Source organism: Chryseotalea sanaruensis (assembly GCF_003990915.1).
GTDB classification, from domain to species: domain Bacteria; phylum Bacteroidota; class Bacteroidia; order Cytophagales; family Cyclobacteriaceae; genus Chryseotalea; species Chryseotalea sanaruensis.
In genome coordinates this window covers 230,686-288,356 of sequence record NZ_BHXQ01000006.1, presented here as the reverse complement: position 1 = coordinate 288,356, position 57,671 = coordinate 230,686, and the positions used below count along the sequence as shown (strand labels likewise).

General features: G+C 38.7%; 52 protein-coding genes and 1 tRNA gene (2 of these 53 only partly in view). 15 read left to right on the top strand and 38 right to left on the bottom strand.

Going from position 1 to position 57,671, the window contains the following annotated elements; all coding sequences use genetic code 11:
- On the top strand, positions 1 to 162 hold the 3' end of the coding sequence (locus tag SanaruYs_RS16795; RefSeq protein ID WP_127123753.1) for a WD40/YVTN/BNR-like repeat-containing protein. Its footprint begins 2,916 nt before the window's first position; the window shows 162 of its 3,078 coding nt (coding positions 2,917-3,078); its start codon lies beyond the left edge, outside the window; the stop codon is at positions 160 to 162.
- Between the two features lie 69 nt (positions 163 to 231).
- Here SanaruYs_RS16795 and SanaruYs_RS16790 read toward each other — a convergent pair whose 3' ends face one another.
- Positions 232 to 2,271: a carboxy terminal-processing peptidase gene (locus SanaruYs_RS16790; protein ID WP_127123752.1), complete on the bottom strand. Its 2,040-nt coding sequence runs from the start codon at positions 2,269 to 2,271 to the stop codon at positions 232 to 234.
- A gap of 9 nt (positions 2,272 to 2,280) precedes the next feature.
- Positions 2,281 to 3,174, bottom strand: a complete 894-nt coding sequence (locus SanaruYs_RS16785; RefSeq protein ID WP_246011930.1) for a phage holin family protein — start codon at positions 3,172 to 3,174, stop codon at positions 2,281 to 2,283.
- Positions 3,175 to 3,475: 301 nt separating this feature from the next.
- On the opposite strand from SanaruYs_RS16785, the gene SanaruYs_RS16780 reads away from it, so the two are divergent.
- Complete coding sequence (locus SanaruYs_RS16780; protein ID WP_127123751.1) at positions 3,476 to 3,724, top strand: hypothetical protein; 249 nt, start codon at positions 3,476 to 3,478, stop codon at positions 3,722 to 3,724.
- Positions 3,725 to 3,734: 10 nt separating this feature from the next.
- Positions 3,735 to 3,962 carry a hypothetical protein gene (locus tag SanaruYs_RS16775; RefSeq protein ID WP_127123750.1) on the top strand — a complete coding sequence of 76 codons (228 nt, stop codon included), beginning with the start codon at positions 3,735 to 3,737 and terminating at the stop codon, positions 3,960 to 3,962.
- A gap of 1 nt (position 3,963) precedes the next feature.
- Here the strand turns inward: SanaruYs_RS16775 and SanaruYs_RS16770 are convergent, their stop codons facing one another.
- Positions 3,964 to 4,434 carry a pyrophosphohydrolase domain-containing protein gene (locus SanaruYs_RS16770; RefSeq protein ID WP_127123749.1) on the bottom strand — a complete coding sequence of 157 codons (471 nt, stop codon included), beginning with the start codon at positions 4,432 to 4,434 and terminating at the stop codon, positions 3,964 to 3,966.
- Positions 4,435 to 4,518: 84 nt separating this feature from the next.
- Between SanaruYs_RS16770 and SanaruYs_RS16765 the strand changes: the two genes are divergently transcribed.
- The 4 genes from SanaruYs_RS16765 (at position 4,519) to tyrS (ending at position 8,619) form a co-directional block, all read left to right on the top strand.
- The gene (locus SanaruYs_RS16765) at positions 4,519 to 4,884 is read left to right on the top strand and encodes a hypothetical protein (RefSeq protein ID WP_127123748.1); all 366 of its coding nucleotides are present in this window, start codon (positions 4,519 to 4,521) and stop codon (positions 4,882 to 4,884) included.
- A 102-nt stretch (positions 4,885 to 4,986) separates the two neighbouring features.
- The gene (gene can / locus SanaruYs_RS16760; protein ID WP_127123747.1) at positions 4,987 to 5,640 is read left to right on the top strand and encodes a carbonate dehydratase; all 654 of its coding nucleotides are present in this window, start codon (positions 4,987 to 4,989) and stop codon (positions 5,638 to 5,640) included.
- 40 nt (positions 5,641 to 5,680) lie between these two features.
- A complete protein-coding gene (locus SanaruYs_RS16755; RefSeq protein ID WP_127123746.1) occupies positions 5,681 to 7,258 on the top strand; it encodes a SulP family inorganic anion transporter in 1,578 nt (525 codons plus the stop codon).
- 74 nt (positions 7,259 to 7,332) lie between these two features.
- Entirely contained in the window at positions 7,333 to 8,619 is a 1,287-nt protein-coding gene (gene tyrS, locus SanaruYs_RS16750) for a tyrosine--tRNA ligase (protein ID WP_174842779.1), read from the top strand.
- A 73-nt stretch (positions 8,620 to 8,692) separates the two neighbouring features.
- Here the strand turns inward: tyrS and SanaruYs_RS16745 are convergent, their stop codons facing one another.
- The 10 genes from SanaruYs_RS16745 to SanaruYs_RS16700 form a co-directional block, all read right to left on the bottom strand.
- Positions 8,693 to 9,232, bottom strand: coding sequence for an outer membrane beta-barrel protein (locus SanaruYs_RS16745; protein WP_127123745.1), 540 nt, complete (start codon positions 9,230 to 9,232; stop codon positions 8,693 to 8,695).
- 39 nt (positions 9,233 to 9,271) lie between these two features.
- Positions 9,272 to 9,892, bottom strand: a complete 621-nt coding sequence (locus SanaruYs_RS16740; protein WP_127123744.1) for a porin family protein — start codon at positions 9,890 to 9,892, stop codon at positions 9,272 to 9,274.
- A 61-nt stretch (positions 9,893 to 9,953) separates the two neighbouring features.
- Entirely contained in the window at positions 9,954 to 11,969 is a 2,016-nt protein-coding gene (gene hutU, locus SanaruYs_RS16735) for a urocanate hydratase (protein ID WP_127123743.1), read from the bottom strand.
- 4 nt (positions 11,970 to 11,973) lie between these two features.
- Positions 11,974 to 12,732, bottom strand: a complete 759-nt coding sequence (locus tag SanaruYs_RS16730; RefSeq protein ID WP_127123742.1) for a patatin-like phospholipase family protein — start codon at positions 12,730 to 12,732, stop codon at positions 11,974 to 11,976.
- A 149-nt stretch (positions 12,733 to 12,881) separates the two neighbouring features.
- Positions 12,882 to 13,709, bottom strand: a complete 828-nt coding sequence (locus tag SanaruYs_RS16725; RefSeq protein WP_127123741.1) for an MBL fold metallo-hydrolase — start codon at positions 13,707 to 13,709, stop codon at positions 12,882 to 12,884.
- A 53-nt stretch (positions 13,710 to 13,762) separates the two neighbouring features.
- Positions 13,763 to 14,437 (bottom strand): DUF6090 family protein, encoded by a 675-nt coding sequence (locus SanaruYs_RS16720; protein ID WP_127123740.1) that lies wholly within the window; start codon positions 14,435 to 14,437, stop codon positions 13,763 to 13,765.
- 114 nt (positions 14,438 to 14,551) lie between these two features.
- Entirely contained in the window at positions 14,552 to 15,502 is a 951-nt protein-coding gene (locus SanaruYs_RS16715; protein WP_127123739.1) for an acetyl-CoA carboxylase carboxyltransferase subunit alpha, read from the bottom strand.
- Between the two features lie 253 nt (positions 15,503 to 15,755).
- Positions 15,756 to 15,829: transfer RNA gene (locus SanaruYs_RS16710), tRNA-Asp, on the bottom strand.
- Positions 15,830 to 15,916: 87 nt separating this feature from the next.
- Positions 15,917 to 16,357, bottom strand: coding sequence for a YHS domain-containing (seleno)protein (locus tag SanaruYs_RS16705; RefSeq protein ID WP_127123738.1), 441 nt, complete (start codon positions 16,355 to 16,357; stop codon positions 15,917 to 15,919).
- 119 nt (positions 16,358 to 16,476) lie between these two features.
- Entirely contained in the window at positions 16,477 to 16,956 is a 480-nt protein-coding gene (locus SanaruYs_RS16700; RefSeq protein ID WP_127123737.1) for a Dps family protein, read from the bottom strand.
- Positions 16,957 to 17,080: 124 nt separating this feature from the next.
- Here SanaruYs_RS16700 and SanaruYs_RS16695 point away from each other — a divergent pair, with 124 nt between their 5' ends.
- Entirely contained in the window at positions 17,081 to 17,302 is a 222-nt protein-coding gene (locus tag SanaruYs_RS16695; protein ID WP_127123736.1) for a hypothetical protein, read from the top strand.
- Here SanaruYs_RS16695 and SanaruYs_RS16690 read toward each other — a convergent pair.
- Positions 17,299 to 17,934, bottom strand: a complete 636-nt coding sequence (locus SanaruYs_RS16690; RefSeq protein WP_127123735.1) for a TetR/AcrR family transcriptional regulator — start codon at positions 17,932 to 17,934, stop codon at positions 17,299 to 17,301. The two genes, SanaruYs_RS16695 and SanaruYs_RS16690, sit on opposite strands and share 4 nt — an antisense overlap.
- A 57-nt stretch (positions 17,935 to 17,991) precedes the next feature.
- Between SanaruYs_RS16690 and ggt the strand changes: the two genes are divergently transcribed.
- Entirely contained in the window at positions 17,992 to 19,677 is a 1,686-nt protein-coding gene (ggt, locus tag SanaruYs_RS16685) for a gamma-glutamyltransferase (RefSeq protein ID WP_127123734.1), read from the top strand.
- Between the two features lie 141 nt (positions 19,678 to 19,818).
- Here ggt and SanaruYs_RS16680 read toward each other — a convergent pair whose 3' ends face one another.
- The 12 genes from SanaruYs_RS16680 to SanaruYs_RS16625 all read right to left on the bottom strand — a co-directional run bounded on the left by SanaruYs_RS16680 (position 19,819) and on the right by SanaruYs_RS16625 (position 40,286).
- Positions 19,819 to 21,195 carry a high affinity choline transporter 1 gene (locus SanaruYs_RS16680; RefSeq protein ID WP_127123733.1) on the bottom strand — a complete coding sequence of 459 codons (1,377 nt, stop codon included), beginning with the start codon at positions 21,193 to 21,195 and terminating at the stop codon, positions 19,819 to 19,821.
- A gap of 443 nt (positions 21,196 to 21,638) precedes the next feature.
- On the bottom strand, positions 21,639 to 21,827 hold the full coding sequence (locus SanaruYs_RS16675; RefSeq protein WP_127123732.1) for a hypothetical protein: 189 nt from the start codon (positions 21,825 to 21,827) through the stop codon (positions 21,639 to 21,641).
- Positions 21,828 to 21,829: 2 nt separating this feature from the next.
- On the bottom strand, positions 21,830 to 24,232 hold the full coding sequence (locus SanaruYs_RS16670) for a DUF3536 domain-containing protein (RefSeq protein ID WP_127123731.1): 2,403 nt from the start codon (positions 24,230 to 24,232) through the stop codon (positions 21,830 to 21,832).
- Between the two features lie 64 nt (positions 24,233 to 24,296).
- Entirely contained in the window at positions 24,297 to 26,252 is a 1,956-nt protein-coding gene (glgB, locus tag SanaruYs_RS16665; RefSeq protein ID WP_127123730.1) for a 1,4-alpha-glucan branching protein GlgB, read from the bottom strand.
- Between the two features lie 44 nt (positions 26,253 to 26,296).
- Positions 26,297 to 29,626 (bottom strand): maltose alpha-D-glucosyltransferase, encoded by a 3,330-nt coding sequence (gene treS / locus SanaruYs_RS16660; protein ID WP_127123729.1) that lies wholly within the window; start codon positions 29,624 to 29,626, stop codon positions 26,297 to 26,299.
- A 52-nt stretch (positions 29,627 to 29,678) separates the two neighbouring features.
- Complete coding sequence (locus SanaruYs_RS16655; protein ID WP_127123728.1) at positions 29,679 to 31,616, bottom strand: alpha-1,4-glucan--maltose-1-phosphate maltosyltransferase; 1,938 nt, start codon at positions 31,614 to 31,616, stop codon at positions 29,679 to 29,681.
- A gap of 4 nt (positions 31,617 to 31,620) precedes the next feature.
- The gene (locus SanaruYs_RS16650) at positions 31,621 to 33,180 is read right to left on the bottom strand and encodes an alpha-amylase family glycosyl hydrolase (protein WP_246011929.1); all 1,560 of its coding nucleotides are present in this window, start codon (positions 33,178 to 33,180) and stop codon (positions 31,621 to 31,623) included.
- Position 33,181: 1 nt separating this feature from the next.
- Positions 33,182 to 34,981, bottom strand: coding sequence for an alpha-amylase family protein (locus SanaruYs_RS16645; protein ID WP_127123726.1), 1,800 nt, complete (start codon positions 34,979 to 34,981; stop codon positions 33,182 to 33,184).
- 106 nt (positions 34,982 to 35,087) lie between these two features.
- Positions 35,088 to 35,474, bottom strand: a complete 387-nt coding sequence (locus SanaruYs_RS16640; RefSeq protein ID WP_127123725.1) for a c-type cytochrome — start codon at positions 35,472 to 35,474, stop codon at positions 35,088 to 35,090.
- The gene (locus SanaruYs_RS16635; protein ID WP_127123724.1) at positions 35,467 to 36,237 is read right to left on the bottom strand and encodes a YdcF family protein; all 771 of its coding nucleotides are present in this window, start codon (positions 36,235 to 36,237) and stop codon (positions 35,467 to 35,469) included. The genes SanaruYs_RS16640 and SanaruYs_RS16635 overlap by 8 nt, the downstream gene beginning before the upstream one ends.
- A gap of 6 nt (positions 36,238 to 36,243) precedes the next feature.
- On the bottom strand, positions 36,244 to 39,294 hold the full coding sequence (locus SanaruYs_RS16630) for an ATP-binding cassette domain-containing protein (RefSeq protein ID WP_127123723.1): 3,051 nt from the start codon (positions 39,292 to 39,294) through the stop codon (positions 36,244 to 36,246).
- 101 nt (positions 39,295 to 39,395) lie between these two features.
- Positions 39,396 to 40,286, bottom strand: coding sequence for a hypothetical protein (locus SanaruYs_RS16625; RefSeq protein WP_127123722.1), 891 nt, complete (start codon positions 40,284 to 40,286; stop codon positions 39,396 to 39,398).
- Positions 40,287 to 40,417: 131 nt separating this feature from the next.
- Here SanaruYs_RS16625 and SanaruYs_RS16620 point away from each other — a divergent pair, with 131 nt between their 5' ends.
- Together SanaruYs_RS16620 and dapA are read left to right on the top strand one after the other, a co-directional pair.
- Positions 40,418 to 40,819, top strand: a complete 402-nt coding sequence (locus SanaruYs_RS16620) for a response regulator (protein WP_127123721.1) — start codon at positions 40,418 to 40,420, stop codon at positions 40,817 to 40,819.
- Between the two features lie 207 nt (positions 40,820 to 41,026).
- Positions 41,027 to 41,896 carry a 4-hydroxy-tetrahydrodipicolinate synthase gene (gene dapA / locus SanaruYs_RS16615; protein WP_127123720.1) on the top strand — a complete coding sequence of 290 codons (870 nt, stop codon included), beginning with the start codon at positions 41,027 to 41,029 and terminating at the stop codon, positions 41,894 to 41,896.
- A 68-nt stretch (positions 41,897 to 41,964) separates the two neighbouring features.
- Here the strand turns inward: dapA and SanaruYs_RS16610 are convergent, their stop codons facing one another.
- The 8 genes from SanaruYs_RS16610 to SanaruYs_RS16575 all read right to left on the bottom strand — a co-directional run bounded on the left by SanaruYs_RS16610 (position 41,965) and on the right by SanaruYs_RS16575 (position 49,024).
- Entirely contained in the window at positions 41,965 to 42,141 is a 177-nt protein-coding gene (locus SanaruYs_RS16610) for a BF3379 family histone-like protein (protein WP_127123719.1), read from the bottom strand.
- An 88-nt stretch (positions 42,142 to 42,229) separates the two neighbouring features.
- Positions 42,230 to 43,486, bottom strand: coding sequence for an aminotransferase class I/II-fold pyridoxal phosphate-dependent enzyme (locus SanaruYs_RS16605; RefSeq protein WP_127123718.1), 1,257 nt, complete (start codon positions 43,484 to 43,486; stop codon positions 42,230 to 42,232).
- Positions 43,487 to 43,628: 142 nt separating this feature from the next.
- Positions 43,629 to 44,501 (bottom strand): DUF5777 family beta-barrel protein, encoded by an 873-nt coding sequence (locus tag SanaruYs_RS16600; protein ID WP_127123717.1) that lies wholly within the window; start codon positions 44,499 to 44,501, stop codon positions 43,629 to 43,631.
- Between the two features lie 4 nt (positions 44,502 to 44,505).
- The gene (locus tag SanaruYs_RS16595; protein WP_127123716.1) at positions 44,506 to 45,057 is read right to left on the bottom strand and encodes a YceI family protein; all 552 of its coding nucleotides are present in this window, start codon (positions 45,055 to 45,057) and stop codon (positions 44,506 to 44,508) included.
- A gap of 1 nt (position 45,058) precedes the next feature.
- Entirely contained in the window at positions 45,059 to 45,496 is a 438-nt protein-coding gene (locus tag SanaruYs_RS16590) for an OB-fold protein (RefSeq protein ID WP_160118697.1), read from the bottom strand.
- Position 45,497: 1 nt separating this feature from the next.
- Entirely contained in the window at positions 45,498 to 46,226 is a 729-nt protein-coding gene (locus SanaruYs_RS16585; RefSeq protein WP_160118696.1) for a hypothetical protein, read from the bottom strand.
- Positions 46,227 to 46,366: 140 nt separating this feature from the next.
- Positions 46,367 to 47,134, bottom strand: coding sequence for a hypothetical protein (locus tag SanaruYs_RS16580; RefSeq protein ID WP_127123713.1), 768 nt, complete (start codon positions 47,132 to 47,134; stop codon positions 46,367 to 46,369).
- Between the two features lie 174 nt (positions 47,135 to 47,308).
- Complete coding sequence (locus SanaruYs_RS16575) at positions 47,309 to 49,024, bottom strand: tetratricopeptide repeat protein (RefSeq protein WP_127123712.1); 1,716 nt, start codon at positions 49,022 to 49,024, stop codon at positions 47,309 to 47,311.
- 325 nt (positions 49,025 to 49,349) lie between these two features.
- Here SanaruYs_RS16575 and accC point away from each other — a divergent pair, with 325 nt between their 5' ends.
- Genes accC through SanaruYs_RS16555 form a run of 4 tightly spaced genes read left to right on the top strand, consistent with a single transcriptional unit; the run spans position 49,350 to position 53,664 of the window.
- A complete protein-coding gene (gene accC / locus SanaruYs_RS16570) occupies positions 49,350 to 50,843 on the top strand; it encodes an acetyl-CoA carboxylase biotin carboxylase subunit (protein WP_127123711.1) in 1,494 nt (497 codons plus the stop codon).
- Between the two features lie 20 nt (positions 50,844 to 50,863).
- Entirely contained in the window at positions 50,864 to 52,165 is a 1,302-nt protein-coding gene (locus SanaruYs_RS16565) for a DUF1015 domain-containing protein (protein ID WP_127123710.1), read from the top strand.
- 3 nt (positions 52,166 to 52,168) lie between these two features.
- Positions 52,169 to 52,732, top strand: coding sequence for a Maf family nucleotide pyrophosphatase (locus tag SanaruYs_RS16560; RefSeq protein WP_127123709.1), 564 nt, complete (start codon positions 52,169 to 52,171; stop codon positions 52,730 to 52,732).
- Positions 52,732 to 53,664 (top strand): CPBP family intramembrane glutamic endopeptidase, encoded by a 933-nt coding sequence (locus SanaruYs_RS16555; protein ID WP_127123708.1) that lies wholly within the window; start codon positions 52,732 to 52,734, stop codon positions 53,662 to 53,664. The genes SanaruYs_RS16560 and SanaruYs_RS16555 overlap by 1 nt, the downstream gene beginning before the upstream one ends.
- On the opposite strand, the gene SanaruYs_RS16550 is transcribed toward SanaruYs_RS16555, so the two are convergent.
- The 4 genes from SanaruYs_RS16550 to SanaruYs_RS16535 form a co-directional block, all read right to left on the bottom strand.
- On the bottom strand, positions 53,656 to 54,789 hold the full coding sequence (locus SanaruYs_RS16550; protein WP_127123707.1) for a glycosyltransferase family 4 protein: 1,134 nt from the start codon (positions 54,787 to 54,789) through the stop codon (positions 53,656 to 53,658). The genes SanaruYs_RS16555 and SanaruYs_RS16550 overlap by 9 nt on opposite strands.
- Positions 54,786 to 55,322, bottom strand: a complete 537-nt coding sequence (locus SanaruYs_RS16545; protein ID WP_127123706.1) for an inorganic diphosphatase — start codon at positions 55,320 to 55,322, stop codon at positions 54,786 to 54,788. Before SanaruYs_RS16545 ends, SanaruYs_RS16550 begins: the two co-directional genes overlap by 4 nt.
- Before the next feature lie 129 nt (positions 55,323 to 55,451).
- Entirely contained in the window at positions 55,452 to 56,822 is a 1,371-nt protein-coding gene (locus SanaruYs_RS16540; protein ID WP_127123705.1) for an efflux RND transporter periplasmic adaptor subunit, read from the bottom strand.
- A gap of 16 nt (positions 56,823 to 56,838) precedes the next feature.
- Positions 56,839 to 57,671: the 3' portion of a TolC family protein gene (locus tag SanaruYs_RS16535; RefSeq protein ID WP_127123704.1), read on the bottom strand. It continues 601 nt past the right edge of the window; the window shows 833 of its 1,434 coding nt (coding positions 602-1,434); its start codon lies off the right edge, out of view; its stop codon occupies positions 56,839 to 56,841.

Sequence of the window (57,671 nt, the reverse complement as noted above, 5' to 3'; positions counted from 1 at the left end):
TTGGATAATATGGCTGCAATAACCGAGCGTATGCAAACAGCGAAAACAACTTTTAAAAAGGTAAAAGAAAAGCATACACCTAAATTAAATGAAGTGATGAGTAAGAATAATATGCAACCCATCATTCTTAAATCCTTTGACGAATTCGTAAAAACGAATTAAGATAAATGCTATAAAGCAAAAAGGCTCCGGAAAACCGGAGCCTTTTTTATGCTATCAAATTAAATGTTGTCAACCTACTCGTTGCACAATCAATTCAGAAAGAATCAAAACACTTTCTCTCAAGTAAGCATCGTCCATTTTGAAGCCCGGTGTAGAAACATTTCCTGTTTCTTTGTCACCCAACTTAGTTCCCAAACTTGTATTTGCTCTTTTTCTCTCAGCCTCTTCCATTTCCATTTTACGCTTGGCTTCATTCAACGAGACTTTAGTTTCCTTCATGGTGCGTCTGGCCTCATTCGTATCGCTAATAAACTTATTAAGCTGCACATCGCTCTTAACGCGATCCTGATACGATTTATTAAGTGTAGCCAGCGTTTGCTTATTTACAATGGGTGTTTTCTCATATAATGTACTCCTGATTTCATCCCATGGCAATGCACTCGGGTTTGCACTTTCCCCATACTCTTCTTCATCAAATGGTGATGGCAATTTAACATCGGGTGTTACGCCTTTATGTTGTGTGCTGCTACCTGTTACTCTGTAGAATTTCTGAAAAGTGATTTTCAATTCACCTACCTCTTCGCCCTCTGTTGGTTGAATAAAACGTTTCAGATCGACAACTGTCTGAACGGTACCTTTACCATATGTAGACTCGCCAACAACAACACCGCGGTTATAGTCTTGTATGGCACCGGCAAAAATTTCAGAAGCGGATGCACTAAAGCGATTGGTCATTACTACAAGAGGACCAGTAAAGAGCACGCTCGGATCATCATCTTTAGCAACTTCAATGCGGTTCGCTGAGTTTTTCACTTGTACTACAGGACCATTTTTAATAAACAATCCTGTAAGATCAATTGCCTCTGCCAATGAACCTCCCCCATTGTTGCGTAAGTCAATGATCAAACCGTCTACTTTATCAGCTTGTAATTCTTTTATTAATTTTTTTACATCGCCTGAAGTACTGGTATAATCAGGATCCCCCTTTTGGTAGGCCTCCCAATCCATGTAAAAGCTTGGGATCGTAATAACACCCATCTTTAAATCTTTGACACCTTGTTTATAAGGCACTATTTCTTTCTTAGCCTTTTGATCTTCAAGTTTGATTTTCTCTCTTACTAAAGTAATTTCTTTAGATGAACCTGTAAGGCCAGTTTCCCCAGGCAAATAGCTAAGTCTTACTGTTGTGCCTTTAGGTCCTTTAATAAGTTTCACAACATCATCAATTCGCCAGCCGATAACATCTACCATATCGCCCTCAAGACCTTGTGCTACGCCTATAATACGATCGTTAGCTTTGAGTATGGTTGATTTATCTGCGGGACCACCAGGAATAATTTCAGCTATTTTAGTGTAGTCATTATCCGTTTGTAAGCGAGCTCCAATACCTTCCAGCGAAAGCGTCATCTGCTCTTTAAACTTCTCTGCAGCTTTTGGTGAAAAATAAGAAGTGTGTGGATCGTAAGCTTCGGTAATTGTATTCATATAAATATTGAATACATCTTCGCTGTTGAATTGACGCATGGCTTTATTCATGCGTTCATATCTCTCTGCCAATACTTTCGACATCTCCTCTGGCTTTTTTCCACTCAGTTTAAGACTCAAAGCCTGATTCTTAATGTTCTTACGCCAAACATCATTTAATTCTTGTTCGTTAACTGCCCAAGGTTCTTTTTCACGATTGGTTTCATATTCCTCATCAATGGTAAAATCAAACTGCTCGTTAACTAAATGAGTGGTGATGTAACTCATTCGCTCATCAAAGCGTCTTCGAAAAACTTTATAAATTTCATAAGCGGGATCAACATTAGCGAGTTGCGTAAGATCATCTAATGTTGTGCGGTATTTTTCAAAAGATTGTATGTCGGACTTTAAGAAAAACGACTTACTACCATCCAAGGATTGTACATACTGATCTAAAATTGCTGAAGACAGTGAATCATTAAATTTAATCTTGCTATAATGATTGTTGTTCAGGATAGCGATAATGGTTTGCGCTTCTTTACCATAAATTGCTTTAGGCTGAAAACTTGTTGTGTCTTTTACAGAAGCCCACGATAGTACACTAAACGTAACAAGGAAAAATAAAATCGACCCTACTTTCTTCATACTTTTCATTTAAGATTTATCAAAATCGAACTCGCTTAAAAATCGCTGAGCCTCATCTACAGACTGAAACTCGTAGTGCTTTTTACCTTTAACGGTAGAGTGTACTTCAAGTTTTACCAAATCCACATCCTTATTTGAACGGAACTTGTACTTCTGGTTTCTGTAATCTGCTTCTGATTGTTTATTAGATAGATTAAAAGCCGTGGCCCTATTCGATTTGCAATAAGAACACTGGTAGTATTTAACAAGTTCACCAGGTGTATCGGCAGTTGCTGGTTTTGTAATCTCCTCACGAAGCACCTTCATGGTAAAGAACCCACAACTGTTGCATTTTAAAGCCTCCAAATGACCAGCATACTTCTCGATTTTCACTTCACCGCTTTTCTCATCTACCCAAACATCATAGTCGATTGAGAAAATATTTTCTTCGGCCTGCATACCCATATCCAGATGAACATCTTCTTCCTCCTCACTTAACAAGCGCATAGTAGATCCTTTAGAAGAAACGCGTGGCAGATAACGCCATTTCAGTAATTTTTTATGAATAACTGATGGGTAATAGTATTCCAATACGAGATATCCGACATAACCAACCAGGGTACCACCAGCTATTGAAATAAGAAGACGGGCAAAAAACCATACTTCAATGGTTTTCAGTTTATCCATGCCATACCTGTTGATTATCAAAGCTCCGGCAACGCCAAAGCAGTAAAAAACAAGTTTATAGTTGGCTATCTCCTTGGTATTGATAAAGTCATATTTAGCGTGCGGATCTTTAATAGAAGACAACCGCAGGTTATAGCTGAGGTATATCACAATGCCGGAGGCTATCATAATTATGGCTCCGATAATCATGGCTTGATGCCAAAAAACTAAAAAGGGACTGGGTTCTAAATAATCCATATGCGGGTTTAAATTCAATTATTCTAACTGTAATAATAAGGGCTTCTTGCCATAAGTCCTAGACCAAAACTGTAAGGTTCTAGCACAAACAAAATGCCTACCGAAATACGGGGTAAACGAAGAAGCCCCAAAGTATTGTTAACTAATTCACAAAGAAGGTTGTCTTAAAAAATAATAATCTGATTATCAGACACTTAATTAAACGTGTTTAAGACACAACCTTATCTGTGCATTTTTACACCAGAATACTTGCTTTTATAGTTACAATTAAAGTAACATTGTGTAGTTCTACACATTTTCTATGTCTGCCTACGAAATGAAAAAATTGGAGATGGAGTTAAAATCTTTCATATCCAGGAATTTTGAAAAACCAACCAACTGTAAGAATCTTGATCAGATTAGATTTTATGTGAAAGAGCTTTGTGCTAAAATTGAAGAGCTTGAACTGCAATTCAATTATGTGCCTGAATTTGCTTATACTTTACTTGCTCAATACAATTCAAGACAAAATGTGTTGATCAATTCTGAGTTCAAAAACAGTTATCGATAAAACAATTTCTATGCAATACATACCGTCACCCATCCCGATTCAGTTTCGGTATATGTACTCTGCTACAGCCAATAAATCTGGCCGCATGCAATACCATAAAGTTAAACCAGGCGAAAGTAAACTGCGTATTAGTCGGAGCGAGTTTATAAGCACTTACAACAGCGCTCAAATTGTTTCACTTCGCCCTATTCAGTCACCAGGTAACGATAGCGAATTTCAACTGGAGTTTTTTATCTAAATCAGGGCTTTAAAATTCCTTCTAAGTTGGCAGGGGAGTAATTAATTGACTTAATCGTCTTATTATCAGACTTCCTGTAAACTAACCAATGACTTCCCTCCTGCTGATAATAACATTCAGTGCCATCCTTTTGCAGATAATACTCCACTGTTTTCTTTGCTTCTGCTTCATCTTTGCAGGTCTTGCTCATATTCGAGCGTTGCACTTCATCAAACAATGCCTTGAATTTCTCCCCCAAACCAAATTCAAGTATAGCCCCTGACAATACATATTGTAAATCGCATAGGGCATCTGCAACCTCAACGATGTCGTTATTAAGAATGGCTACCTCCAGTTCCTTTAGTTCTTCGGCCAGCAATGCAACACGTAATTTGCAACGGTTCTCTGTCGGGATAGACGGGGTTTTAAGGATGGGGTGCTTAAAAGTACGGTGAAATTCAGCTACCTGATTAAGTGCATCGGGTTGTTGCATGGCATTGTATTTTCTGGTTAAACAAAATAATGTTCGAATAACGTAAAACTGCTTTGATAAAAAAATTAGTTTAACTTTGTAGAAATGACTCTCTTCAGAAACACACATTTTTTAAGATCACTTGCCACACTGGCAGGTCTTGTGTTTTTGAACCTCAGCTTTTTCCTTACTGAGCTTAATATTCTCGATTTCAAGGAAACCAATAAAGAACTTTACGAAACACTTGTTTTAACCTTTAACACTATCTGTGAAGAGGAAAAGGATCCGTTAAGTGGTGAATCTTCAGAAACGGAATCCTTAAACAAAGAGCTTGATCTTTTATTGACTTACTTTGAAAATGTTCAAGCAGGTTATGTTCTTGTCATCATTAAGAACAATCCCTCTTGTTTGCACCATCCTTGCGATGGTACCTCGGCAAGCATACATCAACCTCCAGAGCTAAACGCTTAATTTCCTTATTGTATTTAACAATAATGTACAACTGTGTATAAGCATACCCATTGTGGTATGCCCTATTTACAATACTATTTTTAACTTTTTGACAATCATACAATGCCACAGCACTATAACGACATTTTTACTGCAAATAAACAATGGGTTCAAAGTAAATTAGGTGAAGACGAACAATACTTTGAAAAACTAAGTAAAGGACAAAAACCTCCATTCTTATGGATTGGTTGTTCCGACAGCCGCGTTCCTGCCAATGAAATTACTGGCACTGCCCCCGGTGAGGTGTTTGTACACCGCAACATAGCTAACATGGTTATTCATACCGACATGAGTATGCTCAGTGTACTAGATTATGCTGTTAATGTACTTGAGGTTCGACATGTAATTGTTTGTGGACATTATGGCTGCGGTGGTGTGCTTGCTGCTATGGGACAAAAACAATTTGGTTTAATTGACAATTGGTTAAGACATATCAAAGATGTTTACAGACTTCATCATGAAGAGCTTGATGCCATTGAAGACGAAAGTAAACGAGCAGACCGGTTGGTTGAATTAAATGTACAGGAGCAGGTGTTTGACCTTACTAAAACCACCATTATTCAGAATGCATGGGCGCAAGGTCGCTTTCTTCAAGTTCATGGTTTGGTTTACTCTATTGCCAATGGAATATTGAAAGATCTTAATGTAACTGTGGGAGATAACTCTGAGATTGAAGGCGTGTATAAACTTCAGATCAAAAATAAAATTCTTGTTTAATTCTTTCTTCGTTCTTTCTCATTTGCTTTAGCGGACTACCATGTCAACAAAAAAACTTAATCTTTTTGCTCATCTTAAAAACGATTTGCCTTCAGGCCTGGTCGTTTACCTAGTCGCCTTGCCTCTTTGCTTAGGGGTTGCATTGGCCTCCACAGGCAGAGCAGATCTTCTCTTCTCCGGCATTATTGCTGGTGTTGTTGGCGGTATTGCTATTGGTTTACTGAGTGGGTCAGCCTTAGGCGTATCAGGCCCTGCAGCAGGTTTGGTTGTAATTGTACTTACTGCTATTGAAACACTGGGTAGTTTCGAAGCCTTTCTGTTAGCTGTTTTCTTTGCGGGTTTAATTCAATTAATTGCCGGATTTTTAAAGGCGGGTATTATTGGATATTATTTTCCGTCCTCAGTTATAAAAGGTATGCTTACTGCCATCGGCATTACGCTTATTTTAAAAGAGATACCACATGCTTTCGGTTATGATGAGGACTTTATGGGTGACGAATCTTTTTTTCAAAAGGATGGTCATAACACCTTCTCAGAATTGTATTATGCCGTGCGGTATAGCAGTGCAGGCGCCATTGTAATCTCAGTTGTTTCATTGGCGCTGCTGATTCTTTTCGACAGACCATTTATGAAGAAAATTCAACTCTTCAAATTTCTGCCGGGCGCCTTGTTTGTAGTACTGATTGGTATTTTACTGAATAGTCTTTTTGGCGGCATTGTGCCTGATTTACAAATGACTGGTAAACATCTAGTGCAGTTGCCTGTTGCAACTAACATCTCAGAGTTTTTTAGCTTTTTCAAGTCTCCCGACTTCACAGCCATTAACAATCCTGATGTTTACATTGTTGCTGTAACATTAGCCATTGTGGCTAGTCTTGAAACATTGTTATCTGTTGAAGCCACCGATAAATTAGATCCACTAAAAAGAAACACACCTACAAATCGAGAATTAAAAGCGCAAGGTGTGGGCAATATGGTGTCGGGTTTATTAGGAGGGTTACCTGTTACGCAGGTTATTGTACGCAGTTCAGCTAACATAAACTCTGGCGGTAAAACCAAAATGTCTACTATCATTCATGGAGCAATTCTATTACTATCTGCCCTTCTTATTCCGCGTTATTTAAATCTTATTCCGTTAGCATCGTTAGCTGTAATCCTCTTAATGGTAGGTTACAAGCTGGCAAAACCATCACTTTTCAAAGGTATGTATGCTTTAGGTTGGGATCAGTTCATACCTTTTATTGTAACAGTACTGGCAATATTGGGTACTGATCTATTAAAAGGTATCGGTATTGGTATGGTTGTAGCAATCTATTTTATTCTTCGTAAAAATTATAAAAACTCCTACCATTACAAGACTGAGAAAAAACAAGAACGCGAAACCGTCACCATTACACTTTCAGAAGAAGTAACGTTTTTAAATAAAGGAAGTATACAGCTAACTTTAAGTCATGCGCCAGATAATAGTGAACTCATTATTGATGGTCGAATGTCCAGAAACATAGATTATGATGTATTGGAGATTATACAGGATTTCAAAAATTTTACAGCTCCTGAAAAAAATATAAAGGTTCTGACACTTAACATTCCTGAAATTGTTTCAGTAGGCGGTCACTAGGTCTCTTCAAAAATGCATAAGAAAGCACGTTTAATCAAACGTGCTTTCTATATTTGCGCCCTACTCTCATTTGTATGAAAATCGATTTTATTGAAGAGCTGGAGTGGCGCGGCATATTGCATGACATCATGCCAGGCACCAAAGAGCAATTAGCGAAAGAAAGCACTAGTGGATACATAGGCTTTGACCCTACAGCCGATTCTTTGCACATAGGACATTTGACGCAAATCATGACGCTCCTTAATTTTCAACGAGCAGGACACAAGCCCTTTGCTTTGGTAGGTGGCGCTACAGGTATGGTGGGAGATCCTTCAGGCAAATCAGCTGAGCGCAATCTGCTTTCTGAAGAAATACTAAACCATAATGTTGCCTGCGTAAAAAAACAACTGGAGAAATTTCTTGACTTTGGTACAGGTAATAATGCCGCTGAAATGGTTAACAATTACGATTGGTTTAAGGAGTTTCGTTTTCTAGATTTTATCCGTGATGTAGGTAAGCACATTACCGTAAATTATATGATGAGTAAGGACTCTGTACAAAAACGTTTAGAGTCAGGCTTATCTTTTACAGAATTTACTTACCAGCTCGTTCAGGGTTACGATTTCTATTGGCTCTACCAAAATAAGGGCTGCAAAATACAAATGGGAGGATCAGATCAGTGGGGTAATATTGTTACGGGTACTGAATTGATCAGAAGAAAGGCCAGTGGAGATGCCTTTGCCTTAACGACTAAACTTATTACAAAAGCTGACGGTACTAAATTTGGTAAATCTGAAGGTGGCAATGTGTGGTTAGATCCTGCCAAAACCTCCCCTTACAAATTCTATCAATATTGGTTAAATGTTTCTGATGAAGATGCAGCTAATTTTATTAAAATATTTACCCAATTCAGTAAGGAAGAAATTGAAGGCTTAATTGCTGAGCACGCAACAGCACCGCATCTACGCAAATTACAACAGGCGCTGGCAAAAGACATTACAATAAGAGTACATTCAGAGGCTGATTATCAAACTGCACTTAAAGCCTCCTCTATTCTGTTTGGTAATTCTACAGCTGATGATTTAAAAAGTCTTGACGAAAATACATTGTTAAATGTTTTTGAAGGTGTACCTCAGGTAAGTATTAGTAAATCAAGCTACGAAAATACAGCAACTGTTACCGATCTCTTGAGTGAAGTTACACAGGGAATTATTTTCCCTTCAAAAGGCGAAACCAGAAAAATGATTCAAGGCGGTGGGGTGAGCATCAATAAGGAAAAAATTACTGATGCGAATAGCAAACCTGACTATAGCTTACTTTCTAATAAGTATTTATTCGTACAAAAGGGAAAGAAAAATTACTACTTGATTATCGTAGAATAATTCTAAAACAGAAGGTAAACAAAAAAGGATCGTTTCATCAACGATCCTTTTTTATTGAAGTGATTATAGTCTATTATTTGCTGATAAAATAACGGAAGCCAAGTGAAGGAGAGAATGTGCTCGCTCCAATACTAATGGTTGAACCTCCACCTTCGTAGCTGATATAAGATATACCAGGTAGTGTAAAATCAAGGGACCACTTCGGGCTAAAGAAGTAAGCAAAGCCAGGAGCCACACCTAAACCAAAAGTAGAAGAACTAACCTCTGTGCCGGTAACCGGATCAACATCTTTATCGGAAGAAAATACAAAACCTCCATCTACCGTAAAAGCAAACTTGTCGTCAGCAATAAACTTATAGTAGCGGATAAAGGGACCAAGACCAAGGCTGGTATTGTCACCATCATTGGCAGAAGAATAAGACAGGTCGAGGCCAACCATCAAATTATCTTTTAAGAAATAACCACCGCTGCCACTAAGGCTAAAGCTTGAGGTGCCTGGATCATTACTTGTAAACCTGAAGCCACCACCTAGGGCAATAGTTCCTGATGTTGTTTGAGCCATAGCCACTGACGTCAACAATCCAAAAATTGCAATCATTATTACTTTTCTCATATATAGGGGGATGAGTAGTTGGTTATATTTTGAAAAATATTATTTGCCGAGTTTGATAAGTTTAAATCCTACAGAAACCTGGATCACCTGGTTTTTGGCATCTTCAGTCTGCTGTGATGGCGCCTGGTCGTAAATTTTAGATAAACCAAGATTGTAACGTGCATCTACTGTCAGACCAAAAGGCAGATCCCATCCAAGACCTAGGGCAAGCGTCATGTCACTGCTCTTCATTTTATCCTTAACATCTTCAACTCTGTAAGAGCCTGGGTTTAACTGATCTTCTATAGGCGTTTCTCCATTTGTTACAAAGCCGAATTGAGGACCCATTTGTAGGTTAATACCTGCTACAGTGTATAATTTTAGAATTACAGGAATATTTACATAGCTGAAATTTGATTCAAAATTCTGACCATTGATCTCAACGTTTGATCCTTGCTGAGAGAATAGAATCTCAGGTTGAATGCCAACTTTAGTAAATTTGAAGAGTGCAAAAGCACCACCATGAAATCCTGTACGGTTTTTATAATTACCTTCTACACCATCATCTGCATTAATGCTTGCAAAGTTAGGACCCGCCTTAACACCAAGTGCGAACTGCACTTGCGAGAAACCGGCAACTGACATTACCATTAAGATTATTACTAAACTGATCTTTTTCATATTGATTTTATTTTGTTGGTTAAAGTTAATTAAAGGTATTGAGCTCTGAACTCTGATAAAGTTAGTTAAACGCGGCTAATAACGATTCATCTACCTCGTTAGCATACGTTAGTGAAATATTTGAGTTGTATAGTTGTTCGCGTTTAGTAGCAAATTTCGCGTTTTTATTTCTTGCCCAGGCACGTCTGGCTATTCCATTGTAAACATCAAAATGAAGCATATTGGCTATTTTTTGTTCGGCCTCTGCACTACCATCCAATAGCATGCCAAATCCACCATTAATAACCTCACCCCAGCCTACACCACCTCCATTATGTATCGAAACCCACGTAGCTCCACGGAAACTATCGCCTATTACATTATGAATTGCCATATCCGCAGTGAAACGGGAACCATCATAAATGTTAGATGTTTCACGATAAGGACTATCTGTACCTGACACATCGTGATGATCACGGCCAAGTACAATTGCACCAATTTTACCTGCCTTAATGGCATCGTTAAAGGCTTTCGCTATCTTCATTCTGCCTTCCGCATCAGCATATAAAATACGTGCCTTAGATCCAACAACAAGCTTGTTCTGTTTGGCTTCATTAATCCATTTAATATTATCTTTTAATTGGGGATGAATGTCTTCAGGAGCATCCTTTAAAATAGTTTCCAGTGTTTGTTTGGCCAATAGATCAGTGTAGTCTAAATCTTCTTGCTTACCGGAGGTACATACCCATCGGAATGGTCCGAAGCCATAGTCAAAACACAACGGCCCCATAATGTCTTGCACATAAGATGGATATTTAAAATCTATTCCATTGGCGGCCATTACGCTTGCACCCGCTCTGGAGGCCTCTAATAAAAATGCATTACCATAATCGAAGAAGTATGTTCCCTTGGCTGTGTGCTTATTGATTGCATCGGCATGTCTTCGCAAGGTCTCCTGAACCTTTTCTTTAAACTGTTCTGGATTGTTGGCCATGAGTGCATTTGCTTCCTCATATGAAATCCCCACAGGATAATAACCCCCAGCCCAAGGGTTGTGCAGAGACGTTTGATCAGAACCCAGATCTACATAAATATTCTCCTGATCAAATTTTTCCCACACCTCTACGATGTTACCCTGATAGGCAATGGAAACCACTTCTTTATTTTCTTTGGCCTTTCTAATTCGTTTTACTAATTCATTCAAATCTGTAATCACTTCATCAACCCAACCTTGCTCATGTCTTTTTGTTGTTGCTTTGGCGTTTACTTCAGCTACTACGGTGATGCATCCTGCAATATTGCCTGCCTTGGGTTGAGCACCACTCATACCGCCAAGGCCGGAGGTAACAAATAATTTACCTGCCAAGCCCTCTCCTGCTTTTGAAATCATTCGCCCTGCATTGAGTACAGTAATGGTAGTGCCATGCACAATGCCCTGAGGCCCTATGTACATGTATGAACCAGCAGTCATCTGGCCATATTGCGTTACGCCTAACGCATTAAATTTTTCCCAGTCATCTTGCTTAGAATAGTTTGGGATCATCATACCATTAGTAACCACAACGCGTGGAGCCGACTTTGATGAAGGAAACAAACCCATGGGATGACCCGAATACATGTGCAAGGTTTGCTCGTCTGTCATGTTAGCCAGATATTGCATTGTTAATAAATACTGCGCCCAGTTTTGAAACACTGCTCCGTTTCCACCATAGGTTATTAACTCATGTGGATGTTGAGCTACTGCAGGATCAAGGTTATTTTGTATCATCAACATAATGGCTGCGGCCTGTGTTGACTTGGCAGGATACTCCTCTATGCTTCTGGCTTTCATCTCATATTGTGGACGAAAACGATACATGTAAATACGACCATAACGCTGCAACTCTTCATAAAACTCTTTCGCTAAAACAGCATGATGTTTAGGATGGAAGTAGCGAAGCGCGTTAGTGACTGCCAACTTTTTCTCATCACTTGATAATATATCTTTTCGCTTAGGGGCATGGTTGGCTGTTGTATCGTAAGCCATTGGTGCTGGTAGCGTATCGGGGATACCTTGCAAAATTTCTTCTTTAAAACTAAGCTTAGTTGTATTGCTCATATTTTTATTCGAGTTGAAAATCCTGTGCAGTGAAATTGGTTTTAGTGTACTGATATCCAATGTCAAAAATTTCTTTAGCCTTCGAAACATCAAGTGGGCTATATGAACCCAGTGCAGGTGGTTCTATTACTACATTACAATTTACTTTGCTGGCAGTGGAGTTAACGTTTATAGCCATTAGCAAACTACGCATAGTTACTTCCTTGGCATTTTTAATATCAAACTTCTGTCCTACCGGATTTGTATGAACGCCAATGATAAAATCGCATTTACCAATGAGTGGCCTCACCGGCAGATTATCCATAATGCCACCATCGATATAGACGTTGCCTTCAAAAGTTACCGGATTAAAAACAGCCGGAATACTGGAGGAAGCAATAATAGGTGTAATCAACTCACCTTTTGAAAAGTATACAATTTTACCTAGGCGAATTTCAGTAGCGGCAATGGTTAATGGAAGCTTGAGTGATTCAAAAGAATTTTCGGGTAAATATTTTTTTAATACTTCTCGAAAACCATCCAAACTTAAAAAGCCCGTCCATGACCACGCAGGTCTTACACTTTGTAAAATACCCGTTCCTGAAATGATATTTAAAATTTCTTCTGGTTTATAACCATGTGCATAAAATGCGCCTACTATAGATCCTGCACTGGTTCCTGCCAGACTATCGACTTTTACATTCATTTCTTCCAACGCCTTTAACACACCTAAGTGTGCAAAGCCCCTGGCCCCTCCTCCTGATAATGCAATTCCGATTTTCATTGTGCTGTTAATTAATTTTATAAATTAACCTTATCTAAAATCCGTCTGACCGCTGTTTACTTCAGTTTACAGCGGTCTGACGGATTATCCCTTAATTAAGAAAATACATTTTCAACAAATTAAGGATGCTTTTTACAACTAATTGATGCTTACCCTAATTCATTCAATGAAAAAGCCTTCTCCAGTCTAATACCCTTCTCTGTACGCTGAACTGTGCAGCATTCATTAACAGCATCATGTTCTAAAAACAAAACATACTTTTTATCAGCTGCTTCATTTAAGAAACGCTCTTTCTCTTCTAACGTTAATAACGGCCTTGTATCATAACCCATTACGTAAGGCAAGGGAATGTGACCTATTGAGGGTAACAAGTCGGCCATGTAACAAATGGTATGTCCTTTATAATTGATCTTAGGAATCATCATTTTGTCGGTATGACCAGATGCATAAAAAATGTCAAACGGAAGAGATCCTTGTTTTACATATTCCAAATGACCACTCTCCTGCATCGGCATAATATTCTCTTTAATGAAAGAGGCTTTTTCGCGCGGATTAGGTTTTGTTGCCCATTGCCAATGATCTTCATTAGACCAGTATTTGGCGTTTTTAAAAACGAGCTCGAGTTTGTCACCATTATATTTTACACCTCCTCCACAATGATCGAAATGAAGGTGTGTCAGAAACATATCGGTGATGTCATCCGGTGAAAAGCCGGCCTGGTAAATTGATTTTAACAGATTATCATCACCATGTAAATAATAGTGACTGAAGAATTTAGCATCTTGTTTATCACCAATACCATTATCAATCAATATCAAACGATTGCCATCTTCTACTAACAAGCAACGCATGGCCCAGGTGCACATGTTATTTTCGTCAGGAGTATTAGATTTTTGCCAGATGGATTTGGGTACCACGCCAAACATGGCACCACCATCTAATTTGAAGAAACCGGTATTGATTACGTGTAATTTCATATTAAAAATTCCAGATTAACTTGACTATGCTGTTATCCTAAAACCAAATACAGTTAAGGATTGAGTTCTGCTAAAAGTAATTTACGAAGTTCTTTTGCCTGTACCAATGCCGTAGAGTCCATTCTGTGCTTCATGGTATTATTAAAATGCATGGAAAAGGCCAAGTTGGCAAACATATTGTCTTTCCACAATTGAGAAGCATTTTGTAATCCCACGGTGCTAAACTGCATGGTTCTCATCAGATAGGGCGTAATAATGCTGATGCGTTGCTGATTAGAAATATCATCAAAAATTTTTATTGAACCATAGTGCTGATGATAAAGTTCGGTTATCTTTTTTCGTAACTCAAAATTTTCAATAGCATCTAACTTACCGGAAGCTACAAGTGATTGGTAGGAATTATCCTTTGGGTTAAAAGGAACGATCAGGTATAAACTGCTAATCATCGTACCTATAGAGTCCTGAATAATTCTTTGTGTAACAATGCTTTGCGTAAGCGCATCCGAAACCTTCACCATGTAGCGAAGTGTATCCGTAGAAATGGTTAGCTCATCGATGTCGCTTTGTAAATCATCCGCCATAGAAGCAAGGTAGGCTTTTGCTTGTCGTCTACTATTAGCATTATTGCTCCTTTCTGTCAGGTAAAAAGCAATGTATACTCCTATGACAATGGCCAGGAGGTTGATCAGCTGATTTTTCCATTGAATCTTCTCTGATTTTTTACTCATCGCTTTTTATACTTTTAGTAGGACTATAGTTTACAAATAATAAAAAAGCTGCCTTTTTTCGAAGACAGCTTTTTTAAATTTCAAATTCAAAATTTCAAATTCAAAATTTTGTGATTATTCTTTCACCACACCCATCGCACAGAATTTATCAATGCGTTTACTAATGCGGTCTTCAGGTGTGAGCTTATTCAATTCTTTGAAGTTATCCATAATAACCTTCTTAACTTCCTGCGACATCCATTTCAAGTTGGTATGTGCACCGCCCAGTGGTTCTTTTACAATGCCATCAATCAATTTTAATGACAACATATCTTTACCGGTAAGCTTTAATACTTCGGCTGCTTGCTCTTTATAATCCCAACTCCTCCATAAAATAGATGAACAGGATTCCGGAGAGATTACAGAGTACCAGGTATTCTCAAGCATTAATACTTTATCACCAATCGCTATACCTAAAGCACCACCCGATGCACCTTCACCAATCACTATACATATAACAGGCACTTTTAACATGAACATCTCTTTCAAGTTGCGTGCAATGGCTTCACCTTGTCCGCGCTCTTCTGCTTCAAGTCCTGGAAAAGCTCCGGGTGTATCTATAAAAGTAATAATGGGCTTATTAAATTTCTCCGCCATCTTCATCAGGCGCAGGGCCTTACGATAGCCTTCAGGATTGGCCATACCAAAGTTACGCATCTGGCGCTGTTTGGTATTACGACCTTTCTGTTGACCGATGATCATGAACGTCTGACCTTCAATTGTTCCTAAACCACCTACCATCGCCTTATCATCGGCTACATTGCGGTCGCCATGCAACTCTATGAAATCTGTGGTGATCTCATAGATGTAGTCAAGCGTATACGGTCTGTCGGGGTGACGAGAAAGCTGTACTCTTTGCCAGCCGGTCAGGTTTTCAAAAGTTTCTTTTTTCAGGTCCAATATTTTCTTTTCGAGGGCTTTCACTGCGGCTTGCACTTCTTTGTCGCTATCGCCTGCCAGTGTCTTCATGTCTTCCAGTTTCGATTCAAGTTCAGCAATAGGTTTTTCAAAATCCAAAAGATTCATTAGGCTCTATCCATTAGTGAGGCGACAAAGTTAATAGTTTTTTAATATCTCGCTTTTTAGGCAAAAAACGGGGGGGTAAGATTTATAAGTAGTTGATTTATAGAATCTTAAAAGCTAAGGCTCTTCATATCAATGTTAAATTTCAAAAGAAGGAGCAAATGAGTGTTAGCCAAAATTAATGTGAAAAGACATTCCAGTTAAAAGAGAGAGCTCTTAAAAACGAAAAGCCTCTCTATTTCTAGAGAGGCTTTTGCGGTCCGGACGGGACTCGAACCCGCGACCTCCTGCGTGACAGGCAGGCATTCTAACCAGCTGAACTACCGGACCTTTTCCACTTTTTCGACACGAGGTGTCTGAAAGGGAGTGCAAAGATAGTATCCGCTTTCGTTTATGCAAACCATCACACAAAAAATCTTATTGATCTTTTAAACTTGCCCAGTTATTGTTGGCTTTAGTGATATAACCTGTCTTATCCTTTTTCCATGATTTCTGCACGCCCATATCGTAGTTCAGGTAGAGTACACCGTCTACAATGTCCCAGGCATCGGCTTCAATTTTTACCTTATATCCTTGCGATACACCATAAGCGCAGAAGCCACCAAAAGCCGGAGCATATTTTTTGGGTTCGGCCTTAAATAAATCGCGATGGTCGGCTGAAGCAAAGTACCAGGTTGCACCCTCCCACTGATGTGCAAATTGTTTGTCTCCTTTTACTGGTTTAGCATCTGTGAAGTACGCCACAACATCGTAACCATCTATAGCACCTTTACTGGTAGTAAATACTTTGCCTTTTAACTCTTGTGCCATAACGATGGCACTGCCTAACATAAAGATTGTAACTGCAATCGCTTTCATTGTTAACTGATTTGTTTCAATAACATAACGAAAGTTAGATAGAAAGGTGCTCTTCTGAGGCATTTAAGAGCGCATGTGTAGTCTGGCTGACAAATTTTAAAGTAGTATAGGAACAAAAATTATTTACGCGCTAAAAAAGCAGAATACATCCACACTAACTTTTCCTGCTCGCGTATGTAATCACTCATTAATGCGTTAGTACCTTCATCATTGGCTTCTGCTGATAATTGTAACAACTCGCGTTCCTTAGAAATAAGGGTTTTAAAACTTTCTACAATATATCCAACTGCCTGCACGCCATCCGACACATTAACACGCTCTTGTATAGCCGCCATTTTAATGTATTCGCTGTAACTGTGCACAGGATTGTAACCCAAAGTCAGAATACGTTCTGCTATTTCATCAACTTTTAACAAGGCATTGTTGTACAACTCTTCAAATTTAAGATGTAGCTCAAAAAACTTCTCTCCCTTAATATTCCAATGATACCCGCGAGTATTCATATAGAATATCTGGTAGTTAGCAAGCAAATCATTGAGGCCGTTAGATAATTGCAGTGCATCTGTTTCGTTAAGTCCTATAGCATTTGTCTTTTTCATGTGTTTATAATTTTTGTTTAAGGTCACATGGAATGGCTCCCCGGATTATTTGCAGTAGGGCAAAGCATTTACATGGCCATTTCATGAATTAATTTGTTTAAATTAAACAACTTAAATATACAGTATGTTGCGTAGGCTTGCCATGATCAAAATCACTGCTTTTCTACTTGGATTATTGTTGACTTCTGCCTGTGCTTCAGGCAGAGGTAATACGGTAACCGTAGTGAAACCACGCACCCACAATAGCTGGTACAATAAGCACACCTACAAAAGAAAATGGCATATTGGGCGTCTCCGTTTTTATCCGGAGAAGCAAGGTGTAAAAAAGGTAAAGATGAGAGGCTAGTTGGATTGTAAACCGTTTAGCAGCCACTCGGCATTACGCTTAAAGAAAACTTTTGGTGAGCTTATCTGATTGGTGTGAGCCGTTATGATCGAGCCTAACAAATTAGAAAGCAACATATTAGATATGTCTCTTGTCGCTGTCGATTTCGTAATCTCTTTATTCAAAATGGCTTCCAGCGTAAAACGCTCCAGCATCTGGTCCAGCGATTGTATCTCTACCTGCTGTATGTCCGGAATAGAAGGATGCAGTAATTCCTTTTCTTCTGGCTTTACCGGAAAGGGTTTAATGCCACGTTTCATGTCGGCCATGTAAGCTACCATGCTCAGCATTAAGCCAGGATACTGGTCATATTCTTCGGCTGCCTTTTCGAACAAGTAGTAAATACCTTGCACGCCTGTTCTCGGTTTGTCACGCATCTCCACTAATCTTTGCAAACAACAGATTCGCAAGTAGTACATCAATACGTCTTCCTTTTGCGGGAAGTACTTGAAGAAGGTGACTTTGGAAATTTTTACTTTATCGCAGATATCATCGACATATAAATCCTCAAATGATCGCTTTCCGACATGTTTTAAGGTTTGTTCTAATATCTGCACTTTTAAACGAGCTGATTTTTCTTTTCTAAGACTCATGGGGGTGGCTTATTATCTATTAAATTGTAGCAAAAGCTTGGCTTAACCAAAGTAAAGATGATGAAACGCTTATTTTTCCTTTTATTGGTCGTTGCAGTAGCCGCATGTTCACCGAAACGCGAAAGTGTGGTTGGACTTGTTGCAGATTCTGCCATGGTTGTATCCGCTCACCCCCTAGCTTCTGGCGTAGGCGCAGCTGTTTTGCGCAAGGGTGGTAATGCCATAGATGCCTCCATAGCGACTCAGTTTGCATTAGCCGTTGTACATCCTGCTGCTGGTAACATTGGCGGTGGTGGTTTTATGGTTGTGCGAATGAATAATGGTGCCACCGATGCATTGGATTATCGTGAAAAGGCTCCAGGCGCAGCAAGCACCGACATGTATTTAGGCGAAACAGGAGAAGTAGAAACAAATCTTAGTCTTTACGGCCATCTTGCTTCTGGTGTACCCGGAACAGTGGCAGGCTTGTGGGCTGCACATCAAAAATATGGAAGTATTCCCTGGTCTGAACTTGTGCAACCTGCTATCGACCTGGCCTTGAAAGGTTTTGTGCTCACAAAAAAGGAAGCTTCTGGGTTTAATGATCTGCAGGAAGATTTAATAAAGTACAATACTGTTTTACCTGAAAATTTACTGAAAGAAATGTGGCAAGAGGGTGATTCAATATTCCACGAAGATTTAGGAAGAACGTTGGAACGCATTCGCGATCAGGGCATGGCTGGTTTTTATGAAGGTGCGACAGCCGATAGTATAGTAGCTGAAATGGTGAGAGGAAATGGGATTATTACACATGATGATTTGAAAGCTTATGCAGCAGTATGGCGACAACCCATCAGCGGCACTTATAAAAACTATAATGTTATTTCTATGCCACCACCTTCCAGTGGTGGTGTAGCCTTACTACAATTATTGAAAGCTGTAGAAAAACAACCTGTAAAATCCTGGGGATGGAATACCAGCAAAACCATACATCTATTAACTGAAGCACAGCGAAGAGCGTATGCAGATCGTGCTGCACATTTGGGTGATCCTGATTTTGTAGCGGTAGATGTAGATCAATTAACGGATAGTCTGTACGTTGCCACGCGTATGCTATCATTCAATCCTGATAAGGCAACACCAAGCAGTGAAGTTAGTGCTGGCGTTTTAACAGAGAAAGAATCAGAACAGACTACTCACCTTTCTGTCATTGATGCAAAGGGTAATGCTGTGTCGGTTACTACTACGCTCAATGGTAGTTATGGCTCAGCTGTAGTGGTGGCCGGTGCAGGTTTCTTATTGAATAATGAAATGGATGATTTCAGTGCTAAACCCGGAGTACCCAATATGTATGGTGCTATTGGTGGTGAAGCCAATAAAATTCTTCCCAATAAACGCATGCTCAGTTCCATGACACCAACCATCGTAGAAAAAGATGGAAAATTATTTATGGTGGTAGGAACACCCGGTGGTACCACTATTATTAACTCTGTCTTTCAAACTATTTTGAATGTGGTGGAACACGACATGACTATGCAAGATGCAGTAGCTTCCAAACGTACGCATAGCCAATGGTTGCCTGATGTTATTTTTAATGAGAAGGGTGCATTAAGTGAAAAAGATAGTCTGAAGCTTGTAAAGATGGGACATACTTTTAGAAGCAGAGGCAGCATGGGCCGTGTTGATGCCATTCTGGTGAGAAGCGATGGTAAACTGGAGGGTGGTGCCGATCCGAGGGGCGATGATACAGCAGATGGATTTTAAGGGCATAGACACTAAATACAAGCTGCGAGTTATGATGGTGAATAGAGTTGAAGGGTACTTTACATGGAAAGAATTCTTGCATAAAGAATACAATTAAACCAGTATTCTAATTCTCTAGCAGCTCATGGCTCATAGCTAATTCTATTTCTTCACTTGAAACAGCAAGCTTCCTACCACCATGCCCGCCATGCTTGTTAGTGTACCTATTACCAAAGAAGGAATTGTAACTGGAAATAATTCAAAGTAAAACCAAACCAGCATGCCACTTATAATTGATATAAGTGCTCCCATGCTGTTAGAACGTTTCCAATACAAGCCAAAAGTGAGTGGTATAAAAAGTGAAACAAGACTTAGAATAGAAGACATGCCAACCAGTTCGTATATATCAGAATTCATACCAGCAAGAACTGTAGCTATTGCACTGAATACAACTAAGGAAACTCTTGTAGTATAAAGTAATTGTTTGTCACTTACTTTATGTTGCGTGAGTGGTTTTACAATATTTTCTGAAAATAACGCAGCCGGTGCCAGCATCGATGAACTGGTTGTACTCATAATGGCAGATAAGAGCGATCCAAAAAATAATATCTGAACTGGCATGGCTGTATGCTGCAAAACCATGTTTAACAAAGTCAATTGTGTATCACCTGCTATTTCAGCGGGATACGTATATTTAACGCAAAGACTAATCAGCAAGGGTAACATGGCAATGGTTAAATAAAGAAAGGCCGCAAAAAAGCAAGAGCGCACTGCTACCGATGCAGAGCCTGATGACATCGTTCTTTGAAAAACATCTTGTGAAGGAATGGAGCCAAGTCCTAACACCGACCAGGCTGCAAACCAATTGACAATACTTATGGCATCTGGTTTAGGAAAAAATTGAAATGTGCCATCGGGAACATTCGAGATGACATTGTTAAAGCCACCCGCTTTATCAAGCATGATGTAAGCAAGAATTAACAACCCCACAACTATGATTATACTCTGAACAAAATCAGTAATTGAAATTGCCCACATGCCACCTACATACGTATAAAGTGTTACCACCACTGCGCTTACAACAATACCTTGCCACACCGGAATACCCATCACCACGTTGGAGATAAGTCCGAGTGCTACAAGCTGTGCCGCTGTATAGCCGAAGTATGCAGGCACCATAAAAACACTTGCTACAATTTCTGTTCTTCTACCAAAGCGCACCTTGAAGTAATCTCCGAGAGTGAGCAGGTTCATATTGTACAATTTTCGTGCGAAGAAAGTACCGAAAAGTAAAAGACAAAGTGCAGCGCCAAAAGGATCTTCAATAACTGCGAAAAGTCCTCCTTCTAAAAACTGCGATGATGCACCAAAAACCGTTTCCGAACCAAACCAGGTGGCGAAGAGTGCTGAAGTACTCAGCACCATCGGCAAACTTCTTCCTGCTAACAAAAAATCACCAGAGCCCTTTACCTTGCGGGAAGCCCAAAAGCCAATGGCTATGGTGATAAGCAAATAAAGGATGATAGAGGCTACCAGCAAGATCGATTATTATCTCACAAAAATAATCCGATGATGATTTTTTGCAAATAGTTACGAATTACGAGATGTGAGCTGCGATGTTCTAGCCTCGAGAAAAATTGGTAATAGAAGACGGATGGAGAGATGAGGGAATTTATTGATCTGATTTAGCCGTCCTGAATGTTTATAGCCATAAAATAGAAAATCCCCGGGAATCATCTACTCCCGGGGATAATCCCTGTCTATAGTTGGCTTTAATCTGTTTCAAATGTAGCGTTTGGTGTTCAGCTGCACGAATTACTATCGACTACCGGAAATATGGTAGGACAAAGTGTGTTTTTTGGCGATAAACTTAAAAGGTTGTAAAAAACAAATGCCCCCTAGAGTACACGACAGTGGGGGCATTTTGTCTATAGTTGGCTTTAATCGTTTCAAAAGTACAATTGAAGCGTAAAAATGCAAACTTATTTGGAGGTTTTAACCGTATCGGTGACAAGGGAGTCACTGAGGTTATACTGCTTCTTAATTCTTTCCTGCAATTGCGGTTTGGAACCCGGAAATGTGGTTCTTCTGCTGATATCATAAGAAGCAAAAGCGATACCTATAAAAAAGACCACTGCTCCTCCTAAAAATATCTTTTTTGATCTGGTCATAGTTAACTCGCTAACTCAACCTTTACACCAAGACTGTCGCCCAGTATATTGAATTGTTTTATCCATTCCGGAGAGCAACCGTCTTTTTCCATGATTTCGGTATAAATCTCAAAATAATAGTTTTGACTTTTATTTAAGTCCGGTTGTATTTTAAAACGTTCAAGTAAAGGAAATAACCTATTTAACCGTTCTACGCGCTTATGGTTTTGTCGCTCTGCTCCTATTCGTTTTAATTCTTTAAAAATACTTATACCAGCTATTTGCTCCAGCTTACGCGGATCTTCAATTTGCAAACTCCACTTAGCCAACTCACCTGTAATTCTTTCAAACTCTTTAATGTTAATTTTCTCTTGAAAACACTTTAACAAATCAGCGTTTAAAACATATTCAAATGTGGTACGGTAAGCGTTAGGGATAGGAATTTCATTATTGGCAAGGGCAGTTACTAATGGATAATCTCTATTATAAATTTTTCTAAGTGAATCTTCCAGATCACTCATGCTCTGCTGCGTAATCTGATTGAATACCTTGCGTTTCTCATCCTGAAACAATTGCCAGATGGTATATTTTTCAGGGCCGAAGTATTGCTGCATCAACCCGATAACTTCTCCCAATCTACTTTCATCAAAGGCTTTAACCATCCGCACCTGCATGCTGGCAAATTTTTCCTCCTCCATGTCCAGCGAGATGTTGCCAATAATGTTATGCTTGCCCATGTAAATAACTGCAAATGCAAATTTCTTTTCTGATCGGGTTACGTTTGATTTTACTTTAGTAACACCCAAAGCTAGTTTCTGCTCACCTGCTTCGCGTTTTACAAATACTTCATTTGATGTTGTGTAATTAAATACAGGAAATGCGTCTGGGTCTTCTTCAAAGATAGATGACACAGCATAATGCATACCCACTCGTTGCAAGTTGGTCTTTGAAGGTATTACAAATTTATTGTAAACGTTAGCCGCATTCAGATAACTTTCTACATTACTAGGCGCATCTTCCAGGCGCTTTAGAAAATCATCCTCCAGATTTCTGTCGGCTATTTGACTTACCAGCTGCATAGCACGACAAGCATATTGCATAATCTGTGTTGTTTCTATTCCGGAAACTTCATCAAAAAACCAACCACAACTTGTGTACATCAACATAGCATTGCGTTGCATCTCCATTAAACGCAAAACTCTGCTTTGGTCTGTATCACGAATACAATGTTCTCTTAAAAACTTTTTAATTGTCTCGTCATTTCTACGCAGAATTACCTGTATGTAATTGTTACGAGCCTCTTCCGGGTCCTTAAATATTTGTACAGCTTCTTTGTTATAAATATTTGTCAATTCATCTCTCAACCAATCCAATGCCTCGCGCAAAGGCTTTCTCCATTTCTGATTCCAATCACCTCTGCCACCTGTGTTACATCCGCAATCATTTCGCCAACGTTCTACACCATGTACACAACTCCATGAACTGTTTTCGTGAATAAGTGCTTCATATTGCGGCACAAATTTGGCCAGAAACTGTCCGTAATTTGTTAGTTCACAATCATTGCTACGCTCTATAAAATCAATACAATAAGCTAAGGCCATTTCACCATGCTTATGATGATGTCCATAAGTTTCACCATCTGTCGCAATATGCACAAGCTGTGTCTCCTTTTGCGCTGGATTAAAACTATTCATCAGCTTAGAAGCAAACTTTGCACCATCGTTTAATAAACCATTAAAAGCAACAGACTGTGAAATGTCGCCATCATAGAAAAACACAACTATGCTCCTACCCGATGGCAAATGGACCGAGTAAGGTTTTTTAGTATCAACGGTTGTATCCTTTAGCGTTGTAAATTCTGTTTCACCTAACCTGCGAAAAGCTTTCGCTTGTCTTGGTGCCAGAATGGTATAGGTTATGTGATGATCAACTAATAAGTCAAGCGTTTCCAAGTCAACGGCTGTTTCAGCCAGCCAAATCCCTTCTGGTTTTCTATTGAAACGATATTCAAAATCTCGGATCCCCCAAATGATCTGAGTTTCCTTATCCTGCTTGCTTGCCAAAGGCATAATAATGTGGTTATAGACTTGGGCTATAGCAGATCCATGACCACCAAAATTTTTCTTGCTTAACTCATCAGCCTCTAAAATAGCCTGATACGTTTCCGGATCGTTACTTTCCATCCACGACAATAAAGTTGGCCCAAAGTTGAAGCTGATCTTTGAATAGTTATTGATAATATTCTTGATAATACCCTTATCATTTAAAATGCGTGATGCAGCATTTGGAGCATAGCACTCGGATGTAATCCGTTCATTCCAATCGTGAAATGGATGAGCCGAATCCTGTACCTCAATAACTTCTAACCAGGCATTTTCACGGGGTGGCTGATAAAAGTGCCCATGAATACAAATATATTTCTCCATTACCTAATTCGTTGATAGTTGTTAGTTGATGGTTGTTCGTACAAACTTTACAACCTGATGTTAATTAAGAACCTAGTTCAAACTCACCAACTTCTTTTTCTAATTTAAAAACGCTAATACCTAATGGCGGCAAAGATAAGGAAATGGAATAATCTCGACCATGATATTTTACTGGTGAGGTTGCAATCTGACCCTGATTTAGAAGACCACTTCCACCATATCGTACATTATCTGAGTTGAAAATTTCTTTCCAGTATCCACGTATCCCCACCCCTATGCGATAATGCTGCCTTACTTCAGGTGTGAAATTGCAAACTACCAATAGCTGATCCTCTTTCGCTTCTGCTTTTCGCAGGTAAACCATCACACTATTCTCACGGTCGCTGTAGTCAATCCACTCAAACCCACGGGCTTCAAATCCAAACTGATAAAGTGCTGGCTCTGCTTTATACAAGGCATTCAAATCTTTAAATAGATTGAGTATGCCCTTATGCAAATCATATTGCAATAAATGCCAATCCAAACTTAGGTCATGTTTCCATTCGCTGGTCTGCGCGAACTCACATCCCATAAACAAAAGTTTGGTGCCTGGATGCGTGTACATGTACGTGTACAGCAAACGCAAATTCGCAAAGCGTCTCCACTCATCGCCAGTCATGCGACCAATAATTGGCCCTTTTCCGTGCACCACTTCATCGTGCGAGAGTGGCAACATAAAATTCTCAGTAAAAGCATACATGATACTGAAGGTAATTTCATTCATGTGATACTTTCTGTTAATGGAATCTTCCTGAAAGAAATGGAGTGTGTCGTGCATCCAACCCATCATCCACTTCTGACCAAAACCTAAACCGCCTAAATAAGTTGGGCGCGAAACCCCTGGCCAGGCCGTTGATTCTTCTGCTATCGTAATCGCATCCGGGAAATCTCCATACACCACTTCATTCAATTCTTTCAAGAACTCAATAGATTCAAGATTCTCTCTCCCGCCATATTGGTTAGGCTCCCATTCACCAGCCTTTCTTGAATAATCGAGGTATAACATACTGGCAACTGCATCAACACGCAAACCATCTATATGATATTTGTCTATCCAATACACTGCATTACTAATGAGGAAACTTTTTACTTCCTTACGCCCGTAATTAAAGATGTAACTCTTCCAGTCGGGATGAAAGCCTTTGCGAGGATCGGCATGTTCGTATAAATGTGTGCCATCAAAGCGATAAAGTCCATGATCGTCACCGGGAAAATGAGAAGGCACCCAGTCTAGAATAACACCTATTTCTGCTTCATGCAAGGCATCTACCAATTGCATAAATTCTTCAGGGCTTCCGTAACGACTTGATGGTGCAAAGTATCCTGTTACCTGATAACCCCATGATCCAAAAAAGGGGTGTTCCATCACAGGTAGAAATTCCACGTGCGTAAAACCTGTTTCTTTAATATAATCAACCAGCTCACTCGCCATTTCAAGATAGGTAAGCGATCGATTACCCTCCTCTACTTTTCTACGCCATGAACCAAAATGAATTTCATAGACTGAATATGGTTTGGGTTTACCAATTGAATTTTTTCTCTCCTTTAACCAGTTGGCATCTTTCCACTTATAATTGGTCTCCCAAACTATGGAGGCTGTTTTAGGAGCAACCTCTGCGTACATGGCAAAAGGGTCTGCTTTCTCCAGATAGTCTCCAGTATTTGAATGGATGGCATACTTGTAAATTTCACCCTTTCCTAAGCCTGGAAAAAAAGCTTCCCAAATTCCTGATTCATCCCAGCGTGGATTAAGCTTGTGTTCTGCATTATTCCAACTATTAAAATTACCGATCACTGAAACTGCTTTCGCATTGGGTGCCCACACGGCAAAGTAAACTCCCTTCTTACCACCAGCAGTAATTACGTGAGAGCCTAATTTTTCATAAAGACGATAATGCTTACCCGATTTGAAAAGATGAATATCGAAATCAGTTAATAAGCTGAAAGTAGCTGGCTCTTTTGATGATGCTTTTTTTGCCATAATTTTTTGGTATGATCAGACTGCACTCTATACAGTACTATGTACTATTTTTTCTTTCGCTCTTCTTTTTCTTTCAGGTAACGACTAATCAAATAATCAATACCTCTTAATGGAATCTTTGTCCACTCAGGTCGACCATTCAATTCATAGCCTAATTCATACACAGCCTTTTCAATTAAGAAAGTACGAACAAGCATATCGTACTCATATGAGAGTTTATTACCAAGGCCCATACGTTCCATATATGCACCCAAGTAATAACGGCCTACATAGTGTTGCCACTGATCAGCCCATGTTTCCAAAAATTCCAGATCGCGATCACGATAATTTTCATTCAGTAATATTTTACCAAATGCTGCATAGTGAAATGATCGCATCATGCCAGCTACGTCTTTGAATGGATTTTTCTTCAATCTTCTTTCACTAAAAGAAAATCCAGGTTCGCCCTCAAAATCGATAATGATGAAATCTTTACCTGTAAACAACACTTGCCCCAAATGGAAATCGCCATGTATTCTGGTTTTAACGGCATCAATTCGTGTTTCATATACTTCCTTAAAACATTCAAGGATAGTTTTCTCCAGGCCTAAAATCTTTTTGGCTAATACTTGCGTATCCTCATCAAGCTTGTGCAAAGAATTTTCTAAAAGATTTAAACGATCTCTTACCAACTTGCGTAAAGATGAGTACATGGCTCTTTGGTAATTCGCTGTAAAAGCCTCCGGTGCAAAGCCAGCATCAGAAGCATCTGATGCTAAAGCTAGATGCATTTCTGCGGTACGTTGCCCAAGGCGTACCACCCTTTCGTAAAATCCTCTACCAATAAACTCTTGAATAATTTCCGGAGATTCTTCAAAGCGGATAGCCGGTTTATTAACAAGCTTTGGCAATTTTTCGTTCTTTGCTTTCGTCATTACACGTTCAAAGAAACGACCCACAGAGTCAACCGCCATACCCCACGCTTCACCTTGATTCTCAACTTTTTCTTGCATCAAGCCAAATACCACTACTTTACCGCTGGCATCTTTAAACTCAACACTACCAGTATAACGCGGTGAGTTTGTAAAGCTGGTATGTTCAGATAAAAAGCGCATCATCTCCAACTCAGGATTCATCTCCATTTCAATACGCCTATAGAACTTGAAGAAATACTGATCGTTATAAATGATTGCTGTATTGCTTTGATCTGATTTCAAGATCTTAGATTCAACACCTTTTTTCACATCTATTTTTGCGAAAACACTGGCGTTAAATTCCAATATACCATCCTCATTTTTTACCCGATGGTTTTTCTCCATGCTCAGGAATAGAAAGTCACGGAAGGTTTTATCGTAACTGGCATCGATAATAAATCCAGATTTGCCTTGTATATCTGCGCGACATAAAACACTTTGTGCTGTGTACTCCACCTTGTCCACCACGGAATCAACTGACACGAACGACAATGGTATAAAGTAAAATTCGGGTAAGCGCTGCGCATAGCTGACCTCAACAATAGTGAAGTAATAAGATACCCCATCAATCTTAAGGGGAATAACCTTGGCAATATTCACTTTAGTAATCACCTTGGCTTTACCACCAAACCACCTGCACTTAGGCATAAAGGTTTGGAATACTTTACGCTCCAGTACCCTTACTTCATTGTAATTTCCAAGTAAACGTTCCCACGAAATGTCAGTCTTATGCAGGTATAGTTCCGTATTTTCTTCGTCTTTCTTTTTCTTTTCTATTGCATCTACCTGAAGCCAGAAATAGCCGTAAGGGCCAATAGTTAGTGAATATTCTCCATTACCAACATTACTGAAACGGTTTTGACTAAATACTTCTGTAATATCACTGTTCTTAAAATCTTTCAGTTTAAGGGTTGTGTATTGAGAAAACTGAGAAAGGTTAGCTACAACAATTATGGTCTGCTTATCGAAACGTCTTTCAAAGCACAATACCTTGGCGTTTGAACTGTCGATAAACTTCATACTGCCGCGACCAAAGACATTCAGTCGTTTGCGCATTGCGATCAGTTGTTTCATCCACCAAAGGAGAGATGAAGTATTTTCTTCCTGCGCTGCTACGTTTATTGCTTCGAAGCGATACACCGGATCAGTAATTACAGGTAAGTATAATCGCTGTGGATTTGCGGTAGAGAACCCCGCATTACTGTTCATGTTCCATTGCATCGGTGTGCGTACGCCAAAGCGATCGCCCAGGTACACGTTATCGCCCATACCAATTTCATCACCATAATAAATGATGGGTGTTCCGGGTAATGATAACAGCAAGGTGTATAGCAATTCAATTTTGCGCCTATCGTTACCCAACATCGGGGCTAATCTTCTTCTGATGCCTATATTCTGTTTAGCATTAGCATCAGTTGCATACGCTTTGAAGAGATAATCTTTCTCTTCATCTGTAACCATATCTAAACCCAATTCATCGTGGTTGCGAAGGAACAAGGCCCACTGTGAAGCATCTGGTATGGCTGGTGTTTGCTCCATGATGTCTACAATAGGATAACTATCTTCAGTTCGCAAGCCCAGAAATAAACGAGGCATTAGCGGAAAATAGAAATTCATGTGGCACTCATCATTCTTAGTACCGAAATAGGTGGCAGCATCTTCGGGCCATAAATTAGCTTCAGCTAATAATATTCTTGATTTATAATGACGATCAATGTGTGCCCTTAATCTTTTTAGAAAGGCATGCGTCTGTGGTAAATTTTCGCAACTGCTTCCCTCCTCTTCAAAAAGAAATGCAACTGAGGACAACCTGAAGCCATCTACTCCAAGTTTTAGCCAGAAGTCAACGACTTTCATCAACTCCATCTGCACTTCAGGATTTTCAAAATTCAGCTCTGGCTGATAAGCATGAAAGCGGTGCCAGTAATAGGCCTTCGCTTCATTATCCCATGTCCAGTTCGTGTTGTTATCGTCAGTAAAAATTACGCGTGCTTCTTTATACTTATTTGGCGTATCACTCCACACATAAAAATCGCGCATGCGCGATCCTGGTTTCGATTTTCTGGCTTTCTTAAACCACGGATGTTGATCAGAAGTATGATTTAGGATAAGCTCTGTAATAATTCGTATGCCTCTTCTATGTGCCTCTTTCAGGAATTCTTTAAAATCAGCAAGTGTACCATAGTCAGGATGCACATCGGTGTAATCCGTAACATCATAGCCATCATCTTTGAGTGGTGATGGATAGAAAGGTAAAATCCATAAAGTATTTACACCAAGGTCTTCCAGGTAATCAAGCTTTTGCATGAGTCCCTGAAAATCGCCAATACCATCTCCGTTGCTATCGTAAAATGAACGAATTGATAATTCGTAAATGATGGCATCTTTATACCAGAGCGGTTCTGTATTTTTTGCACTCATAGTTCTTCGTTAAACACGAACAAGAACTGCACAAATCAGGCGTACCCGTTTCCTACATGTTCGATTCGTTTATGGTTAGTTCAAATAAATGAAAAGGTATTTTATTCGGATCTAATTCTACATAGTTCCACTCTTGTGTCCATGTAAAATACTCGTCTGTTATCTGATCATGCAACTTAACGTTTATGTATTCAGCTAACTTCAACTTACTTTTTGGTAATTGGATATATCCGCTCTGCTTATTATGCTGGTCTAGGTTAACTACCACCAATACAATATTTGATAAATCATCTGTTGACTTAATATAGGCAAGCAGATTTGAGTTTTCAATGTTCAGAAATTGAATATTCCATGTACTTTGTAAAGCCTTGTGTTTTTTCCTGGCCTTATTTAATAAAGTCATGATGTCGGTCATACGATTAGTTTTTTTCCAATCGTAATGTTTTACCTCGTATTTCTCCGAATCATTAAATTCTTCTTTACCATTCCACGAAACATTATCGAGCAATTCATACGCTGCACCGTAAATACCGTAGCTCGATGAAAGTGTTGCCGCCATTGCCAAACGAGTGATAAACATATTCTCGCCTTGGTAATGTAAATGATAAGGTAGTATATCGGGTGTGGTCGGCCAGAAATTCGGTCTGAAATAATTGCGTGAAGGACTATTCACCAATTCCTGCATGTACTCAATAATCTCTTGTTTATTGACACGCCAGGTAAAATAGGTGTAAGATTGGGTGAAACCAATTTTGGCTAAAGAAGCCATAATTTTAGGTCTTGTAAAGGCTTCCGATAAGAAGATAATATCTTCATGCTGTTTGTTTACTTCTGCAATGCACCATTGCCAAAACGGAATTGGTTTTGTGTGTGGGTTGTCTACTCTGAAAACTTTTACACCTTGATCAATCCAGAATAACACAACTGATTTGAGTTTTTCCCAAAGTGCTTGCCATTGCTCGCATTCAAAATCGAACGGATAAATGTCTTGGTATTTTTTGGGAGGATTTTCTGCGTATTGAATAGAACCATCGGGTCTTTGCTTAAACCATTCAGGATGTTCTTTTACATAAGGATGATCTGGCGCACATTGAAATGCCAAGTCTAACGCTATGTCTATGCCCTGATTTTTTGCATCAACAATTAGTTGCTTATATTCTGACAATGTGCCTAAAGCAAGATGTGTGGCTTTGTGTCCACCCTCTTCGCTGCCAATAGCCCAAGGCGAGCCTGGTTCGCCTGCAACAGAAAGCACATTATTGTTTTTTCCCTTTCTGTTGATCTTTCCAATAGGATGAATGGGTGGCATGTATAAAACGTCAAAACCCATTGCGGAAATTCGTGGTAACAACCTTACGACATCTTTGAAGGTGCCATGTTTACCCTCCAATGAAGCTGAGCGTGGAAATAATTCATACCACGTGCTGAACAAGGCCTTGTGGTGTTCAACAATAATTTTATAGACTCGATCGGTGCGTGAAATATTTTCTCGTAAAGGATTTGACTTTATAATAGATGCAAAACTATCGTTGAGTATAAGTTGTATATTTTCAGCATAGCGTTTTTTATCGGCCAGCTGTATTGATAATTTTTCTAAATCATCTTTGCCATTGGACAAGCGTTTTAAAAATGCAGCGCCTTCGAGTAGTTCAACCTGCACCTCAACTTTAGCGTTTGCTTTTTTTACAAAGCCATCATACCAGGTTTCAAAATGATCAATCCATGCCTGAATGGTAAAAGTATACTCTCCCTTTTTTATTGGATAAAATGAAGCCGACCATTCATCGTTTCCCTGGTTTTGCAACTCAAGCACCGTCCAGGAGTTTTCATCAAAAGCCTTATACAATACTTCAGCCCTTATATGATCATGGCCATCTGTAAAAATATGTGCACTGATATCAATACGCTCTGAAACTGTTCGCTTGGCCGGGTATAAACCACCTTCAACCTGAGGCTGAACATTTTCAATAATAACTCTCGCCTTTGTCATGAAATTATTTCAAAATAGCTGTGCTGTATGCCGGAAGTGTTATGGCTCCTGCTTCAAATGATGCTCCCTTAGTTTCAAATGCCAATGACGTAAATCGTTTTAAATCGTCAGTCAGCTGCACTGTAACTTCTACATCAGAAACATTATGTAAGACAAAACGCTCCTCTTGCTGGTACTTTCTAACAAAGTTTAACACCTCATTAATTTGTAAACCCGATTCTTCAATAGTACCCATGGTAAGCTCCTTACTGGAATTTCTGAAAGCGATAAACTTTTTATAATAGTTGTATATAGAAGTCGGATCGTCTTTTTGTTTGCTGAAAGGAACCACTGTCTTATCAGAGCTGAATCCGGCATTATACCAGTTTGATTGCAAAGGATCTGATTTACCTTCTGCCCAAATAAAAGATTCGCGTTGTCCTCTGTCCATATCTACCTTTAAGCCAAGCATACCAATCTCTTCTCCCTGATAGATATAAGGTGTGCCCGGAAAGGTAAAAAGTATTCCAGCTGCCAATTTAGCTTTCTCTATATTACCTTCTAACTCACTTAATATGCGTAATTGATCGTGGTTTTTAACAAAAGTGGCATCCAGAAAATCCGGAGTAATGGAAGTATAATAATCGTTGATGGCTTTATATTTCTTTACTAAACCTATTGTATCATTACCTGCTTTAACAACATCGGTAATTAAATAACCTAAATCAAAATTGAAAAGTGATGGAAGACCTTTTAAGTATGGTGCAACTGTTTTTGAATCTGACCATACTTCACCCACCAAGTAAGCATCTGGTTTAATTCTTTGAATTTCTGCACGGAACTCTTCCCACATCGCGTGATTGTCGGCAGCGCGGTTATTTGGGAAAATATGCTTTGCTGCATCTAATCTAAAACCATCTACACCTACTTCTTCTAACCAGAATTTGGCTGCATCATAAATTTCCTGACGTACTTTGAGGTTGTCAAAATTTAAATCAGGTGTTTGTCCATTGAAATATCCGTAATACATCTCACCAGAAGTATCACCCGGAACCTCATGCCAACGTTGTGCATTATCTGTATCTGGTCCGGCTACTTCTTCTTTTTGAAGCATTTCTACAGAATCCTTAGGTGCCCATACATAATAATCACGGAATGGATTATCTTTTCCTTTAATTGATTCAAGGAACCATGGGTGCTTATCTCCAGTGTGGTTGATGATGTAATCAGAAATTACTTTAATATTTCTTTTATGAGCTTCGGCAATAAAAGTTTTAAAGTCTTCCATAGTTCCATAATCAGGATCTATGCCTTTATAATCGGTAACATGATACTTGTGATACGTGTCTGAAGGCATGATGGGCATTAACCATAAACCGTTTACACCTAAATCACTGAAGTAATCAAGTTTTTGGGTAAGGCCTTTGAGGTCTCCTTTACCATCGCCATCGCTATCGGCAAATGCCATTACAAACACTTCGTATTTTACACCATAAGGAAAAGAAACTTCTACTTTCTCTTCTTGTTTACATGCGGTTGATAATGCCATTGCTACAATCAGGCTAAATATTAATTGCTTCTTCACGTTATTGAATTTTAAAAATGAAAGTACTATAAGGCTTCAGCATAAGCTCACCAGCGCCTGCTTCAATATCAAGTTGTTGTTCTCCCCACAAAATATCTTGAAATTTAATGCTGTCGCTAGTGCCAATGTTCAATGCTTCTAAAACAGCAGGGGGTAATTCAATTTTCACTTTTGTGGGCACATCATTAAAACTGTTAATAATCAATAGTTTTTCATTATCTGCATAACGAACAAAGGCATGGACGTCTTCTCCAAAATTTGCTTTCTGCACATTGAAGGCTGTTAAGTCAGCATAAGCACCTGCTGTAATGGCCTGATTGGTTTTGGCAAGGTTAAGTAGTGTGCTGTAATAATTTCTAAGTGTCTTTTGACCATCACTTAACAAACTATCATTAAACTTTCCTCCATTTACCCATTTCTGATGTTCAGGAACGCCCCAGTAATCGAAGATGGTTGTTCTGCCGTCTTCCTGAGAAAAACCTTCTGCCCCTTTACCAGGCTCACCTACTTCCTGGCCGAAGTAAATCATAACAGGGCCAGCATCAAGTGTTGCACTGATAGTCATAGCAGGTAAAGCACGAAAAGGATTACCTGCAAAAAATGGAGAAGCAAGTCTTTGTTCGTCATGATTTTCAAGAAAGTGTAGCATGTGCCTGTTAATGCCAGTCAGGCTTTGTTGAATAGCATCTATATCAAGTGTGCTTCGCTTCTTATCAATAAGCAAACGAAGCGTATCGTATAGTTTTACCTTTTCGTATAAGAAATCAAAACGGCCACTAGAAATATAATTGCTATAGGCGGCAGGATTATAAATTTCTGCTATGAAAACCATTTCAGGATTAATCTCTTTTACTTGTGGTATTACCCAATTCCAAAATTCAACAGGAACCATCTCTGCTACATCGCATCTGAATCCATCTACTTTCTTACCTGCCCAAAACACAAGTATATCTCTCATTTTCTCCCAGGTATTAGGAATAGGATCGAAGTGATTTGTTTTGCCATTTTGTACGTCTACACCGTAATTCAGTTTTACCGTTTCGAACCACTCATTGATACCGGGTGATGGTGTAAACTGATCATTGCCTGTAACCTTCGCTGGTATTTCTTCGAAGCGACCATCTTTGCCTGGATAAAGCGTTTTGGTCATAGCCTGACTTTCTTCAGGTACTCTGAAACTCTCGCCTGGTAAATAGTAGAAGTTGTTAGTTGCTTTAAAAGCCACACGCTTGTCATCATCTTCGCCTAAGTCGCGCACCTCTGCAGGCTTTGCATCAGATTGGTAAGTACGCGCAACATGATTAGGTATAAAATCAATTATGAGTTTAAGACCGTTCTTGTGTGTACGGTCAACTAAACTTTCAAATTCCTGCATTCTGCTTTTTATATCAACTGCCAGATCAGGATCTACATCATAATAATCTTTAATAGCATAAGGCGAACCTGCACGACCCTTAATTACATCCGGATCATCTTTGCTGATACCATAAGCGGAGTAGTCAGTCATGGTAGCATGCTCTAACACACCGGTATACCAAACGTGTGTAATACCTAATGCTTTTAAGGACTGTAAAGCCTGATCATTGATATCGTTGAATTTGCCGCTACCATTCTCTTCAATAGAACCAAATGGCTTATTGGTTGAGTTGGTATTGGTGAAAAGCCTGGTCATAAGCTGATAGATGACCACCTTTTCGGTTGCTTGATTCTCCATGGGCGGACTGATTTTTTCTTTAGGCTGTGAGCAGCCTGCCGTGAACAAGGCAATGAGGATAAATTTGAAGATGCTGTTCTTAGTCATTCTTAAAGATAAAAATGACTTTGGCTATGCCTGTGTAAAAATCAATAAATAATACCGAAATCGATTGCGAGTTGGTGGTAAATGGGCAAATGCGTCTTAAAAGCGGTTATTGAGTGCTCTTAAAAGACATTATATAGCTTACCATTTCGGCTGCATCTTCATCTGACAATGTTGGGTGTGCTAGCATCGGTACATCGCCCCACACACCACTGCCACCTAATCTGATCTTTGATGTAAGGTATGTTACGGTTGCCGAACTGTTTTCATACTTGTCTGCTATAGCTGTATAGGAAGGACCAACTAAATTGTTTTTAACATGATGACAAGTCTGACAATCGCTTGACTCAATTAGCACTTGACCTTTTGATAAAGCAACTTCAGTTGTGTTGGCTTCATTGGGTTCTGATGGTGACTCCGAAGTATTGCTTTTAGATGAACAGGAGAACAAACAAGCAAGTAAAAAAATAAAAGTAACTCTCATAACATTAAACATAACCAGCCATTTTATAAGCTAAGATACCCACCCATTCCTTCAACAGCTTTTGCCATATTAAAATAGCTTCAAGCTTTGGAATTAACAGTGTATCAAATTTAAAAGTTCGTGGGCGAGATCTGAAATCGCAGGTAAAATAATCCATTGCTATATTCTGCTTATTGAAACACGCCAATGCTCTGCGCATATGAAAAGCGGATGTAACTAAAAGACAATCTTTCGGTTGAAGCTGAAGACTATCCATCATCACTTTAGAATTGACTGCATTTTCGTATGTGTTATTGGCATAAGGATCTAACCAGATAACGCTATCAGGAACACTCATTACTTTCATTAAATCTCTAAGAAGTATTGCTTCAGGTGTACCCTCATAATCCGGATCACTGATTCCCCCACTGATAATAATCTCTTTAATAATACCTCTTTTGTATAGTTCAACTGTATGATTAACTCTGTCTGCACCTGTAGAAATATATACTCTATCCGTTGGGCCTGTGTTCTTATGTTGCGCAACACCGGTCAATAATACGGCAGCTTCATAGGCACGCATTTCTTTATAAGCTTGCGTAGGTAACTCCCACCAGGTAACAACCTCATTAGCTATAAAATCATTGGAGAAAAATAATAAGTTGATAAAACCTGTTATCAGAAAAATCCTTTTGAGCTTTGGCTTTCTTATAACTAAACTCAATAGTAATAGCAGCGCCACAATGAAGAGTGGTTGTATTAAAAAGTTTAATAATTTAGAAAGTACAAAGAACATGCTTACCTATTTTTTGTATACAGGGTCTGATAAACTCCCGAGGCCATCAATTATTTTTCGTAATACATCGAAATATAAGGTAAGCGCCAAAAGTAAGGTCATAGACCAGATAACCATTGTATTAAAAATTAAGGTATCAATGTTCATATTTAAGAAATGCTTTGATGGCATATAGAATTGTGCATCAAAGTCTACAATATGATCTGGATCCGGATCTTTATAAATTGGATAAATTTTCTGTACCAGCTTACCATCCTTTTCAATTACACGATGCGGTTCAGACAGGTTTTTGGTAAACTCTGCGATGGCTTCATTGTGGTATCTATCTTTAAACTTTTCGTAAGCTTCTTCCTTATCTGGTGTGTCGGTCATGGCATGAATCTTTTGCTCCTTTTTCTGATCTGCTGCATTGAAGCGGTTAATGTAGAATCTTTTCAAGCTACCCAAAAAGCCATACACACGATTATATACGGTTGAGTCAAACTTCTGCACACTCAAGCTATCCAAAAAGTCTGCGGATTTTGCACCCGTAATTTTAACTTCACCCCTCAATTCATTCCGAATTATTGCATAATCTTGTTTTAGCTTTTCCTGAATGTGCGGATCTTGGGATCTATAATATTGAAGGCAATATTGGAGTCTTGTTTCTAACTCAGGTATAAAGTAAATCTTCTTAAAATCAGCTGAAGCCATTGCCTTATCATAGAGGTAGAATTCCTTTTCGTATTTATTATCCTTGAATTGCGTAACCATTGATGCTTCAAATGCCCAACGCGAAGCCATCATATCGCCAACCATGGGTACAGTGGCAGTATTACCAATTATAGGATTTAACTTATCGAACCTTACAACCACACCACTTAAAATAAGTTGTGGAATAAGTAACAATGGAATAAGTATATAAATGGTAACAGCCGAGTTGAATGCCGATGAAATATTAAGTCCTAATAAATTGGCAAAACAAGAAACGGTAAACAGAATTGCCCAATGGTTAAGTAGCATCCCGTCTATTCCCAAAATTAAGTTACCAACGGCAACAAACATGAAAGTTTGCAGTGCCGATAACATGAACAGTATCGAGATTTTTGAAACGATATAGCTGCTCCTGCTCAAGTGCAGAAAAGCTTCACGTTTTAGTATTTTTCTATCACGAATAATTTCTTCGGCACTTACTGTTAATCCCATGAACAGCGCCACTATCACACTCATAAAAAAGTAAGCGGGCATATTCAGGTTTTTACCGAATTCGTAGCCAGCATGCACTTTATCATCAACATTATGGTAACGCACAATGAAGGCTAAAATAAAAGCCAATAGCGGAGCCTCTAATAAATTAATAATCAGATACTGCTTGTTATGCAACTTGGCTCGAATATCGCGCATGGAAAACAGGTGCGCTTGTTTTAACCTAGTAGGTATACGCAGCGTTGATTCAGGTTTTTCTTTAACCTGTTCTATTATTGGTATGCGTTCCTGCTTCTTATAGGTTTTATTCCATTGCTCCGCTGTAATTTTACGTTCATTGGTAAAGTTTCCAAACTCGTTAATAACTTTTGTTTCAATGATATTGAAAATCTGTTCTGGATTAACGTTACCGCAAGTATGACACTCTCCTTCATCACTATCAAGCAGATTGATACTACGTTTGAAATACACAACAGCATCAATAGAATTGCCATAATAAATCTGATATCCTCCGTTATCCAGAATTAAAAGTTTATCAAACATTTTAAATATGTCTGATGAAGGCTGATGTATAACCGTGAAAACTAATTTACCCTTGAGAGAGAGTTCTTTTAACAAATCAATAATATTCTCAGAGTCTCTTGATGACAACCCGCTGGTTGGCTCATCACAGAAGAGTACTGCCGGCTCGCGCAATAATTCTAGCCCTATGTTCAGGCGCTTACGCTGCCCACCGCTAATGGTTTTTCTGAGTGGCGAACCTACTTTTAAGTCTTTAATGGTATCTAGCCCTAGGTCTTCCAGTACTTTTATTACCAATGCATCAATTTCTTCTTCGTCTTTATCACTGAAGCAAAGCTTAGCTGCATAATATAGATTTTGATATACGGTTAAGTCTTCGATCAGTAAGTCGTCTTGCGGCACAAAACCAATTACACCTTCAATCTTACCCGGTTCCTTGTGTATGTCAATACCATTAATGAGAACCTGACCTGATGAGGGCTTCTCAGAACCATTGAGGACGTGCAACAAAGTTGACTTTCCTGCACCACTGGCACCCATCAATGCAATAAGTCTTCCTGATTCTTCCGCCAGGTTTACATTGCGTAATCCCAATTTTCCGTTCTTAAATTTGAAGGAAATGTCTTTGCCCTCGAAAGTGATTTTAGGTCCTTTTGAAAATTCCTTGAATATGCCAAGCACATCTCCGTAGTAAAAAGGATCCTCGGCATCACTCCAGCGAACCGCAGCACCAACAGGCAATAATCGTAATCCTCCAGACTTGACTGGTGAACCATTTAGATAAACATCAGCCTGTCCATGATATTTTAAACAATACAGATTAGCTGACTCAATCCAGAGTATTGCCAAAAATCCTTTGAGCCCTTTTCTCTTAAGGTGATGCGCATTTTTTAAGGTTGATGAAGAGAACTCATCAATAATTAAAATTTGCTTTATATCGTGCCTATCGGGAGTCCGGCCTGCCAGGAATATCTCAATGGCTTCTGTTTCTTCATCGTTTATTTTAAAGTTTCTGGCAACTGTCTTTACCAGTTCATCTTCTCGTTTTGATATAGAACTGTCTGCTGCAATAATCCGGGTGAGTTCCAATACAATAACTACCTTCTGCTTTTGTGTGATTTCCGTACTTATGCTATCGCACAGATTCTTGAGCAGATTTTCTTCTATTTGTGCTCCCTTTGGTTGTAAGGCCAGGGTTTCAAACTGGTTCAAATAGTATCCTACCTTTGGCTGGCTTACATGATCTTCCAGAAAATTGCGTACCTGTTCACGCTCTTTTTCCGTTACTTCATCAACCTTGGCTACAACAGAAAATAACTGCAGCACTGTATTGAGTACATCTTCACTCATGGCTTGGGATTAAAAGACGTTTGAAAATACAGCATTTACACCATATTGAAAATAAAAAAGGAACCTTGTGGGTTCCTTTTTATGTGCATTGCGGTTAATACCTATTCGGTAATTCCATTTCTGATCTTTTCTACAGTGTTAGTGATGCTTTCCAGCTTCTTATCTGTTAACACAAGGTCTGCTCTGTTATTTTTAATCTGCTCTTCTATGTTAAGTGCTGCGTAGTCGGCTTCAAGTGTTTTAAGGTCTGTAATAATGCCTGTAACAGGCTCAGACTGCTCAACAGTGCTCAACATCTTCAACAACTCTTCAACTGATTTTTTCTGCTCCAAAATAACACGCATTACCGGTGTAAGCACCAAATTGCGCTGATCAGTAGGAAGCATGTCTTTAGGATAAGATTTTACTATACCTGTTGAGATATAAAGACTCTCGATAAAGCTTCCGGTTAAAACCAAAGCAGCCAATTTATTTCTGCTGTCATCTTTAAGGAAGCTTTCTGTTTTATTGATAGTTTCATTTAACAAGATAGCCAATGAATCTTTGTTTGATATATTAGCTTCGAAACGCTTCAATACATCAAGATCAAAAGAGCCGATAACCCCAAGGTTATCTGCAAGAACCTTACATGAGTTCAAATAATCAATCGCTTCCTGCGATTTATCGTAAGAGCTTAAGTAGCCAATATCAGCTGCATAAACCCCTAGGTTAAGGGCTGCTTTATCGCTGCGGTTAGCGTATTGATCAGCTTTAGTTCTAGGATTAATCAGGCTTTGGTTAAACTCAGCGCCAGTGGCCTGAAGTAAGTATGGTATTTCAGAAGGCGAAGGAATATTGTACACAACCTGTTCAATCTGTTCTTTCAGACTCTCTTCGGCTGCTGTGAATTCATCAGAATTTTTGCTCTGATCACCTGAAGAAGACCCACAAGATTGAACAAAGAGCACGGATGCGAATCCTAATGCGGTAACTATGAGATGCTTGCGATTCATGATGTAGTTTACGTTTAGCCTCCAATTTTACTACATTTTTCAATGGTATAAAATTTGGCAGTGCCTTTTTTACTGTTTTTTTGTTGCAACGGTAATTTTCGGTATGTTTAACATAGACATCATTCATCCCCATGGACAATCTTGTTGATAAGGCTGTGTTAATTGACGATAGTGAAATTGACCTTTTCATCCAGAGACGTTTTTTGGAAGTCTTCAAATTCTCTAATCAACTACAAACCTTTGTTTCGGCCAAACTAGCACTCGACTGGCTAAAGTCGCTAGAAAAAGAGCTTATGCCTCAGCTCATATTCCTTGATCTTAATATGCCGGAAATTGATGGCTTTGGCTTTTTACTCAACTTTGCTGAAATCCCTGAGTCTCAGCGTCAACATGTGCGTATTGTCATTCTTACCAGCTCAAATAGCAGAAGTGATCTGGACAAAGCCCTGGCGTTTAAAAACGTGGTTCATTTTATAACAAAGCCACTCAAACAGTCAGACCTTGAGGTGCTCAAACTGAAGCTAGCTTCTTAAGCATCTTTTATTCAATCTTAGCCAATCATTTGATACTCTTAGCGAAAAGCGTAAACTTTAGGCCTTAAATTAAGTAAGGCATGAAGTGGCGGTTTTGATGTTCTACTCCAATGGAGTTGAATGATCGTAGCCATTACATGCGAACGTACTGAAATGCAACTGAAGCATTCAGGCATTTAACTGTATCAATAAATTAAATAATTATTCATGAAAAAACTTACCGGAACGGGCGTAGCACTTGTAACTCCTTTTACAGTTGATGGCACTGTTGATTATAAAGGACTAAAACGTCTGCTCAACCATACTGCTAAAGGTGTTGATTATTATGTGGTAATGGGTACCACCGGAGAATCTGTAACCACATCAAAGGAAGAAAAAAAAGCAATACTTGCGTTTGTAAAAGCTAATAATCGCAAAAACCTACCAATTGTTTATGGTATTGGCGGAAGCAATACACAAGATGTGATCGACAATATTAAACAAACAGACTTTGAAGGTGTTGATGCCATTCTTTCTGTAAGTCCTTACTACAATAAACCTTCTCAAGAGGGGATCTATCAGCACTTCAAAGCCATTGCGGGTAAATCTCCTGTACCAGTAATTTTGTACAATGTACCAGGGCGTACTGCCTCTAACATGAGCGCAGCGACAACTCTGCGATTAGCAAGTCATAAAAACATAATAGGTATTAAAGAAGCTTCTGGTAACATGGAGCAGTGTATGAAGATCGCTGCCGATAAGCCTGAAGACTTCATGTTGATTTCGGGAGATGATATGTTAACTGTTCCGCTTTACAGCATTGGAGGCATTGGTGTTATTTCCGTATTGGCCAATGCCTATCCTGTTCACTTCAAAAAAATGAAAGAATATGCCTTTGCGGGAAAGTATGCTAAAGCAAGTCAGGAATTATTTAAGTTATTGGATATTAATAGTCCTATGTATGAAGAGGGTAATCCTGTAGGAATAAAATTTGTATTAAGCGAATTGGGTGTGTGCAATTACAATGTTCGACTTCCGCTCGTTGCTCCTTCAGAAACTTTGAAAAAGAAAATACAACAGTTGATGAAATCTGTTTAACTGATGCTATTCTGATTAAAACAAAAAAGGGATGACTTTGTCATCCCTTTTTTATTTCTAATTGTTGCTTAGGCTTTGTTCTTTACGTCCTGAACCTCAGTTCTGATTACCTGTGCCAGGTTTTTCACGTCCTGCATACCCTTTCTGATACGAGTACCCGCTGCGCTATTGCCTTTGTTATAGAACTTGTCGAAATCTCCCTCGAGAGATGCCAACAGGTCTTTCAATTCCTGGAGTTTTTGCATTTTTTCTATCAATTTAAAGAGTTAAAAATAGGTTTCTGAACGCCAATTTAAAGAAAAACCTTAAAATTCAACGTTTTTAACGCTTTTTTTAAACAGCTTTTGTTACCGACACCAATGCTTCCTGGCGGTAAAAGCCCTCATCCAGCTTCACTTTCAACGCTGAAAATGCGGTCAAAGTTTCCTCAACATCAGCCAATGTATGTACAGCAGTAGGTATAATGCGGAACATGATAACGTCCTTAGGCACAACAGGATAGATCACCACAGAACAGAAAATACCGTAGTTTTCACGAAGATCCATAGCCATGTTAGCCGCTTCACCTACTCCACCTTTAAACAAAACAGGTGTTACAGGGGAAGATGTGTCACCAAGGGTAAATCCACGGTCGCGTAAACCTTGCTGGATTGCCTTAGTAATCTTCCATAAGTTATCTTTTAACTCAGGTTGGGTCTTTAAAAGCTCCAAACGCTTACGACCACCAACCACTAAAGGCATAGGCAAGCTCTTGGCGTAAATCTGGGATCTAACGCTGTAGCGTAAGTATTTTAAAATGTGCTTATCTCCTGCCACAAAAGCTCCGATACTCGCCATAGACTTAGCAAATGTTGAGAAATACAGGTCAACCTGATCTTGAACACCTTGCTCCTCACCTGTTCCGGCTCCGGTTTTACCCATTGTACCAAAACCATGAGCATCGTCAACAAACAAACGGAAGTTATACTTGTCTTTTAAAGCTACTACGCCCTTTAGGTCGCCCTGCTTACCAGACATACCGAAGACACCCTCAGTAATTACAAGAATGCCACCACCCGTCTCATTGGCTAGTCTTGTGGCACGTTGCAACTGCTTCTCAAGGCTCTCCATGTCGTTGTGGGTATATACAAAACGCTTACCCATGTGCAAACGAACACCGTCAATGATACAAGCGTGTGACTCTGCATCATAAACAATTATGTCTTTACGATCAACAATAGCATCTATAATTGATACAACTCCCTGATAACCAAAGTTCAGGAGCATTACATCTTCTTTCTTTACAAATTCAGCAAGCTCCTTTTCAAGAGCAAGGTGATTAACTGAGTTACCCGACATCATACGGGCACCCATTGGTAAACCCATACCATACTGTGCAGCAGAATCAGCATCTGCTTTTCTTACTTCAGGGTGGTTGGCCAATCCCAGGTAGTTATTTAAACTCCAGTTCAATACAGTTTTCCCATTAAACTTCATTCTGGGGCCAATTTCGCCCTCCAGTTTCGGGAAAAAGAAATAATCATCAGGAAGGTGAGAGTATTTGGCCAAAGGCCCTGCTTCCATTCTCAGCTTTTCAAATAAGTCTACCATGGTAGTTTGTCTATTTATTGCCGCAAAAATAAACAAAATTGGATTATAACGACTGTTAGTTAATATTTAACCAGTCATTATAAAACGGTCTGGTTGCAAGTGGCTTACCTTAGCTAAATAGAACAATCGAACTAGAGTCAAGCTAATTAAACACCCGTGTTATATTAAAACCGAAATGAACATCGCCTTTAAAGAAGTTTCCTTGTGTTTCGGTAATAAAACCCTTTTCAATCATGCTTTGTGAATTCGTTAAGTGCAATTGAAAAACGTGTCCGCCTGTTTCAATGTCTACGCCAAGTGCAATTGAATTTTCTGTTGGATTATTGGTAGATGGATTTAATTGGTGGTAATATTCTGCATTTAAGGAAATTCGCTTGCTGAGTTTTAATCTTCCTCCTGTGCCCAGTGCAAATTTATCATTGGGTTCGCCTTCCAGCACCTGGTTGCGGTGAACAAGTGCGGGCATTAATTGCCATGAAATGGCAGGACTAAATTTGCGGGCTATCAGTAGCACATGACTATAGACAGCTTGCGAAAAAGAAGTTTGAACAACTTGCGCCTGATCAGGCGCCTTCAGTGTTTTAATGGCTGTACTTGAAAACCATGTTACAGATACAGGAATTGATAGATCACCCTTTTGTTGCCTTAGTAGATTATACTTGGCAAAACCATCATATGTTTTTTCAAACGAGTTTCTTCCAAAGCCAACTGTTAAGCGATTGCTTATACCATACTCCAATGCAAACCTCACATTGGCTCCATCAATACCGAAAAAATTATAAGCTCCTGTATTTATCTTACCAAAACGGTGCGAGATAAGAAACTCAAGTGATTTCTTTTTTCTTGTAATAATAGAATGACCGTTAATAATTCTACTACCCTTAAAAGTTGCTTCTGCAAATGTTGGTGTGTTATCAATAACATCATTCTCAAGTTCACTCAACAAATCATCTTGCGCTGCAGCAGATAATGAAAGCATCAGAAGTAACAGTGCTAGTATTTTTCTTAGTTCCATATCCTTATTTTGTTTCGAGAGTGAAGGGTAATTCTACAGTTACATCAACAATTTCCGCAATATTCTTTATCACTAAAGTGGGGATCTTAATGTTATAATCTTTTATGGAAATTTGAAATTTAGTTTTAGCAATTACTTGATTTTTTGCCACTGTTAAAATTCCTGTTGTCTGTATAGCCTTGGTGACACCATGCAATGTTAATTTGCCATCAACTGTAACCGGATAGGAGCCATTTTTATTTGGATTAATAACCTCTTTTGATTGAAAGCTGCCACTGAATGAAGCCTTGGGAAATTTATCAGACTCAAGGTAGTTTTCATTGAAATGCTCTTCCATCAATGACTTATCAAACTTAAAAGATTTAATAAGAAGGCTAATAGCTACTTCATTTTTGGTCAGGTCAAGAATGCCAGCTACCTGATGGTTATTTGCGTCTATATTCTCAAGTGGAGCCTCAGAAAAAAACTGTATATGCCCATTCTTAGTAATGTACCTGCTCTGGGATGAAGCATTAATGCTGCAAAAAATAAGGAGTAGAAATAGAATATTTTTCATTTTAACAATTTTGTTTAACTGATTTAAAAACAGTACATTTTTTCAAATAGACATCGTTTAAAAAACCGATGCACTTACCTTCAATTAACACTTCGCTATTAATTTCAATAGAATTAATAATTCCAAAAAGTTGTTCTGGATTAAGTGTGCATAGTATGGATTTATAGCGGGTACCCTTTAGTGCTATCTCTACTTGGTTATCTTTCAATAACCCAATGCTGGATATCTTACCCCGTACTTGTATTACTTTATTCAAGTATTGCTGAGTGGCTATAGTTTCATTTCTGATAAATGATTTTAATAATTCGTCAACGGTAATTGTTTTGATTGAACACTTTGGCGCTTGATTATTAAACTGATTTGTAGAAATGTATACAAGGCAAATGGGTACCAATACACCAATTATGACAGAAGCAATTTTGATCTTTTGTAATTTCATTTTAATTAATTGGTGCCCCATCACTTACCCAGCAAGCAATTTCCTGAATTTGAGAACTGCTAAGTTCTCCTAATGGTGGCATACGGCCGTTTGCAGTTAGCGTGGCAATTTTTGTAGCATTGGTCTGGATATTCTGGTTATTTCTAAGATCAGGTGAAATTGATCCACCATGACAATTACTTGTGGCACAATTAGCGTTAATAATAGCTTTTATTGACGAAAAACTTTGACCTGAAATGACATCAACTGTTTTTTGAACTGAACAACCATTCGCGTCAGTTGCCAAAACTGTATAGGTACCTGATGCTAAACCACTAAATAGTGTACCTGCCTGACCGGTACCTCCATTAAGCACATATGAATATGGCTCTGGCCCTCCTGTTGCACTTACTGAAATAGTACCGTTGCTTGTTTTGCAGCCGGACGGACTACTAGTTGCAAGAATATTTATTCCGTTTAAATTTTCAATTGTTGTTGATTGACTGGTTGTACAGCCTAACTCTGTTTTTACTGTTACTATATATGATTTTGCTGAAAGCCCTGTGAACAGATTACTCTCTTGAAAGGTAACACCATCAATACTAAAAGTAACAGGCGTTTCTGAAGAACTGACTACTTCAATAATTCCCGTAGCTTTTCCACATTCTGTTCCAATAACATCAAGCGCATCAATATTAGGAATTGACGTGCACAAATTATCTTCTATAGTTTCATAAGTACAACTTAACATGAAACAAATAATAACTAAGAAAAACCAATTGTTTATATATTTAGTCCTGAACATGGAGGTGAGCATTTAGTAAAAAGAATAAAGCTTGCTTTTTTTAAACGCTACCAGGCTTTACCTGATAGCGTTTTTCTAAATTGTAATTAGTTTTTAACGATTTTGTACCATACACCACCAACACCATCACCAAGTACAGTGCCCCGATTGCTATCATTTTTAAATAAGTAAAGCGGTTTACCTAAATACGTGTTTTGCTTGGTTCCGTCAGCACGGGTAATTGTTCCAAAATTATTTGCGCTTAATAGAGATGGGAGAACTATCGTTTCTCCATAAAAATATGGAGGCCAAGTTGTTGCACAGTCATTGTTACAATTGCTTGCATTTTCTGAGTCATTAGTAAATGTGTAAACAGTTTTACCTTTTGAACCGACAAAAACCAATTCTGAATTAATTTTAGCAAGCATTAGTGTGTAATCAGGTTTTGCGATAAACCATGTTCCTCCGCTACCGTCTCCATTAACATCGCCCTCCGCTATATCACCATTGAAATAGTATAGGGGCCAACCTTTATAGGTTGTCTGCTTGGCTCCATCCGCCCTGGTAATTTCTCCCAAATCAGCGGTTAACAATCCTTCTGGCAACGTGGTATTTTGTAAAAGAAATGGAGGCCATGTAGCTGCACAAGCACCACTACATGTGCTAGTTCCCTGAGCATCATTTGCAAAGAAATAAAGACTCATTCCTTTAGAGTCGCTAATAATTTGACCAAAAGTTTCATTATTGCTTATCTGTAAACCAAAGGGGCTGGTGTCATCGTCATCTGAACAAGCTATAGTTAGTGTACAAAGGATAAGAGCGACCATAGTAAGCACTTTACTACTTGTGTAGGTCTTCAAATTGGGGTAATTCATTGTGTTTAGGTTAGTTTGAATTGTAAATAATTATGTCACAAAAAAAGGCAGGAGAAAGTCTTTTGGAAAGAAAATCAAGCCAGCAAAAGGTGAACAACTAGAAGAAAGGTGGGGTACAAGATGTGAACAAGAGAAGGAGAAAAGGCTGAAATTCCTTCAGTTAAGGCATTCTACCTAGGCAAAGCCAATGATAAAATCATTTAAGCTCTGCTCCTGACCCAGGTTAAGCTTTTTACGCAAGCGATACCGCGCAGTCTTTGCGCTATCAGCTGAAATACCAAGTAAAGCTGAAATTTCCCTAGTGCCCATATTTAATCTTAAGAGTGCACATAGTTTTAACTCAGCTGGGGAAAGATCAGGATAGTCCTTTAAAAGATTACCAAAAAAATTCTGATGAACGTTTTCGAAAGTCAGCTTAAAATCCTCCCAATCCCTATCAATATTTAATTTTTTGTTAACGTGCTGTAATAATCCGTTTAACTCTTTGGCAAGTTCAGGGTCTGTAGCTGTCTTTTTTAAAGATTGAAGTTTCAACTCTAATTCTTCCAGCAACTCATTTTTCTGGATAAAATTAACGGTATAGGATGTTAACTCCTTATTACGAAGTTCAAGTTCTTGTTTCAGTTCCTTCTCCTTTAATTTTATATTCTCAAGCTCTACATTTGCCAGTTGCTCTCTGGACTCCGACAACTTCTGCCTGCTTTGTAGTAACTCAAAATTCTTCCTGACTTTTACTTTTTGATGGCGGTAAAAAATAAAACCAACCGAACTTAGTAAAATAACCGTTACGATTAATAAACTGCGAATCAGACTGTCGATTCTGGCATCCTGCTGAAGCAATAAGATTTCTTTTTTCCTAACACTAAGCAGTTGTTCTTTATCGCGGACTTCGCGTTCTTTCTCTAAGGCAGCAATTTGATGTGACTTCGCTTGATTAAAAATACTATCCTTCAAAACTTCATACTGCTCAAAATAAAGTAATGATGCCTGATAATCTTTTTTAATTGCTGTTAGTTCTTTTAAATCAAATAGAATCGCCAATAAAGACTTTTTATAGCCATACGCTTTCGCTGTATTATATGCCTCATCCAGAAAATTTTCTGCCTGCGAATACTTTTTTTGTTGAATGTATATCTTTGCTAAGTTTTCAAGATTTATAGCTATATGCTCATGATCATTGCGTGTGCGAGCTATCGATAGAGACTTAAATAGGTGTGTTTCGGCTTCTTCCAAACGGCCTTGGTCCATATACAGAATACCTAGTCTATTGGAAACCTCTTGTATACCAAAAAGAAAATTAATTCTCTGATGTATTTGTAATGCCTTAATAAAATACTCGTAAGCCAGACTATATTTTTTCTGACTCGCATAAGCAGAACCGATTTTGGTATAAGTAGTGCCAATGCGATCTTCGTATCCAATTTTGTTAAAGAAACCCAAAGCAGTCATATAATATCTTAGGGCCTCATCAGGATTTTGTTGATCGGCATAAACTAAACCAATATTCATTGTGCTATTTGCAGCTCCTAAAAGATCTTCATTTCTTTGATAAAGTTCCTGAGCCGTGAATAAGTATTGGAGCGCATCATAAAAATTGCCTCTTGCCCAATGCGATACTCCTATCACGCGATTAGCCATTGCCTCACCTGATAAATATTGGATTTTTTTGGCCAACTCAAGAGCATCAAGTCCATATTGCTCAGATTTGTTGGCTTCAATTGTCCAATACTCAAATCCTGTTTGATTTAGAATATCAACCAAAGTAGTATCCTTTTTAGTGTAATGCTTAAGCAACGTTGAAAGGCTATCAATTTTTTGCCTTGCCTGAGCCAATAACACAGATGGTGTCAGAAGGATAAACAAAAGCGTAAATATTAAACGAAGGGGCATGGCGAGAAATCTACTAAAAAAATGAAATTACCACTACTTGAGGCCATAAAAAAATAAGAATACAAAAATATGGTCTTCGTATAAAAACATTAGTTGTTTAAGGGCACCCTTTAGTTTGTGTTATTCAAAAATTTATGTCTGTTTCTATTTATGATACCAGATTATTAAGGCTTTCCAAGAATTACACCCGTTCAAATTGCATTTAATCATTTACAACTAATAACAATTTAATCACCTCATATTCATTACTTTTGCTGTTTGTAAAAGCGATCAACGCCATTGATGCATTGATATTATTTGTTTAGCATTGTAGTTTCTATAAAGTATGGGGCAAATTAAAAAGTTACTAGTCGCCAATAGAGGGGAAATAGCCTTGCGTGTAATGCGCAGCGCACGTGAAATGAATATCAAAACTGTTGCGGTTTACAGCGAAGCCGACCGCAATGCACTTCATGTACGCTTTGCCGATGAAGCCGTCTTCATTGGCCCGCCTGCCTCTTCCGAATCCTACCTGAAGATGGATAAAATTATTGCTGCTGCCAAACAGACAGGAGCAGATGCCATTCATCCGGGTTATGGTTTCTTATCAGAGAATGAAGATTTTGCACAATTATGCGAAGACAATAAAATAATTTTTGTTGGCCCATCTGCCAAGTCAATTGAACTGATGGGTAGCAAGCTAGGGGCAAAGGCTGCGGTGGCAAAATTTAATGTACCCTTGGTTCCGGGTACTGCCGAGCCTATTGATGATATACCCGCTGCAAAAAAATTGGCTAAAGAAATTGGTTACCCTGTACTAATAAAAGCCAGTGCCGGTGGTGGTGGAAAGGGTATGCGAGTTGTAGAAAATGAAGCAGAGTTTGAGGAGCAAATGGAGCGAGCGGTCAGTGAAGCCATTTCATCTTTTGGCGATGGAGCTGTATTTATTGAGAAATATGTGACCAAACCTAGACATATCGAATTTCAAGTGTTTGGCGATAAGCATGGTAATGTAGTTCACCTGTTTGAACGCGAATGCTCTATACAACGCAGACACCAAAAGGTTGTTGAAGAAGCACCTTCCGCAGTGTTAACACCCGCATTGCGAAAAGCCATGGGTGAGGCTGCGGTAAATGCGGCCAAAGCCTGTAATTATTATGGCGCAGGAACAATTGAATTTATTTTAAACGAAAATCTCGATTTCTATTTCTTAGAAATGAATACGCGTTTGCAGGTAGAGCATCCGGTAACAGAAGAAATAACAGGATTAGACCTGGTACAACTTCAATTAAAAGTTGCCCAAGGTGAAAAACTTCCTTTTAAACAAGAAGACCTCATCATGCAAGGTCACGCTGTTGAAATCCGCGTTTATGCAGAAGATCCTGCTAACAATTTTTTGCCTGATATTGGTACACTACAAACTTATGTTCGTCCACAGGGACATGGTATCAGGGTTGATGATGGTTTTGAGCAGGGCATGAGTATACCTTTTTATTATGATCCGATGATTGCCAAGCTCATTTGTCATGCTGAAACGAGAGAAGCGGCCATTGAAAAAATGATCAGAGCAATTAAGGATTATCAAATAACGGGACTAGAAACAACATTAGGCTTTTGTGAATTCGTAATGAAGCATGAAGCTTTTAGAAGCGGACAGTTTGATACTAAATTTGTTGAAAACTATTTCAAGCCAGAAGTGCTAAACAAGACAGGGAATAATGAAGAGGAACTATTAGCTGCAGCCCTGGCTTCTTTTGTAATCGGGCAGAACAAAACCACGGTTCAGGAACCTAATGTAGTTGCTGAAGAAAGTAAATGGCGTAAAAATCGCTTAGCCTAAACGTTATAAAAAAAATTAAAGTGGCTGATATTAAACCATTCAGGGCTTGGCGGTACAACCCAACACTTTCGGGTAATATAGACGAACTTACCTCTCCCCTATTTGACGTTGTTTCAGACAAACAACGCAAGGCATTATATAAAAATCCACATAACAGCATTTATCTTTCTGTTCCACAACAACCAGATGCTTCGAATAAGGCACACCTTTTATTAGAAGAATGGAAGACAAAAGGCATTATCATCCAAGACAAATTGCCTGCTATTTATGTGTATTACCAATATTTTAAACTTGCAGGTTCAACGAAAGAATTTTGTCGCAAGGGTTTTATAAGCAACATACGTGCATACAACTGGAACGAAAATGTGGTACTTCGTCATGAAAATACTATACCCAGCGCAGTAAACGATCGCATTGAATTACTTGAAAAAACTGAGCTGAATGTTAGCCCAACTCACGGTTTATATACTGATACAAATCATATACTAGAACGTTATATGGATGAAGCTATTCTGCATCCACTTTATGAATCTGAAGATTACCAGGGTGTAAAAGATGTGTTGGCTGTAATACATGATGCCGCAATCATCAGTATATTTATTGAACTAATTAAAGGAAAAAAAATAATTCTGGCTGATGGTCACCATCGTTACGAGGGTTCACTTGCCTACCGGGAGAAAATGACCAAATCAAATCCTGCACATACAGGTGAAGAAGGTTATAATTTTCATCTTATGTATTTGACCAATACAGAATCAGATGACATTCGAATTCTTCCCACGCACAGGCTTATCAAAGGCATTAATGATTTCAATGAACAAGAAATTCTAAATAAGCTTGAACAACACTTTATTATTAAAGTGCTTGATGATGCCGATACTGCCAATGAAATTATTGTAGGCAAGCAGTGGGCCTTTGCATTACTTTTTAAAGAGAACACCTATAAGGTAAGACTTAAACCTGAAGCATTAACTTCTATGACCTGGCCTTTTCCTGATGCGGTTAAGAAACTTGATCTTACTGTAATGCACTACTTTATCATCGAAAAAGTATTAGGTATTCCTGGCAAAGAGCAACGCCAATCAAATAATATTACTTTCGATCGAAGCTTTGGCGATTGCCTTACCAAAGTGATCAGTGAAGAAGCACAAATGGCCATTATCACCAACGAAGTATCCATAGAAGAAGTGAAGAGTGTTTGTGCCAGTGGTTACACTATGCCACAAAAATCAACTTACTTTTATCCCAAAGTAATTTGTGGTTTTGTGTTTAGTTCCATTAAAGAAGAAGAATTTAAAAGTCCGGTGTATTCACCCTTTTAAAAAATGATACAGCGTTCCATTATATTAGCATCCAGTTCACCGCGCAGGCAATATTTACTAAAAGAAGCTGGCTTTGAATTCACAGTAGAAAAACCTGATATTGATGAATCATTCCCGCCAACATTACCTGTAGATAGTGTTGCTAAATACCTTGCTGAGCGAAAAGCAGAAGTGTTTCGACCACGTATGCAAAACGAAATTGTAGTAACTGCTGATACGGTGGTAATCCTTGGAAATAAAATTCTAAATAAGCCCATCGATAAACCTGAAGCAGTCCAAATGTTACAAGAACTGTCGGGCAAAACACATTTGGTCATGACAGGGGTTTGCATTTTATCAAAAGAAAAAGAAGTTGCTTTTGATGACACAACTGAGGTAACTTTCAAAAAACTTAATCTAGAGGAAATCAATTTCTATATAGACAACTATAAACCTTACGATAAAGCAGGTGCGTACGGTGCACAAGATTTTATTGGTATGATAGCCATAGAAAAAATTGTAGGTTCATATTTTAACGTTATGGGTTTACCCATTCACCGCGTCTACCAACAATTAGTAAGCTGGTAATGAAAAAAATCTGGAAGCTTTTAAAGCAACATCTTCAGGAAGATTTTTATTTATCTTATTATGTTACTGTTGGTATTGTATTAACACTTTTTATCTTTTTTAATTATCGTTTTGCCTTCGAAAAGAAGGTAATTGATGCCTATAGCAATTTCACAAAGTTTTTTGTTTACCTCTTGTTCTATGGAAGTGGCTATTACTTGACAATATTTTTGTTAAGCATTTTTAAGAAAACAAAAAGTTTTATATCCAATCCATTTTTTTGGCTTTACAGTTTATTTGGGTTGAGTCTACTATCACTTGATGGCTCAGTTCCTTACCTGAATAGTTTTATCTATGACAATTTTAATTCACAATTAACTTACTGGGTTTATAAAGTATCTGTTAATGGTGTGAGTTTTTTCACCATACTCATCCCGCTTCTACTTTTCTATTTAGTTTTCGATAAAAAGGAGAAACATTATTACGGACTTAACAATCAACAGGCAGACTTAAAACCCTATTGGTCTTTGTTACTCTTGATGTTGCCCTTGCTGCTATCTGCATCATTCCTGGAAAGCTTTCAACGTCAGTACCCCATGTATAGGAGTAATAATGCTTACTTAGTCTTGGAAATTCCTGAATGGACAGCAGCAATTATCTATGAGATTGCTTACGGTCTTGACTTTATAACTGTTGAGCTACTTTTCCGCGGATTCCTTGTGATTGGTATGATAAAGATATTGGGTAGAAATGCCATTGTTCCAATGGCAGTAATATATTGTATGCTTCATTTTGGTAAACCTATGGGTGAAGCCATCAGCTCGATTTTCGGTGGATATATACTCGGTGTGGTTGCTTATGAAAGCCGAAGCGTTTGGGGCGGTATCATTGTCCACATGGGCATAGCATGGATGATGGAGATAATTGCTTACATCCAAAAACTGTTACATTAAAGATTGGTAAACAGCCATCATGTCTGCAGCGATCTTCTCTTCACTAAATTTTTGGATGTGTTGAAATGATTTCGTCACCATTTCTTCCCTTAGTGTTGGGTTATTTATAATTTGTTGCATCGCTTCTGCCAATGCCTTGGCATTGTCTGGCACAATATACTTAGCATACGGACCTGCAGCCTCAGTAAAGCAAGAACCTGTTGAAGTAATAACAGGCGTTTTACAAGCAATGGCCTCCACTAATGGAATACCAAAACCCTCGAAGATTGAAGGGTAAACAAATAATTCACTCAGATTGTAAATAGCAGGAAGATCTTTAAAATCAATCTTATTGAGATAAATTATAAGATTTGTTAATTGATTCGCTTCGGCAAAAGATTTGATTTGTTCAACATACTTTGTAGGTCTACCCACAATTACTAAAGGTAATCTTTCTGATTCTGGTAAAAGTGCCATTGCTTTCAAAATAAGCAATGCATTTTTACGTGGCTCAATAGTGCCAACATTTAAAATAAATCGCTCAGGCAAAGCGTATCGCTTTCGTACTTCCCGTTTAGTCTCCTCACTAATTTCATTATGGAAATTAGGATGGCAACCCTGATACACTACCTTAATCCTCTCTGCAGGTATTTGCAGAAAATTAATGAGGTCTTGTTTAGTCTGCTCCGAAATAGCAATGATAATGTCCGCTGTTGCGCAAGCATACTTCACTTTTCTAGTGTATATCCACCTATCAATAGGTGAGTACAGTTCAGGAAAACGCAAAAAAATTAAATCGTGTATGGTTACAACTGACTTACAAACCGATGTAATACCAGCTGGCAATTCATGGCTCATGCCATGAAAAATATCGAGTTTGTGTTTGGCGGCTTCACGCTTTAGCAAAGCTGTGCGCCAATAACTGCCTAACTTTAAAGTACTAATCCAAGAAGCTGGTTGAACAGTAAAGTAATTTCCTTGATCCAGAAATTCCTTTGTCTCAGCATTTTGTTTTATGCGAGGTGTGAACAGAAAGACCTCATCACTAAAATTATGATTACGAATTGCCTTTACAATGAAGCGGCTGTAATTACCAAGTCCGGTAAAATTGTTGAACAAACGCTTAGCATCGTAACCAATTCTCACTTTTTAAATTCTTTTTTATATCTATCAACACAGTCAAGAATAATTTCCATTGCCTTCTCCTTCGACTGGAATTCATCTACGATTACCTTTTTATTTTCAAGGGTTTTGTACTCTTCAAAAAAGTGCCTCAACTCTACACGGAAATATTCAGGAAGTTCGCTAACATCATTGATATGCCCAACACTGGCATCTCCTTCTGCTACAGCAATAATTTTATCATCGGGTTCGCCTTTGTCTATCATGCGCATTACACCAATCACTTTAGATGGAATGAGGCAACGGGGAACTACTGTAACCTGTGTTAATACCATTACATCCAATGGATCGTGATCTTCACCCAATGTTTGTGGAATGAAGCCATAATTCTGTGGATAGTACATTGAAGCATAGAGTACACGATCCAACATAATCAAACCACTATCTTTATCAATCTCGTACTTTGCTCTTGATCCCTTAGGGATTTCAATAATCGAGTTGATATGTTCTGGCGGATTCTTGCCTACTGCTACTTCGTGCCACGGATGCTTTACCATAATTGTAATTTGTTGCAAAGGTAGTAAAAGCAAGTGATTGAAAAGAAAAACGTCTTTGCTCCGAAGGAACAAAGACGTTTTTAGGTCAATAGACAATAAGCTTCTGGAAATTAAACCAGATAACAAAGATTATTTTGGATCTTCTTTAGCTGCTTGTTTGTTCGCTTGCTGTATTTTTTCTCCGTCTTTCAAACGTTTAGAAACAACCAGGAAAGGACCGGTTACAACCTCAGCACTATCACTTAAGCCTTCAATAATTTCTATATTATCATAGTCGCTGATACCGGTTTTCACTTCAACCATCTTGGCAGAACCGTTATCATTAATAAATACTACAATCTTATCTTCTACAACTTTTTCAACTTTGTCACTGTTTTGAACCTTACGCTGAGAATCTTCGGAAGGTGGAGCGGAACCAACTTTTTTATCAGGGTTGCGCGTAGTAACTGAAGCCAATGGCACAGAAAGTACATTATCTTTTCTCTTGGTAATAATATCTACAGAGGCAGTCATACCCGGACGGAAAGGATATTTGTTACCCGCTCTGATCAAATCTTCGTATGATGATCGTAAAACTGAAATGCGTACCTCAAATTCTGTAATGGCATCTGCAGACAATTTATCTTTTGCAGTATTTGAAATAAGAGTTACTACACCTTTAAACTTTTTATTCTGTGATGAGTAAGCATCAACATCGATGATGGCAGTATCACCCTGATGAACACGAACAATGTCATTCTCATTAACATTAACTCTCACCTCCATTAAGTTCAGATCTGCAATACGCAATAGCTCTGTACCTGTCATGGTTTGGGCACCTACTACACGCTCACCCTTTTTAACACTTAATTTAGAAATGATACCATTCATAGGAGCAACTACACTCGTCAGGCGCACATTTTCAGTTGCTTCTCTTACTGTAGCCTCGCTACTCTTAACTATAAATCCGGCTGCTTGTAAAGACTGCTTCGCAGACTTCAAATCGTTCTCAGCCACCTTAAAGTTTTGTTGTGCCAATTGCCATTCTGATTCAGCAATGACTTTTTCCTTCCATAATGATTCTTGACGCTTAAAATCTTGCTCTGCGCGTATGAAAGTAGCCTCAGCACGAGACAAAGCAGCTTCAGATGATTTCAAGTTTGCACGTTGCTGATTCAATGATGCTTCAGCACGCTCTAACTGTGATAACCATGTGTCAGGGCGGATCTTAACCAATAATTGTCCACGATGTACAGAGTCACCCTCTTCTACAATCAACTCACGAATCTCACCAGATACTTCTGGTGCAATCTTCACTTCTGTTACGGGTTGGACAGTTCCGGAAGCACTTACTTTTTCAACAATGCTTACACGTTTAACTTTTGCCAGATCAACCTCCAGCTCTTTCGACTTACCAATCCACCCGGCAGACTTGCCAATTATTACAAAAAGTAGAAGGCCCACTACTGCACCGATTAGCCAGTATATTAGTTTATTTGATTTCTTATTTTGCTTTGCCATGAGTATTAGTAATTAATTAGTCGAGAATTGGTTTGCCTTGGTAAAAATCTAAAAGTTTCCTTCTGAAGAGGAGATCATATTTTGCTCTTAGTAAATCAGACTTAGCCTGAAACAAGTCATTTTCTGCTACTTGATATTCAACGAAGTTGGCAGCTCCTGCATCAAAGCGTTGTTTGGTCATGCGAAATGCTTCATCTCTTGCTGAAACCTGTCTTTCAGCTGAAAGAAAGGTGCGATGTGCCGCTACAGCATCATTTACAGCTGTTTCAACTGATTGCCTAAGTGTATTTTCTAACTGAATTGCATTAATGTGTGTTTGCTCTCGCGCAATTACAGAACGTCTTACATTAGAGCGTGTAGCATAGCCATTAAAAATCGGAACATTTAAGCTAAAGCCAAGACTTCTACCCAAGTTATCATTGTATTGTCTTTTAAAACTTACTTCTTGCAACGAACCTTGTGGTGTAGCAACGTCTCTAAACACTGGTGAATTGGTGCCTTGCACATATCCGATCTGTGAGGGCACTACGTCTACCTGACCATTAGGAACAAATTCTAAGCGTGCATCAGAATAAACAGAACCAATGGAGGCATTCATACTTAATCGTGGATAGTAACTACCTCTGGCAGAACGCAGGGAATATTCTGCACTCCTCTTACGAAGTTGCGCTGCTTTAATCTCTGGCATTAAGGTAACAGCTGCTGAGAAAATCTCATCAGCACTCTGATCAATTACAAGATCTCTTTGAACATCCATTGTTGGTACTTCAACATCCATTTCGGTAGAGGCTGGTAGTTGTAAAGCCTGCTTTAGTTGAAGTAATGATAAATTTAGCGCATTCTCTCGTT

Bases quoted from the DNA above. Each gene is read 5' to 3' on its own strand.
- SanaruYs_RS16765 (WP_127123748.1), top strand. From the start codon at position 4,519: ATGACTCTCTTCAGAAACACACATTTTTTAAGATCACTTGCCACACTG.
- SanaruYs_RS16770 (WP_127123749.1), bottom strand. From the start codon at position 4,434: ATGCAACAACCCGATGCACTTAATCAGGTAGCTGAATTTCACCGTACT.
- SanaruYs_RS16630 (WP_127123723.1), bottom strand. From the start codon at position 39,294: ATGAGTGAAGATGTACTCAATACAGTGCTGCAGTTATTTTCTGTTGTA.
- SanaruYs_RS16620 (WP_127123721.1), top strand. From the start codon at position 40,418: ATGGACAATCTTGTTGATAAGGCTGTGTTAATTGACGATAGTGAAATT.
- SanaruYs_RS16695 (WP_127123736.1), top strand. From the start codon at position 17,081: ATGTTGCGTAGGCTTGCCATGATCAAAATCACTGCTTTTCTACTTGGA.
- SanaruYs_RS16640 (WP_127123725.1), bottom strand. From the start codon at position 35,474: ATGTTTAATGTTATGAGAGTTACTTTTATTTTTTTACTTGCTTGTTTG.
- glgB (WP_127123730.1), bottom strand. From the start codon at position 26,252: ATGGCAAAAAAAGCATCATCAAAAGAGCCAGCTACTTTCAGCTTATTA.
- SanaruYs_RS16790 (WP_127123752.1), bottom strand. From the start codon at position 2,271: ATGAAGAAAGTAGGGTCGATTTTATTTTTCCTTGTTACGTTTAGTGTA.
- SanaruYs_RS16720 (WP_127123740.1), bottom strand. From the start codon at position 14,437: ATGAGTAAAAAATCAGAGAAGATTCAATGGAAAAATCAGCTGATCAAC.
- SanaruYs_RS16635 (WP_127123724.1), bottom strand. From the start codon at position 36,237: ATGTTCTTTGTACTTTCTAAATTATTAAACTTTTTAATACAACCACTC.
- SanaruYs_RS16705 (WP_127123738.1), bottom strand. From the start codon at position 16,357: ATGAAAGCGATTGCAGTTACAATCTTTATGTTAGGCAGTGCCATCGTT.
- SanaruYs_RS16595 (WP_127123716.1), bottom strand. From the start codon at position 45,057: ATGAAAAATATTCTATTTCTACTCCTTATTTTTTGCAGCATTAATGCT.
- dapA (WP_127123720.1), top strand. From the start codon at position 41,027: ATGAAAAAACTTACCGGAACGGGCGTAGCACTTGTAACTCCTTTTACA.
- SanaruYs_RS16655 (WP_127123728.1), bottom strand. From the start codon at position 31,616: ATGACAAAGGCGAGAGTTATTATTGAAAATGTTCAGCCTCAGGTTGAA.
- SanaruYs_RS16775 (WP_127123750.1), top strand. From the start codon at position 3,735: ATGCAATACATACCGTCACCCATCCCGATTCAGTTTCGGTATATGTAC.
- treS (WP_127123729.1), bottom strand. From the start codon at position 29,626: ATGAGTGCAAAAAATACAGAACCGCTCTGGTATAAAGATGCCATCATT.
- SanaruYs_RS16785 (WP_246011930.1), bottom strand. From the start codon at position 3,174: ATGGATTATTTAGAACCCAGTCCCTTTTTAGTTTTTTGGCATCAAGCC.
- SanaruYs_RS16645 (WP_127123726.1), bottom strand. From the start codon at position 34,981: ATGACTAAGAACAGCATCTTCAAATTTATCCTCATTGCCTTGTTCACG.
- SanaruYs_RS16585 (WP_160118696.1), bottom strand. From the start codon at position 46,226: ATGTTAAGTTGTACTTATGAAACTATAGAAGATAATTTGTGCACGTCA.
- ggt (WP_127123734.1), top strand. From the start codon at position 17,992: ATGATGAAACGCTTATTTTTCCTTTTATTGGTCGTTGCAGTAGCCGCA.
- SanaruYs_RS16755 (WP_127123746.1), top strand. From the start codon at position 5,681: ATGTCAACAAAAAAACTTAATCTTTTTGCTCATCTTAAAAACGATTTG.
- SanaruYs_RS16545 (WP_127123706.1), bottom strand. From the start codon at position 55,322: ATGGTAAAGCATCCGTGGCACGAAGTAGCAGTAGGCAAGAATCCGCCA.
- SanaruYs_RS16740 (WP_127123744.1), bottom strand. From the start codon at position 9,892: ATGAAAAAGATCAGTTTAGTAATAATCTTAATGGTAATGTCAGTTGCC.
- SanaruYs_RS16575 (WP_127123712.1), bottom strand. From the start codon at position 49,024: ATGCCCCTTCGTTTAATATTTACGCTTTTGTTTATCCTTCTGACACCA.
- SanaruYs_RS16745 (WP_127123745.1), bottom strand. From the start codon at position 9,232: ATGAGAAAAGTAATAATGATTGCAATTTTTGGATTGTTGACGTCAGTG.
- SanaruYs_RS16715 (WP_127123739.1), bottom strand. From the start codon at position 15,502: ATGAATCTTTTGGATTTTGAAAAACCTATTGCTGAACTTGAATCGAAA.
- SanaruYs_RS16625 (WP_127123722.1), bottom strand. From the start codon at position 40,286: ATGAATCGCAAGCATCTCATAGTTACCGCATTAGGATTCGCATCCGTG.
- tyrS (WP_174842779.1), top strand. From the start codon at position 7,333: ATGAAAATCGATTTTATTGAAGAGCTGGAGTGGCGCGGCATATTGCAT.
- SanaruYs_RS16540 (WP_127123705.1), bottom strand. From the start codon at position 56,822: ATGGCAAAGCAAAATAAGAAATCAAATAAACTAATATACTGGCTAATC.
- SanaruYs_RS16730 (WP_127123742.1), bottom strand. From the start codon at position 12,732: ATGAAAATCGGAATTGCATTATCAGGAGGAGGGGCCAGGGGCTTTGCA.
- SanaruYs_RS16590 (WP_160118697.1), bottom strand. From the start codon at position 45,496: ATGAAATTACAAAAGATCAAAATTGCTTCTGTCATAATTGGTGTATTG.
- can (WP_127123747.1), top strand. From the start codon at position 4,987: ATGCCACAGCACTATAACGACATTTTTACTGCAAATAAACAATGGGTT.
- SanaruYs_RS16690 (WP_127123735.1), bottom strand. From the start codon at position 17,934: ATGAGTCTTAGAAAAGAAAAATCAGCTCGTTTAAAAGTGCAGATATTA.
- SanaruYs_RS16780 (WP_127123751.1), top strand. From the start codon at position 3,476: ATGTCTGCCTACGAAATGAAAAAATTGGAGATGGAGTTAAAATCTTTC.
- SanaruYs_RS16610 (WP_127123719.1), bottom strand. From the start codon at position 42,141: ATGCAAAAACTCCAGGAATTGAAAGACCTGTTGGCATCTCTCGAGGGA.
- SanaruYs_RS16605 (WP_127123718.1), bottom strand. From the start codon at position 43,486: ATGGTAGACTTATTTGAAAAGCTGAGAATGGAAGCAGGGCCTTTGGCC.
- SanaruYs_RS16725 (WP_127123741.1), bottom strand. From the start codon at position 13,709: ATGAAATTACACGTAATCAATACCGGTTTCTTCAAATTAGATGGTGGT.
- SanaruYs_RS16555 (WP_127123708.1), top strand. From the start codon at position 52,732: ATGAAAAAAATCTGGAAGCTTTTAAAGCAACATCTTCAGGAAGATTTT.
- SanaruYs_RS16700 (WP_127123737.1), bottom strand. From the start codon at position 16,956: ATGAAAAAGACAAATGCTATAGGACTTAACGAAACAGATGCACTGCAA.
- SanaruYs_RS16600 (WP_127123717.1), bottom strand. From the start codon at position 44,501: ATGGAACTAAGAAAAATACTAGCACTGTTACTTCTGATGCTTTCATTA.
- SanaruYs_RS16580 (WP_127123713.1), bottom strand. From the start codon at position 47,134: ATGAATTACCCCAATTTGAAGACCTACACAAGTAGTAAAGTGCTTACT.
- SanaruYs_RS16675 (WP_127123732.1), bottom strand. From the start codon at position 21,827: ATGACCAGATCAAAAAAGATATTTTTAGGAGGAGCAGTGGTCTTTTTT.
- SanaruYs_RS16560 (WP_127123709.1), top strand. From the start codon at position 52,169: ATGATACAGCGTTCCATTATATTAGCATCCAGTTCACCGCGCAGGCAA.
- hutU (WP_127123743.1), bottom strand. From the start codon at position 11,969: ATGAGCAATACAACTAAGCTTAGTTTTAAAGAAGAAATTTTGCAAGGT.
- accC (WP_127123711.1), top strand. From the start codon at position 49,350: ATGGGGCAAATTAAAAAGTTACTAGTCGCCAATAGAGGGGAAATAGCC.
- SanaruYs_RS16670 (WP_127123731.1), bottom strand. From the start codon at position 24,232: ATGGAGAAATATATTTGTATTCATGGGCACTTTTATCAGCCACCCCGT.